The sequence below is a fragment of the Bacillus sp. LJBS17 genome (assembly GCF_019334685.1).
GTDB classification, from domain to species: Bacteria; Bacillota; Bacilli; order Bacillales; family Bacillaceae; genus Bacillus; species Bacillus subtilis.
Genome location: NZ_CP079759.1, coordinates 3718757 through 3774278, shown reverse-complemented (window position 1 = coordinate 3774278; position 55522 = coordinate 3718757). Strand labels below are relative to the sequence as shown.

69 protein-coding genes and 2 pseudogenes (2 of these 71 cut by a window edge) are annotated in these 55522 nt (G+C 44.5%); 57 read left to right on the top strand and 14 right to left on the bottom strand.

Annotated elements, in window-relative coordinates; translation table 11 throughout:
• Positions 1 to 574: the 3' portion of an oxaloacetate-decarboxylating malate dehydrogenase gene (gene malS, locus KXZ66_RS19540; protein WP_003244309.1), read on the top strand. Its footprint begins 1124 nt before the window's first position; the window shows 574 of its 1698 coding nt (coding positions 1125-1698); its start codon lies beyond the left edge, outside the window; its stop codon occupies positions 572 to 574.
• 81 nt (positions 575 to 655) lie between these two features.
• On the top strand, positions 656 to 1615 hold the full coding sequence (locus KXZ66_RS19535; protein ID WP_003242497.1) for an AEC family transporter: 960 nt from the start codon (positions 656 to 658) through the stop codon (positions 1613 to 1615).
• Positions 1616 to 1649: 34 nt separating this feature from the next.
• On the opposite strand, the gene racA is transcribed toward KXZ66_RS19535, so the two are convergent.
• Positions 1650 to 2204, bottom strand: a complete 555-nt coding sequence (racA, locus tag KXZ66_RS19530) for a chromosome-anchoring protein RacA (RefSeq protein ID WP_219144700.1) — start codon at positions 2202 to 2204, stop codon at positions 1650 to 1652.
• 121 nt (positions 2205 to 2325) lie between these two features.
• Positions 2326 to 2712: an SMU1112c/YaeR family gloxylase I-like metalloprotein gene (locus tag KXZ66_RS19525; protein WP_021480816.1), complete on the bottom strand. Its 387-nt coding sequence runs from the start codon at positions 2710 to 2712 to the stop codon at positions 2326 to 2328.
• Between the two features lie 125 nt (positions 2713 to 2837).
• On the opposite strand from KXZ66_RS19525, the gene prfA reads away from it, so the two are divergent.
• From prfA to KXZ66_RS19510, 3 genes are read left to right on the top strand one after another with little or no spacing between them, the layout of a single operon-like run.
• A complete protein-coding gene (gene prfA / locus KXZ66_RS19520; RefSeq protein WP_003227645.1) occupies positions 2838 to 3908 on the top strand; it encodes a peptide chain release factor 1 in 1071 nt (356 codons plus the stop codon).
• A 1-nt stretch (position 3909) separates the two neighbouring features.
• A complete protein-coding gene (gene prmC / locus KXZ66_RS19515) occupies positions 3910 to 4776 on the top strand; it encodes a peptide chain release factor N(5)-glutamine methyltransferase (RefSeq protein ID WP_041850424.1) in 867 nt (288 codons plus the stop codon).
• Between the two features lie 59 nt (positions 4777 to 4835).
• Entirely contained in the window at positions 4836 to 5123 is a 288-nt protein-coding gene (locus KXZ66_RS19510; RefSeq protein WP_003244050.1) for a DUF5316 family protein, read from the top strand.
• A 16-nt stretch (positions 5124 to 5139) separates the two neighbouring features.
• Here the strand turns inward: KXZ66_RS19510 and KXZ66_RS19505 are convergent, their stop codons facing one another.
• Complete coding sequence (locus tag KXZ66_RS19505; RefSeq protein WP_014665730.1) at positions 5140 to 5502, bottom strand: UPF0715 family protein; 363 nt, start codon at positions 5500 to 5502, stop codon at positions 5140 to 5142.
• A gap of 140 nt (positions 5503 to 5642) precedes the next feature.
• On the opposite strand from KXZ66_RS19505, the gene spoIIR reads away from it, so the two are divergent.
• The 18 genes from spoIIR to KXZ66_RS19415 all read left to right on the top strand — a co-directional run bounded on the left by spoIIR (position 5643) and on the right by KXZ66_RS19415 (position 19924).
• On the top strand, positions 5643 to 6317 hold the full coding sequence (gene spoIIR / locus KXZ66_RS19500; protein WP_015714872.1) for a stage II sporulation protein R: 675 nt from the start codon (positions 5643 to 5645) through the stop codon (positions 6315 to 6317).
• Between the two features lie 66 nt (positions 6318 to 6383).
• A complete protein-coding gene (locus KXZ66_RS19495; protein WP_003244265.1) occupies positions 6384 to 6827 on the top strand; it encodes a GNAT family N-acetyltransferase in 444 nt (147 codons plus the stop codon).
• A 156-nt stretch (positions 6828 to 6983) separates the two neighbouring features.
• Positions 6984 to 8024 (top strand): L-threonylcarbamoyladenylate synthase, encoded by a 1041-nt coding sequence (locus tag KXZ66_RS19490; protein WP_125121094.1) that lies wholly within the window; start codon positions 6984 to 6986, stop codon positions 8022 to 8024.
• Between the two features lie 78 nt (positions 8025 to 8102).
• Positions 8103 to 8660 (top strand): manganese efflux pump MntP, encoded by a 558-nt coding sequence (locus tag KXZ66_RS19485; protein ID WP_003227661.1) that lies wholly within the window; start codon positions 8103 to 8105, stop codon positions 8658 to 8660.
• Between the two features lie 75 nt (positions 8661 to 8735).
• Complete coding sequence (gene prpB, locus KXZ66_RS19480) at positions 8736 to 9188, top strand: protein arginine phosphatase PrpB (RefSeq protein ID WP_015384897.1); 453 nt, start codon at positions 8736 to 8738, stop codon at positions 9186 to 9188.
• Between the two features lie 156 nt (positions 9189 to 9344).
• On the top strand, positions 9345 to 9794 hold the full coding sequence (gene rpiB / locus KXZ66_RS19475) for a ribose 5-phosphate isomerase B (RefSeq protein WP_003221910.1): 450 nt from the start codon (positions 9345 to 9347) through the stop codon (positions 9792 to 9794).
• Positions 9795 to 9806: 12 nt separating this feature from the next.
• On the top strand, positions 9807 to 10349 hold the full coding sequence (locus tag KXZ66_RS19470) for a TIGR01440 family protein (protein ID WP_125121095.1): 543 nt from the start codon (positions 9807 to 9809) through the stop codon (positions 10347 to 10349).
• Between the two features lie 206 nt (positions 10350 to 10555).
• On the top strand, positions 10556 to 11803 hold the full coding sequence (glyA, locus tag KXZ66_RS19465) for a serine hydroxymethyltransferase (RefSeq protein ID WP_003227669.1): 1248 nt from the start codon (positions 10556 to 10558) through the stop codon (positions 11801 to 11803).
• A gap of 134 nt (positions 11804 to 11937) precedes the next feature.
• A complete protein-coding gene (gene upp, locus KXZ66_RS19460; RefSeq protein ID WP_003227670.1) occupies positions 11938 to 12567 on the top strand; it encodes a uracil phosphoribosyltransferase in 630 nt (209 codons plus the stop codon).
• A gap of 422 nt (positions 12568 to 12989) precedes the next feature.
• Complete coding sequence (gene atpI / locus KXZ66_RS19455; protein WP_003243159.1) at positions 12990 to 13373, top strand: ATP synthase subunit I; 384 nt, start codon at positions 12990 to 12992, stop codon at positions 13371 to 13373.
• Between the two features lie 7 nt (positions 13374 to 13380).
• Positions 13381 to 14115, top strand: coding sequence for a F0F1 ATP synthase subunit A (gene atpB, locus KXZ66_RS19450; RefSeq protein ID WP_003242621.1), 735 nt, complete (start codon positions 13381 to 13383; stop codon positions 14113 to 14115).
• A 45-nt stretch (positions 14116 to 14160) separates the two neighbouring features.
• The gene (atpE, locus tag KXZ66_RS19445) at positions 14161 to 14373 is read left to right on the top strand and encodes a F0F1 ATP synthase subunit C (protein WP_003151167.1); all 213 of its coding nucleotides are present in this window, start codon (positions 14161 to 14163) and stop codon (positions 14371 to 14373) included.
• 162 nt (positions 14374 to 14535) lie between these two features.
• The gene (gene atpF / locus KXZ66_RS19440; protein ID WP_003244051.1) at positions 14536 to 15048 is read left to right on the top strand and encodes a F0F1 ATP synthase subunit B; all 513 of its coding nucleotides are present in this window, start codon (positions 14536 to 14538) and stop codon (positions 15046 to 15048) included.
• Positions 15045 to 15590 (top strand): F0F1 ATP synthase subunit delta, encoded by a 546-nt coding sequence (locus KXZ66_RS19435; RefSeq protein ID WP_003227679.1) that lies wholly within the window; start codon positions 15045 to 15047, stop codon positions 15588 to 15590. The genes atpF and KXZ66_RS19435 overlap by 4 nt, the downstream gene beginning before the upstream one ends.
• Before the next feature lie 16 nt (positions 15591 to 15606).
• On the top strand, positions 15607 to 17115 hold the full coding sequence (gene atpA / locus KXZ66_RS19430; RefSeq protein ID WP_014481186.1) for a F0F1 ATP synthase subunit alpha: 1509 nt from the start codon (positions 15607 to 15609) through the stop codon (positions 17113 to 17115).
• Positions 17116 to 17191: 76 nt separating this feature from the next.
• Positions 17192 to 18055 carry an ATP synthase F1 subunit gamma gene (gene atpG, locus KXZ66_RS19425; protein WP_032727048.1) on the top strand — a complete coding sequence of 288 codons (864 nt, stop codon included), beginning with the start codon at positions 17192 to 17194 and terminating at the stop codon, positions 18053 to 18055.
• 25 nt (positions 18056 to 18080) lie between these two features.
• Complete coding sequence (gene atpD, locus KXZ66_RS19420) at positions 18081 to 19502, top strand: F0F1 ATP synthase subunit beta (RefSeq protein WP_003227686.1); 1422 nt, start codon at positions 18081 to 18083, stop codon at positions 19500 to 19502.
• Positions 19503 to 19525: 23 nt separating this feature from the next.
• A complete protein-coding gene (locus KXZ66_RS19415; protein ID WP_021480810.1) occupies positions 19526 to 19924 on the top strand; it encodes a F0F1 ATP synthase subunit epsilon in 399 nt (132 codons plus the stop codon).
• A gap of 32 nt (positions 19925 to 19956) precedes the next feature.
• Here KXZ66_RS19415 and KXZ66_RS19410 read toward each other — a convergent pair whose 3' ends face one another.
• Positions 19957 to 20430, bottom strand: a complete 474-nt coding sequence (locus KXZ66_RS19410) for a hypothetical protein (protein ID WP_003243900.1) — start codon at positions 20428 to 20430, stop codon at positions 19957 to 19959.
• A 169-nt stretch (positions 20431 to 20599) separates the two neighbouring features.
• On the opposite strand from KXZ66_RS19410, the gene KXZ66_RS19405 reads away from it, so the two are divergent.
• The 20 genes and pseudogenes from KXZ66_RS19405 (at position 20600) to KXZ66_RS19310 (ending at position 35528) form a co-directional block, all read left to right on the top strand.
• Positions 20600 to 20830, top strand: a complete 231-nt coding sequence (locus KXZ66_RS19405) for a DUF1146 family protein (protein ID WP_003227691.1) — start codon at positions 20600 to 20602, stop codon at positions 20828 to 20830.
• A gap of 128 nt (positions 20831 to 20958) precedes the next feature.
• The gene (locus tag KXZ66_RS19400; protein ID WP_015483817.1) at positions 20959 to 21699 is read left to right on the top strand and encodes a YwmB family TATA-box binding protein; all 741 of its coding nucleotides are present in this window, start codon (positions 20959 to 20961) and stop codon (positions 21697 to 21699) included.
• A 33-nt stretch (positions 21700 to 21732) separates the two neighbouring features.
• Positions 21733 to 23043, top strand: a complete 1311-nt coding sequence (gene murA, locus KXZ66_RS19395) for a UDP-N-acetylglucosamine 1-carboxyvinyltransferase (RefSeq protein ID WP_003227695.1) — start codon at positions 21733 to 21735, stop codon at positions 23041 to 23043.
• A 195-nt stretch (positions 23044 to 23238) separates the two neighbouring features.
• Positions 23239 to 24270: a stage II sporulation protein D gene (gene spoIID, locus KXZ66_RS19390; RefSeq protein ID WP_038829831.1), complete on the top strand. Its 1032-nt coding sequence runs from the start codon at positions 23239 to 23241 to the stop codon at positions 24268 to 24270.
• A 385-nt stretch (positions 24271 to 24655) separates the two neighbouring features.
• A complete protein-coding gene (locus KXZ66_RS19385) occupies positions 24656 to 25339 on the top strand; it encodes a vWA domain-containing protein (protein WP_103804179.1) in 684 nt (227 codons plus the stop codon).
• A 130-nt stretch (positions 25340 to 25469) separates the two neighbouring features.
• The gene (locus KXZ66_RS19380) at positions 25470 to 25610 is read left to right on the top strand and encodes a hypothetical protein (protein ID WP_014478246.1); all 141 of its coding nucleotides are present in this window, start codon (positions 25470 to 25472) and stop codon (positions 25608 to 25610) included.
• A 52-nt stretch (positions 25611 to 25662) separates the two neighbouring features.
• Positions 25663 to 26337, top strand: coding sequence for a vWA domain-containing protein (locus KXZ66_RS19375; protein WP_003243553.1), 675 nt, complete (start codon positions 25663 to 25665; stop codon positions 26335 to 26337).
• Between the two features lie 94 nt (positions 26338 to 26431).
• Positions 26432 to 26593 carry a hypothetical protein gene (locus KXZ66_RS19370; protein ID WP_014478245.1) on the top strand — a complete coding sequence of 54 codons (162 nt, stop codon included), beginning with the start codon at positions 26432 to 26434 and terminating at the stop codon, positions 26591 to 26593.
• Between the two features lie 232 nt (positions 26594 to 26825).
• On the top strand, positions 26826 to 27614 hold the full coding sequence (gene fdhD / locus KXZ66_RS19365) for a formate dehydrogenase accessory sulfurtransferase FdhD (RefSeq protein WP_032727044.1): 789 nt from the start codon (positions 26826 to 26828) through the stop codon (positions 27612 to 27614).
• Between the two features lie 15 nt (positions 27615 to 27629).
• Entirely contained in the window at positions 27630 to 28655 is a 1026-nt protein-coding gene (gene moaA, locus KXZ66_RS19360; RefSeq protein WP_015483814.1) for a GTP 3',8-cyclase MoaA, read from the top strand.
• A gap of 192 nt (positions 28656 to 28847) precedes the next feature.
• Positions 28848 to 29981, top strand: coding sequence for a response regulator aspartate phosphatase RapB (rapB, locus tag KXZ66_RS19355; RefSeq protein ID WP_163138405.1), 1134 nt, complete (start codon positions 28848 to 28850; stop codon positions 29979 to 29981).
• A gap of 153 nt (positions 29982 to 30134) precedes the next feature.
• On the top strand, positions 30135 to 30614 hold the full coding sequence (locus tag KXZ66_RS19350; RefSeq protein WP_003244390.1) for a hypothetical protein: 480 nt from the start codon (positions 30135 to 30137) through the stop codon (positions 30612 to 30614).
• A 72-nt stretch (positions 30615 to 30686) separates the two neighbouring features.
• Entirely contained in the window at positions 30687 to 30875 is a 189-nt protein-coding gene (gene csbD / locus KXZ66_RS19345) for a stress response protein CsbD (protein WP_003227718.1), read from the top strand.
• Between the two features lie 212 nt (positions 30876 to 31087).
• Positions 31088 to 31256: pseudogene (locus KXZ66_RS22775) on the top strand (urea ABC transporter substrate-binding protein); the annotation flags it as partial.
• Between the two features lie 277 nt (positions 31257 to 31533).
• Positions 31534 to 31694: pseudogene (locus KXZ66_RS19335) on the top strand (hypothetical protein).
• A gap of 194 nt (positions 31695 to 31888) precedes the next feature.
• Positions 31889 to 32206 (top strand): urease subunit gamma, encoded by a 318-nt coding sequence (gene ureA, locus KXZ66_RS19330; protein ID WP_003227724.1) that lies wholly within the window; start codon positions 31889 to 31891, stop codon positions 32204 to 32206.
• A complete protein-coding gene (ureB, locus tag KXZ66_RS19325) occupies positions 32203 to 32577 on the top strand; it encodes an urease subunit beta (RefSeq protein WP_003227726.1) in 375 nt (124 codons plus the stop codon). Before ureA ends, ureB begins: the two co-directional genes overlap by 4 nt.
• Positions 32574 to 34283 carry an urease subunit alpha gene (ureC, locus tag KXZ66_RS19320; RefSeq protein WP_021480801.1) on the top strand — a complete coding sequence of 570 codons (1710 nt, stop codon included), beginning with the start codon at positions 32574 to 32576 and terminating at the stop codon, positions 34281 to 34283. Before ureB ends, ureC begins: the two co-directional genes overlap by 4 nt.
• A 134-nt stretch (positions 34284 to 34417) precedes the next feature.
• A complete protein-coding gene (locus tag KXZ66_RS19315; RefSeq protein WP_003227734.1) occupies positions 34418 to 34819 on the top strand; it encodes an Rrf2 family transcriptional regulator in 402 nt (133 codons plus the stop codon).
• A gap of 67 nt (positions 34820 to 34886) precedes the next feature.
• Positions 34887 to 35528 carry an NAD(P)-dependent oxidoreductase gene (locus tag KXZ66_RS19310; protein ID WP_128747265.1) on the top strand — a complete coding sequence of 214 codons (642 nt, stop codon included), beginning with the start codon at positions 34887 to 34889 and terminating at the stop codon, positions 35526 to 35528.
• Positions 35529 to 35562: 34 nt separating this feature from the next.
• Here KXZ66_RS19310 and KXZ66_RS19305 read toward each other — a convergent pair whose 3' ends face one another.
• Positions 35563 to 35946, bottom strand: coding sequence for a DUF5362 family protein (locus tag KXZ66_RS19305; RefSeq protein ID WP_003227738.1), 384 nt, complete (start codon positions 35944 to 35946; stop codon positions 35563 to 35565).
• Positions 35947 to 36090: 144 nt separating this feature from the next.
• On the opposite strand from KXZ66_RS19305, the gene mta reads away from it, so the two are divergent.
• A complete protein-coding gene (gene mta / locus KXZ66_RS19300) occupies positions 36091 to 36864 on the top strand; it encodes a transcriptional activator Mta (protein ID WP_041850428.1) in 774 nt (257 codons plus the stop codon).
• A 23-nt stretch (positions 36865 to 36887) separates the two neighbouring features.
• On the opposite strand, the gene cls is transcribed toward mta, so the two are convergent.
• Entirely contained in the window at positions 36888 to 38336 is a 1449-nt protein-coding gene (gene cls, locus KXZ66_RS19295; protein ID WP_003243311.1) for a cardiolipin synthase, read from the bottom strand.
• A 242-nt stretch (positions 38337 to 38578) separates the two neighbouring features.
• Here cls and KXZ66_RS19290 point away from each other — a divergent pair, with 242 nt between their 5' ends.
• Positions 38579 to 39013, top strand: a complete 435-nt coding sequence (locus KXZ66_RS19290; RefSeq protein WP_003244359.1) for a DUF5392 family protein — start codon at positions 38579 to 38581, stop codon at positions 39011 to 39013.
• Here the strand turns inward: KXZ66_RS19290 and KXZ66_RS19285 are convergent.
• The 3 genes from KXZ66_RS19285 to KXZ66_RS19275 all read right to left on the bottom strand — a co-directional run bounded on the left by KXZ66_RS19285 (position 39010) and on the right by KXZ66_RS19275 (position 40306).
• Positions 39010 to 39141 carry a hypothetical protein gene (locus tag KXZ66_RS19285; RefSeq protein ID WP_017696029.1) on the bottom strand — a complete coding sequence of 44 codons (132 nt, stop codon included), beginning with the start codon at positions 39139 to 39141 and terminating at the stop codon, positions 39010 to 39012. The genes KXZ66_RS19290 and KXZ66_RS19285 overlap by 4 nt on opposite strands.
• 158 nt (positions 39142 to 39299) lie before the next feature.
• A complete protein-coding gene (locus tag KXZ66_RS19280) occupies positions 39300 to 39818 on the bottom strand; it encodes a DUF5362 family protein (protein WP_041850429.1) in 519 nt (172 codons plus the stop codon).
• Positions 39815 to 40306: a GNAT family N-acetyltransferase gene (locus KXZ66_RS19275; protein WP_080332563.1), complete on the bottom strand. Its 492-nt coding sequence runs from the start codon at positions 40304 to 40306 to the stop codon at positions 39815 to 39817. The genes KXZ66_RS19280 and KXZ66_RS19275 overlap by 4 nt, the downstream gene beginning before the upstream one ends.
• A 140-nt stretch (positions 40307 to 40446) precedes the next feature.
• On the opposite strand from KXZ66_RS19275, the gene spoIIQ reads away from it, so the two are divergent.
• A complete protein-coding gene (gene spoIIQ, locus KXZ66_RS19270) occupies positions 40447 to 41319 on the top strand; it encodes a stage II sporulation protein SpoIIQ (RefSeq protein WP_021480797.1) in 873 nt (290 codons plus the stop codon).
• A 110-nt stretch (positions 41320 to 41429) separates the two neighbouring features.
• Positions 41430 to 41852: a VanZ family protein gene (locus KXZ66_RS19265; protein ID WP_125121099.1), complete on the top strand. Its 423-nt coding sequence runs from the start codon at positions 41430 to 41432 to the stop codon at positions 41850 to 41852.
• 40 nt (positions 41853 to 41892) lie between these two features.
• Here KXZ66_RS19265 and bcrC read toward each other — a convergent pair whose 3' ends face one another.
• The 3 genes from bcrC to amtB all read right to left on the bottom strand — a co-directional run bounded on the left by bcrC (position 41893) and on the right by amtB (position 44231).
• The gene (gene bcrC / locus KXZ66_RS19260) at positions 41893 to 42474 is read right to left on the bottom strand and encodes an undecaprenyl-diphosphate phosphatase BcrC (protein WP_015714854.1); all 582 of its coding nucleotides are present in this window, start codon (positions 42472 to 42474) and stop codon (positions 41893 to 41895) included.
• Positions 42475 to 42654: 180 nt separating this feature from the next.
• Positions 42655 to 43005: a P-II family nitrogen regulator gene (locus KXZ66_RS19255; protein WP_003221829.1), complete on the bottom strand. Its 351-nt coding sequence runs from the start codon at positions 43003 to 43005 to the stop codon at positions 42655 to 42657.
• A gap of 11 nt (positions 43006 to 43016) precedes the next feature.
• Positions 43017 to 44231 carry an ammonium transporter AmtB gene (gene amtB, locus KXZ66_RS19250; protein WP_015251031.1) on the bottom strand — a complete coding sequence of 405 codons (1215 nt, stop codon included), beginning with the start codon at positions 44229 to 44231 and terminating at the stop codon, positions 43017 to 43019.
• Positions 44232 to 44512: 281 nt separating this feature from the next.
• On the opposite strand from amtB, the gene KXZ66_RS19245 reads away from it, so the two are divergent.
• From KXZ66_RS19245 to KXZ66_RS19225, 5 genes are all read left to right on the top strand, one after another.
• On the top strand, positions 44513 to 44974 hold the full coding sequence (locus KXZ66_RS19245; protein WP_072175615.1) for a hypothetical protein: 462 nt from the start codon (positions 44513 to 44515) through the stop codon (positions 44972 to 44974).
• A 186-nt stretch (positions 44975 to 45160) separates the two neighbouring features.
• Positions 45161 to 45730 carry a hydrolase gene (locus KXZ66_RS19240; protein WP_003227761.1) on the top strand — a complete coding sequence of 190 codons (570 nt, stop codon included), beginning with the start codon at positions 45161 to 45163 and terminating at the stop codon, positions 45728 to 45730.
• On the top strand, positions 45730 to 47088 hold the full coding sequence (locus tag KXZ66_RS19235) for an MFS transporter (protein WP_032727108.1): 1359 nt from the start codon (positions 45730 to 45732) through the stop codon (positions 47086 to 47088). Before KXZ66_RS19240 ends, KXZ66_RS19235 begins: the two co-directional genes overlap by 1 nt.
• Before the next feature lie 180 nt (positions 47089 to 47268).
• Entirely contained in the window at positions 47269 to 48741 is a 1473-nt protein-coding gene (gene pucI / locus KXZ66_RS19230; protein ID WP_014481153.1) for an allantoin permease, read from the top strand.
• A gap of 104 nt (positions 48742 to 48845) precedes the next feature.
• Positions 48846 to 50252 (top strand): right-handed parallel beta-helix repeat-containing protein, encoded by a 1407-nt coding sequence (locus KXZ66_RS19225; RefSeq protein ID WP_041850431.1) that lies wholly within the window; start codon positions 48846 to 48848, stop codon positions 50250 to 50252.
• 81 nt (positions 50253 to 50333) lie between these two features.
• Here KXZ66_RS19225 and KXZ66_RS19220 read toward each other — a convergent pair whose 3' ends face one another.
• Together KXZ66_RS19220 and KXZ66_RS19215 are read right to left on the bottom strand one after the other, a co-directional pair.
• Positions 50334 to 51524: an MFS transporter gene (locus KXZ66_RS19220; RefSeq protein ID WP_032722676.1), complete on the bottom strand. Its 1191-nt coding sequence runs from the start codon at positions 51522 to 51524 to the stop codon at positions 50334 to 50336.
• Positions 51525 to 51545: 21 nt separating this feature from the next.
• On the bottom strand, positions 51546 to 51959 hold the full coding sequence (locus tag KXZ66_RS19215; protein ID WP_032722675.1) for a MarR family winged helix-turn-helix transcriptional regulator: 414 nt from the start codon (positions 51957 to 51959) through the stop codon (positions 51546 to 51548).
• A gap of 224 nt (positions 51960 to 52183) precedes the next feature.
• On the opposite strand from KXZ66_RS19215, the gene KXZ66_RS19210 reads away from it, so the two are divergent.
• The 5 genes from KXZ66_RS19210 to flhP form a co-directional block, all read left to right on the top strand.
• Positions 52184 to 52294: a protein usd gene (locus tag KXZ66_RS19210; RefSeq protein ID WP_010886628.1), complete on the top strand. Its 111-nt coding sequence runs from the start codon at positions 52184 to 52186 to the stop codon at positions 52292 to 52294.
• 14 nt (positions 52295 to 52308) lie between these two features.
• A complete protein-coding gene (spoIIID, locus tag KXZ66_RS19205; RefSeq protein WP_003221804.1) occupies positions 52309 to 52590 on the top strand; it encodes a sporulation transcriptional regulator SpoIIID in 282 nt (93 codons plus the stop codon).
• 165 nt (positions 52591 to 52755) lie between these two features.
• Positions 52756 to 53757: a cell shape-determining protein Mbl gene (gene mbl, locus KXZ66_RS19200; RefSeq protein ID WP_003227776.1), complete on the top strand. Its 1002-nt coding sequence runs from the start codon at positions 52756 to 52758 to the stop codon at positions 53755 to 53757.
• A gap of 162 nt (positions 53758 to 53919) precedes the next feature.
• Positions 53920 to 54732, top strand: coding sequence for a flagellar hook-basal body complex protein FlhO (flhO, locus tag KXZ66_RS19195; RefSeq protein WP_021480788.1), 813 nt, complete (start codon positions 53920 to 53922; stop codon positions 54730 to 54732).
• 32 nt (positions 54733 to 54764) lie between these two features.
• Positions 54765 to 55522, top strand: the 5' portion of a protein-coding gene (gene flhP / locus KXZ66_RS19190) for a flagellar hook-basal body complex protein FlhP (protein WP_014478212.1). 52 nt of this gene lie beyond the right edge of the window; the window shows 758 of its 810 coding nt (coding positions 1-758); it begins with the start codon at positions 54765 to 54767; its stop codon lies beyond the right edge, outside the window.

Here is a 55522-nt window from a genome sequence, read left to right as displayed (position 1 = left end):
AATTCCATTCGATGAAGTTGTTCGTCAAGCGAAACCAACGATCTTGATTGGTACTTCAGGGGTTTCAGGTGCATTCACAGAGGAAATTGTAAAAGAAATGGCATCTCACGTAGACCGTCCGGTTATCATGCCGATGTCTAACCCGACTCACCTTGCTGAAGCTGTTCCTGAAGATCTGTTCAAATGGACTGACGGAAAAGTGCTTATTGCAACAGGAAGCCCATTTGACAATGTAGAATACAACGGTGTTTCTTATGAAATCGGACAATCTAACAACGCATTCGCGTTCCCTGGCCTTGGACTTGGTTCAATTGTAGCTGAAGCGCGTATCATTACACCTGCTATGTTTGCTGCAACTGCTGATGCGATTGCTGAAATGGTTGATCTTGAAACACCTGGAGCAGGATTGCTTCCAAGCATTGATAAGCTTCAAGAGGTTTCTATCCAAGTTGCGATTGCCGTTGCTGAAGCAGCAATTAAAGATGGCGTGGCAAATCGTCAGCCTGAAGATGTGAAACAAGCGGTACTTGATGCAATGTGGACACCTGAATACAAAAAAGTCATCGCGAAATAATTAGCGAGTAAATTTTTCTGTCCGAGGGAAAGCTTTTTGTAAAGCTAAAGTATACGGACATAGGATTTGGAGGAGAATATTTTGAGCATCTTAGATATCTTAATCCTCCTGGCGCCGATCTTCTTTGTTATCGTGCTGGGTTGGTTTGCAGGACATTTTGGAAGTTATGATGCCAAGTCGGCAAAAGGGGTAAGTACGTTAGTAACGAAATACGCACTTCCAGCTCACTTTATCGCTGGTATTTTGACAACTTCCAGAAGTGAATTTTTATCACAAGTACCTTTAATGATTTCTTTAATTATTGGGATTGTTGGTTTCTATATCATCATTCTTTTGGTTTGCAGATTTATTTTCAAGTATGATTTAACGAACTCATCTGTATTTTCTTTGAACTCTGCACAGCCGACATTCGCATTTATGGGTATCCCGGTATTGGGAAGCTTATTCGGAGCGAATGAAGTTGCGATTCCGATCGCGGTCACAGGTATCGTGGTTAACGCGATTCTTGATCCGCTCGCGATCATTATCGCTACTGTTGGTGAGTCTTCTAAGAAAAACGAAGAGAGTGGCGACAGCTTCTGGAAGATGACAGGAAAATCAATCCTGCATGGTCTTTGTGAGCCGCTTGCAGCTGCTCCGTTAATCAGTATGATCTTAGTGCTGGTTTTCAATTTCACTCTTCCTGAGCTGGGTGTTAAAATGCTTGATCAGCTTGGAAGCACAACATCTGGTGTTGCTCTCTTTGCTGTCGGTGTTACCGTTGGTATTCGTAAAATTAAACTCAGTATGCCGGCTATCGGTATTGCGTTACTAAAAGTTGCGGTTCAGCCTGCATTAATGTTCTTGATTGCTCTTGCTATCGGACTTCCGGCTGACCAAACAACAAAAGCAATCCTTCTTGTTGCATTCCCTGGTTCTGCCGTTGCAGCCATGATTGCGACTCGTTTCGAGAAACAAGAAGAAGAAACTGCAACTGCGTTTGTGGTCAGTGCGATTCTGTCATTGATTTCACTTCCAATCATTATCGCGCTTACTGCGTAACAAAAAAAGCTCCCTTTACGGGGAGCTTTTTGCTTTAGGTTTGAAATTTGAACAGTGACAGCAGCGGTTTTTTTCTTGTTTTGTTTTTTTCAGAAGCAGCAACGGTCTCGGGGATCGGCTGAGCGGTGAATTCTTTCATTTGTGAGGTCAGTGATTGCAGATCTGCAAGAATATCGTCGATTTCTCTGCGGTGCTGAAGCAGCTGGTAAGATACACCTTCATCGGCTTTTTGTTTCAGCTGGCGTTCCAGTTCCGACAACCTTGCCATCAATTCGCTTTCGTCCTGCCTTTGCTGTAAAAGGGTGTCCAGCTTTTGTTCAAGCTGCTCGATTCTTCGTTCTGTGTCGCTATTTGTTTTTTGGACAAGGAAGCCTGTGCGCTTTTTAGCGCTTTTCGGCAGATGAATATCCTGAATCGCCGTGCCTTCAGAGATTTGTTTTTGAACGGATTTTAGAACCTTCACGTCTTCTGCCGTGAACGAATAGTGTCCGAGCTCATTGCGTTCGGCCGGAAGATTCAGCTGCTTCACCCACCGCTGCACCGTTTTTGCGGAGACGCCGAGTTCACTTGCTACCATATTTGTATTCATGATCCCATACCTCCTTTTAAGCTAGGTATTCGACCATAGAATGAGGTTCCCTTCCCGTTAGACAAAACAAGAAAAGATTCGGCAAAGAAAGTGGGTATCTCCTTTTTTTCTTCAAAAACTGTTATTGTTCATACAGTTCTAATGGAAGCTGGTCAGGATCAAAAAAGAAGGTGAAACGTTTGCCGGTCAGCGGGTCTGTTCTGATTGGCTCTGTTTCGATTCCTTTTTCATGAAGCTCCTGAACCGCCTTATCCAAGCTGCTGACTGTAAAGGCGAGGTGGCGCAGGCCTGCGGCTTCAGGCCGGGTTTGTCGTTCGGGCGGATCGGGAAACGAGAACAGCTCAATGACATACGAGCCGTTAAGCGACAAATCAAGCTTATAGGAGCCGCGCTCTTCGCGGTACGTTTCTTGAATCACCTGAAAACCAAGCTTATGTACGTAGAAAGCTTTCGACTTTTCGTAATCTGAACATATGATTGCAATATGATGTATGGATTTCAGCAACATCATCCCTCCTCGAATTCCAGTATAGCAGAGGGGGCTTTTCCAGCTGGGATTGAAATGCTTTTGACTGGGGTTAATCACTATACTATAATGAGGATGTTACGCACAGGAAAACAGAGGTGAAGACCGTGTTAGACCGTTTAAAATCAATTGAAGAACGATACGAGAAATTAAATGAGCTTTTGAGCGATCCAGAAGTAGTCAACGATCCGAAAAAGCTGAGAGAATATTCAAAAGAGCAATCTGATATACAAGAAACAGTTGACGTATATAGACAATACAGAGATGCGTCAGAACAGCTGGCTGATGCAAAAGCGATGCTTGAAGAGAAGCTGGACGCTGAGATGCGCGACATGGTGAAGGAAGAGATTTCTGAACTTCAGAAGGAAACGGAAACACTGTCAGAACGGCTGAAAGTGCTCTTGATCCCGAAAGATCCTAATGATGACAAAAACGTTATTATGGAGATCCGCGGAGCCGCGGGAGGCGAGGAAGCCGCTTTATTCGCGGGCAACCTGTACAGAATGTATTCCCGTTATGCCGAGCTTCAGGGCTGGAAAACAGAGGTCATGGAAGCGAATGTAACCGGAACAGGCGGCTACAAAGAGATCATCTTTATGATTACGGGAAGCGGCGCGTATTCTAAACTCAAATATGAAAACGGAGCCCACCGCGTACAGCGTGTTCCGGAAACAGAATCAGGCGGACGCATCCATACATCCACTGCAACAGTAGCATGTCTTCCTGAGGCAGAAGAGGTAGAGGTTGACATCCATGAGAAGGATATCCGTGTCGATACGTTTGCTTCAAGCGGACCGGGCGGACAAAGCGTTAACACAACAATGTCTGCGGTTCGTCTGACTCACTTGCCGACAGGTGTAGTTGTATCATGCCAGGATGAAAAATCTCAAATTAAGAACAAAGAAAAAGCAATGAAGGTTCTCCGTGCCAGAATCTATGATAAATTTCAGCAGGAAGCCCAGGCTGAATATGATCAAACACGGAAATCAGCAGTCGGATCTGGTGACCGCTCTGAACGTATCCGCACATACAACTTCCCGCAAAACCGTGTGACGGATCACAGAATCGGTTTGACGATTCAAAAGCTTGATCAGATTCTTGAAGGAAAACTTGACGAAGTGGTTGAAGCGCTGATTGTTGAAGATCAGGCAAGCAAGCTTCAGCAGTCGGAAGGTTAAGATGAAGACGATATTCGAAGCCCTGAAATGGGCTTCTTCTTATTTAACCGAAGCGGGAAGAGAAGAAAATGCTGCCGAGCTCCTATTGCTTTATGATACCGGAATGGAGAGAAGCAAACTGCTCGCAAGCTTACAGGAACCGATTGGTGAAGACGAGCTGTATCGCTTTAAGCGTCACGTTGAGATGCATAAAGAGGGCGTGCCGGTTCAATACATTATAGGAAAAGAGTTTTTTTATGGACGGGAATTTATGGTGAATGATGATGTGCTGATCCCGCGGCCGGAAACTGAAGAAGTTGTCTTTCATTTGCTTGAAAAATATCGGAGTGTCTTTTCTGAAGACGGCAAGCTCGAAGTTGTTGACGTTGGTACAGGGAGCGGCGCAATAGCCGTCACGCTTGCGCTTGAAAACCAAAACTTTTCTGTGTCGGCGGTCGATATTTCGAAAGAGGCGCTGCAAGTCGCCTCTGCCAATGCAGAAAAACTCGGAGCAAATGTGCGCTTTTATCAGGGCGATCTGCTTGAGCCTTTTATTAAGGCGGGAAAAAAAGCGGATATCATTGTCTCAAACCCGCCATATATTTCAGAGGAAGAAATGGCTGATCTATCGGAAATTGTCCGTTTTCATGAGCCGCTGCACGCGCTCACCGATGGCGGAGACGGGCTGAAATTTTATAAGCGGTTTATGGAAGACATTCCGCTTGTCATGAAGGATAAAGTATTTGTTGTTTTTGAAATCGGGTGGAAACAGGGAGCGGCGGTCAAAGACCTGATCCTCAAGGCGTTTAAGGGAGCGGAAGTGGAAGTGCTGAAAGATATTAATGGAAAAGACAGAACCATATGCGCTCTGATTCATAAAAATAAATAAGCAGCTTGCTGGCGAGTGAATGGATCAAGCTGTTTAACACCAGCAAAGGGGATGTAAACATGAAAAAGGCCCTGACAGCAGGAATCCTGCTCATTGCGATTGAGAGCATGATTGGCACCATTTTTCCGCAGGCTCTTTCATATGAAGCGATTTTTGGCGTTGCGTCTCTCGTTTTAGTGGGGCTCGCGATCATTACATCGGGTTTGGCTGTAAGCGGAAGCGATCAGCGGGCAAACTACCATTCAGAAACCAAAGAAGGCCGTACATCTCGCATGAAAATGGCGGCCGCTTTCTTTGTTGCGGCGATACCTTCCATTCTATGTTATTTGCTGACGATTTTGTTTTAATAAAAAAGGAAGCCTCTTAGGCTTCCTTTTTTTGCAGTAAAACAGAGTCCCATATCCAATAGATAAGAGCTGTTAATACAGCGAAAAGATAGAAGGCTGTATTTTGAAACAAAGATTGTCCCGAAGGCTGAAGCACGCCGAAAATGATCGCGTTGGCAATAAAAGCAGCGACAAGGTAATACAGCAGATACAAAGGGCTGAACCGTTTCGGCTTTTTATTCATCATGATTTGAAGCGGCAGTGCGAAGATCAAATAAGGAAACAGAAAATAAAATGCCATTGTGATGAGAGCGGCAATGATAAATGAATGAATATAAATTACTGAATAAAGAACGGACATCGTGAATGCTGATAACAGCACTGTATAATTGTATTTCATCTTAAACCTCCTAAAACACTATCGTACCATAAATAAGATTAACAGCTTGCTAGATTTTTTTCACCCTGCACGTTTACCCCTGGCTCTACTTGTCCATAATAGGGCTAGAAACAAAGCACGGAGAGGAACGGTGGGGACCGATGAAAAAAACAGTAATCATTTGTATATATATCTTTCTTTTACTATCTGGAGCGCTCGTAGGGCTGGCAAAAGAAGAGACGGCACAGAAATCGGAAAATCAGCCGGTGGTCATACCGGATCAGGCGATTCGTCTGAGAATATTGGCAAACAGCGATAGTGACCAAGATCAGCAATTAAAACGTCATATAAGAGACGCGGTGAATAAAGAAATCACAACTTGGGTAAAGGATATTACTTCTATTGAAGAAGCGCGTCGCGTGATTCGTTCAAAGCTGCCTGAAATCAAAGCAATTGCAAAGGAAACAATGGAGAAAGAAGGAGCGAATCAGTCGATATCCGTTGATTTTGACAAAATCTCGTTTCCGACAAAGCTTTACGGCAACATGGTATATCCCGCTGGTGAGTATGAAGCGATTTTGATTACGCTTGGAAAAGGAGACGGCGCCAACTGGTGGTGTGTGCTGTTCCCGCCCCTCTGCTTTCTCGATTTTTCTAACGGGGAAGCCGTCAAAGAACAAGAAGATAAAGAAGCCTCAAAAAAGCAGACTGAAAAAGTGCTTGAGGACGTAACCGCTAAAGCGGAAAAAGCCAAAAAAGAAGAGAACGAAGAAAAAGAAGACGGCACAGAAGTGAAATTCTTTTTAGTCGAATGGATTTCCGACCTTTTTTCCTAATTCTCTGGTCTAAAAATAGATTTGCCTCATAGATTGGAAGAAAGAACGCAAAAACGGGGTGAACGGATGTTTTATCAACTGCGGGTGGCAAGGGAAAAAGACGGAGATGTGCTCGAGGCATTTTTAAAACAGGCAAAAACCAGCTATGAAGGCGTGAAAGAAGGCTTCACTCAATTTCTTATGCTGGAGGACAGTGAGAAAAACATTGCCGGATGCCTCGGTATTGAAAAAATAAGCTGTGACCAGGGGCTGCTGCGATCACTTGTCATATCGGACAAGCTTCACCAAGGCCACATTGTCACGCTTTTTCAAAGCATGGAGGTGCTGTGCGAAAAGCATCAGATCAAAACCGTGTACCTAGTAGCAAATCAGCATTCCTCTGCGGACTTTCTGACGGCTATGGGTTTTGAAAGAGCTGAGAGTGTACCGGAGGAGCTGTTTTCTTCTGATCACTTCTGTGAATCGCGGCAAACAGAAGGAGCCGTTTTGATGAAAAAAGCGTCTGGATAAGTGCAGTTTATACACATACTTATCCACTTCTTTATTAGCGTTGTCCACAATTTGTGGATAACGCTTGTTTTATTACAGGACATCTTTTATACTTTCAAAAGGATTACACGCGTAAAACAATCGTTTTATTGTTGTGAATAAGGAGTTTGGTCAGAAATGAAAACGAAAAGATGGTTTGTGGATGTAACTGACGAGTTATCCACAAATGATCCACAAATTGCACAAGCAGCCGCTTTGCTCCGAGAAAATGAGGTCGTTGCCTTTCCGACAGAAACAGTATATGGCCTAGGCGCAAACGCACAAAATACGGATGCCGTCAAAAAAATATATGAGGCGAAAGGGCGGCCGAGCGATAATCCCCTGATTGTCCACATTGCGGATATCAGCCAGCTTGAGGATTTAACGGGCCCGGCGCCGGAAAAGGCGAAAACATTGATGAAACGGTTTTGGCCGGGAGCACTTACGCTCATTCTGCCTTGCAAACCTGATGCGCTTTCACCTCGTGTAACGGCAGGTCTTGAAACGGTTGCCATTAGAATGCCGGATCATCCGCTTGCCCTTGCATTGATTCGCGAATCGGGACTGCCGATTGCAGCACCGAGCGCCAATCTATCAGGCAAACCAAGTCCCACAAAAGCAGAGCATGTGGCTCACGACTTGGATGGCCGCATAGCCGGTATTATGGATGGAGGCCCTACCGGAATCGGGGTCGAATCAACCGTGCTTTCATGTGCGGACGACATCCCTGTTCTCTTGCGTCCTGGCGGCATTACGAAGGAACAAATTGAAGCGGTGATCGGGCCGATCCATGTGGATAAAGGGCTCAGCGACCAAAACGAGAAGCCGATTTCTCCAGGGATGAAATATACACATTATGCGCCGACAGCGCCTCTTGCCATTTGCGAAGGCAGCCCAGAGCGCATTCAGCACCTCATTCAAGAATATCAACAGGGCGGAAGACGGGTCGGTGTCCTGACGACAGAAGAAAACGCGGGCGTTTATTCCGCTGATTATGTGAAGAGCTGCGGAAGACGGGCTCAGCTTGAGACTGTTGCGGCAGGGCTGTATGATGCTTTGCGCAGCTTTGATGAGAATAAGGTGGATTTCATTATAGCGGAATCCTTTCCGGATACAGGTGTCGGTCTTGCTATTATGAACAGGCTGATGAAAGCCGCCGGAGGAAGAGTGATTCGCTGAAAGCAGTCAGATGTTCTAACCCTTTTTGGACACGCATAGGCTAAAAAAGCGGGGCGTGTCCAAGGGGGTTATTTATGTATGTCGGATTTGTTTATAGGCGAACTGATTACATTAAGCATCATGGCGTTTGCTTTAGGGATGGATGCTTTTTCTGTCGGCCTTGGAATGGGCATGGTCAAACTTAGAAAGAAGCAGATATTCTATATTGGTTTCATCATCGGCCTCTTTCACGTCATCATGCCTCTTGCAGGGATGGCGGCCGGTAACATGTTGTCAGGGCTCCTCGGCGTGTTAGCGGTTTATATCGGTGGGGCGCTGCTTTTTGTTCTTGGGGTTCAAATGCTTATGGCCTCTTTTAAACAGTCAGAAGAACGATTCATGTCACCGGCAGGGCCGGGCTTATTGCTGTTTGCCATCGGCGTCAGCCTTGACAGCTTTTCCGTCGGCTTGAGCTTGGGGATATACGGCTCGCATCCGCTCCTCACAATTACCCTGTTCGGGCTGTTCAGCATGATGTTGACATGGCTGGGCCTGCTGGTCGGAAAACAAGTGCAGTCATGGCTTGGCACATACAGCGAAGCGCTCGGGGGCATCATATTAATCGTGTTTGGATTAAAGCTGCTTTTGCCAATTTAATATACCAATAAAAGAAACGAAGTCGCCGTTTCTTTTTTCTTCATATATAATAGAGAAAAATAAGGGGTGACTGACATGGATATTATTTTTGTCTGTACTGGAAATACGTGCCGCAGCCCAATGGCTGAGGCGCTTTTTAAATCAATTGCAGAAATGGAAGGGCTGAATGTCAATGTCCGCTCGGCAGGCGTGTTTGCTTCACCTAATGGGAAAGCGACGCCTCATGCAGTCGAAGCGCTGTTTGAAAAACACATTGCCCTTAATCATGTGTCTTCTCCATTAACTGAAGAACATATGGAGTCGGCTGATTTGGTTCTGGCTATGACCCATCAGCACAAGCAGATCATTGCCAGCCAATTTGGACGTTATCGTGATAAAGTGTTTACGTTAAAAGAATATGTCACAGGCAGCCATGGTGATGTCATCGATCCGTTCGGCGGCTCAATTGACATCTATAAACAAACGCGAGATGAGCTTGAAGAGCTTCTTCGGCAGCTGGCAAAACAGCTGAAAAAAGACCGCAGATAAGTTGTCAGAAAATCTGTAAACAGGTCATTTGCAAATCCTGCGTGAAGGAGTAGAATATAGTGAAAAGCACATCATATGGTGTGAATCAAAGAGCGGACAGGCTGCGCGGTCAATAAAGCGGGCGGGCCGCATCACACACGCTGGGAGGAAAAGCAGATGAAAGTAGCCATTGCATCGGATCATGGCGGCGTTCACATTCGAAATGAAATCAAAGAGTTAATGGACGAATTGCAAATTGAATATATTGATATGGGCTGTGACTGCGGCAGCGGCTCTGTCGATTATCCGGATTATGCTTTTCCGGTGGCCGAAAAAGTGGTTAGCGGCGAAGTTGATAGAGGCATTTTAATTTGCGGGACAGGCATCGGCATGAGCATTTCCGCTAATAAAGTAAAAGGGATTCGCTGCGCGCTGGCGCACGATACCTTCAGCGCGAAGGCGACGAGGGAGCATAATGACACAAACATCCTTGCGATGGGTGAACGGGTGATCGGACCTGGTTTGGCTCGGGAAATCGCAAAAATCTGGCTGACTACTGAGTTTACCGGGGGAAGACACCAAACGCGTATTGGAAAAATCTCAGATTATGAAGAGAAAAACCTGTAGGGGTGCTGTTTAATGAATGAGTTGAAACAAACGTGGAAGACGATGCTGTCTGAGTTTCAGGACCAAGCGGAATTGAAACAAGATCAGCTCTTCGTCCTTGGATGCAGCACGAGCGAAGTGGCCGGCAGCCGGATCGGCACATCGGGCAGTGTAGATATCGCTGAAAGCATCTACAGCGGACTTGCTGAGCTCCGGGAAAAAACGGGAATCCATCTGGCGTTTCAATGCTGCGAGCATTTAAACAGAGCGCTTGTCGTCGAAGCAGAAACAGCCAAGCTGTTCAGGTTTCCAACCGTTTCTGCCGTGCCCGTTCCAAAAGCGGGCGGAGCGATGGCGTCTTATGCGTTTAAGCAGATGAAGTCTCCTGTTCTTGTTGAAACCATTCAGGCTGACGCCGGAATTGATATAGGCGATACGTTTATCGGCATGCATCTGAAGCCGGTGGCTGTCCCTGTGCGTGTCTCTCAAAACAGCCTCGGTTCAGCTCATGTGACATTGGCGCGTACACGGCCGAAACTAATTGGCGGAGTGCGGGCGGTTTATGAGTGCGAATGAAAGGACTGCATAGCCAGTCTTTTCTTTTATTTTAAGACAGTGAAATAAATTCCGAACTTTAAATTAAATTTAAGTTATTAATATTCGTTTTTACCAATAAAAATTTAGATTTTTTAAAAATAATCTTTTACATCGGCCTTAAAAACCATGTACAATAGTGATGGTAAAAACAAAGAACAGGATACGGATAGGAGAGGATCTCGCTGATGAAACATTTACCTGCGCAAGACGAACAAGTGTTTAACGCCATTAAAAATGAGCGTGAACGCCAACAGACTAAGATCGAATTGATTGCTTCTGAGAACTTTGTAAGTGAAGCTGTTATGGAAGCACAAGGATCTGTTTTGACAAATAAATACGCAGAAGGATATCCGGGCAAACGCTACTACGGCGGATGCGAGCACGTCGATGTCGTTGAAGATATCGCTCGTGACCGCGCGAAGGAAATCTTTGGAGCGGAGCATGTAAACGTTCAGCCTCATTCAGGCGCACAAGCAAACATGGCAGTGTACTTCACGATTTTGGAGCAAGGCGATACTGTACTTGGGATGAACCTCTCCCACGGCGGCCATTTAACACACGGAAGCCCAGTCAACTTCAGCGGTGTTCAATATAACTTTGTTGAGTACGGCGTAGATAAAGAAACTCAATATATTGATTACGATGACGTGCGTGAAAAAGCCCTCGCTCATAAACCGAAGCTTATCGTAGCAGGAGCAAGTGCGTATCCTCGTACAATCGACTTTAAGAAATTCCGTGAAATTGCTGATGAAGTCGGCGCTTACTTCATGGTGGATATGGCACATATCGCAGGACTTGTTGCGGCAGGCCTTCATCCAAACCCGGTTCCTTACGCTGATTTCGTTACAACAACAACACATAAAACACTTCGCGGTCCTCGAGGCGGTATGATCCTTTGCCGTGAAGAGTTTGGCAAGAAAATTGATAAATCGATTTTCCCTGGAATTCAAGGCGGCCCGCTGATGCACGTTATTGCCGCAAAAGCTGTTTCATTCGGTGAAGTATTGCAGGACGATTTCAAAACATATGCACAAAACGTCATTTCAAACGCGAAACGTCTGGCTGAAGCCTTAACGAAAGAGGGCATCCAGCTCGTTTCAGGCGGAACAGACAACCACCTTATCCTTGTTGATCTTCGTTCGCTCGGACTGACTGGTAAGGTTGCGGAGCATGTACTTGATGAAATCGGTATTACGTCTAACAAAAACGCGATTCCATATGATCCTGAAAAACCTTTCGTAACAAGCGGCATCCGTCTTGGTACAGCTGCTGTAACCAGCCGCGGTTTTGACGGAGACGCTTTAGAAGAAGTCGGTGCTATCATTGCGCTTGCATTGAAAAACCACGAAGATGAAGGAAAACTTGAAGAAGCAAGACAGCGTGTAGCTGCTCTGACTGATAAATTTCCTTTATATAAAGAATTAGATTATTAAGATCCTAAAACCCGCTGGGGCTTATGCCCGGCGGGTTTTTTGACGATGTTCTTGAAACTCAATGTCTTTTTTTGTAGAATCAATAGAAGTGTGTAATTGTTGATGGGACAATAAAAAAGGAGCTGAAACACAGTATGGGAAAGGTTTATGTATTTGATCATCCTTTAATTCAGCACAAGCTGACATATATACGGAATGAAAATACAGGTACGAAGGATTTTAGAGAGCTAGTAGATGAAGTGGCTACACTCATGGCATTTGAAATTACCCGCGATCTTCCTCTGGAAGAAGTGGATATCAATACACCGGTTCAGGCTGCGAAATCGAAAGTCATCTCAGGGAAAAAACTCGGAGTGGTTCCTATCCTCAGAGCAGGATTGGGAATGGTTGACGGCATTTTAAAGCTGATTCCTGCGGCAAAAGTGGGACATGTCGGCCTTTACCGTGATCCAGAAACCTTAAAACCCGTGGAATACTATGTCAAGCTTCCTTCTGATGTGGAAGAGCGTGAATTCATCGTGGTTGATCCGATGCTCGCTACGGGCGGTTCCGCAGTTGAAGCCATTCACAGCCTTAAAAAACGCGGTGCGAAAAATATCCGTTTCATGTGTCTTGTAGCAGCGCCGGAGGGTGTGGAAGAATTGCAGAAGCATCATTCGGACGTTGATATTTACATTGCGGCGCTAGATGAAAAATTAAATGAAAAAGGATATATTGTTCCAGGTCTCGGAGATGCGGGTGACCGCATGTTTGGAACAAAATAAAAAATGAAATCCCCAAAAGGGGGTTTCATTTTTTTATCCAGTTTTTTGCTATTCGGTGAATCTGTATACAATTATAGGTGAAAATGTGAACATTCTGTGGAGACGTAAAGTATAAAAAGTTTTTTAACTTTAAACAGATTGACACATGTTAGGGGCTATTGTATGCTAAACGAGGGTATTATGAGAAGGTTTTCATAGCTTTCATTATAGTCCTCATCCTCAATGTAAATCCTCTCAGCAAACCCGTATTATGAGGATTTATTTAAGCGAATGAAACAGCATCCCTGCAAGGCTTGCGGATGAATGATTTTTTCGAACAGGCCCGTTTTGCCGGTCAAAAAAGGTCTTCTACTAAGGGTTAACCGCTGATTTTTGCCGTATCCAAGCTATACATTATTTTTTCATCAGGAGACAGATAATTGATGGACGATCCCAAGCTTACATTTAGCAGACAACGCAAATATTTATTGTTCATTTTGGCAGTGTATGTACTGGGTTATGGTTTAACAGCGTATAAAACCGTTTTTTTAGGCCTTATTCTGGGAACTGTTTTCAGTTTGTTTAATTTTTTACTGCTCGTCAGAAGAATGAATGCTTTTGACAGAGCTGTTGAGAAAGGAAAGTCCATACGATCTCTCGGGAGCGCAGCGCGGTGGTGCAATGCGATTCTTGCTGTGGCTGTTGCCTATAAAAATCCCGAATACTTTCATATGGCAAGTACAGTTATTGGATTAATGACAATATACCCTGTCATTATGATAGATTCCTTTATCCAGCTTAAACGTTCATCAATGGAAGAGAGGTGAAAACCCTTTGAATCATGGTTACAGAACTATAGAATTTCTAGGTCTTACTTTTAATCTGACAAACATTCTGATGATTACTGTGGCGAGTGTGATTGTTTTATTGATTGCTATATTGACGACAAGAACGCTTTCGATCCGTCCCGGAAAAGCCCAGAACTTTATGGAATGGATTGTTGATTTCGTCCGCAATATTATTGGCAGTACAATGGATTTAAAAACAGGGGCTAACTTCTTGGCACTTGGTGTCACATTGCTGATGTACATATTTGTGTCGAATATGCTGGGGCTGCCGTTCTCTATTACAATCGGACATGAGCTCTGGTGGAAGTCTCCGACAGCCGATCCTGCCATTACATTAACGCTAGCCGTGATGGTTGTTGCTTTAACCCACTACTATGGTGTGAAGATGAAAGGGCTCAAGGAATATTCCAAAGACTATTTAAGACCTGTTCCATTCATGCTCCCGATGAAAATCATCGAAGAGTTTGCGAATACGCTGACTCTAGGTTTGCGACTGTATGGTAACATCTTCGCCGGTGAGATTCTTCTCGGCCTGCTTGCGGGATTAGCAACAAGCCATTATTCGCAAAGCGTGGCTCTCGGTCTTGTCGGTACAATCGGTGCCATTCTGCCGATGCTGGCATGGCAAGCATTCAGTTTATTTATTGGTGCTATCCAGGCATTTATCTTTACAATGCTGACGATGGTGTACATGTCTCATAAAATCAGTCATGATCATTAAAACATTATATCCAAACGGATAACATTTTAAAGGAGGAACTTTTTCATGAATTTAATAGCAGCTGCGATTGCAATTGGTTTAGGCGCACTTGGTGCAGGTATTGGTAACGGTTTGATTGTTTCACGTACGGTAGAGGGGATTGCCCGTCAGCCGGAAGCAGGTAAAGAACTGAGAACTCTTATGTTCATGGGTATCGCATTAGTTGAAGCCCTTCCTATTATCGCTGTCGTTATCGCATTCTTAGCGTTCTTTGGCTAAGCATAAAAGCCTTATATGAACTAAAAATGGCGAAGATCATTCCAAGAGAACCTTCGCCATTGCTTTATGTCTGATAAGCATCCCGCCTTGCCGGCTGAAAAGAGACAAGTGCGGCTGCTGGATCAGCAAAGAAAAACCTGCAGAAGGGAGTTGCCGTAGTAGATGTCTCAATTACCACTTGAACTAGGATTGTCGTTTAACGGCGGAGATATCCTGTTCCAACTGTTAGCTATGTTAATCTTATTAGCGCTTCTGAAGAAATACGCTTTAGGGCCGCTATTAAACATAATGAAACAGCGTGAAGACCACATCGCTGGAGAAATTACGTCTGCTGAAGAAAAAAATAAAGAAGCGCAGCAGCTGATTGAAGAGCAGCGCGTTCTTTTAAAAGAAGCAAGACAGGAATCCCAAACTCTTATCGAAAACGCAAAGAAACTGGGAGAGAAGCAAAAAGAAGAGATTATTCAGGCTGCACGTGCAGAATCTGAACGTCTGAAAGAAGCAGCAAGAACTGAAATCGTGAAGGAAAAAGAACAGGCGGTTTCTGCTCTCCGTGAGCAAGTAGCGTCTCTTTCTGTCATGATTGCGTCGAAAGTGATCGAAAAAGAACTGGATGAACAAGCTCAAGAGAAATTGATCCAGGACTATCTTAAAGAGGTAGGAGAAAGCCGATGAGTGGATCAGCTGTCTCTAAACGATATGCATCAGCTCTTTTTGATATAGCCAATGAGTCCGCTCAGCTGAATCAAGTAGAAGAAGAGCTAACTGTTGTAAAACAAGTATTTCAAAATGAAAAAGCGCTTAATGATGTGTTGAACCATCCGAAGGTGCCGGCTGCGAAGAAAAAAGAGCTGATCCAAAATGCATTTGGCTCTTTGTCACAGTCCGTGCTTAATACGATTTTTCTTTTGATTGACCGCCATCGTGCCGCGATTGTGCCTGAGCTCACAGATGAGTTTATCAAACTCGCAAATGAGGCCCGTCAAACAGAAGACGCAATCGTATATTCAGTGAAACCGCTGACGGATGCTGAAATTTTACCATTATCACAAGTGTTTGCAAAAAAAGCCGGAGTCGCTTCACTGAGAATCAGAAATGAAGTGCAGACGGATTTAATAGGCGGCATTAAAGTCCGCATTGGAAACCGGATTTATGACGGCAGCGTAAGCGGGAAGCTTCAGCGCATTGAACGTCAATTAGCCGGGGAAAATCGATAGAAGGGGTGAAACCTAAGTGAGCATCAAAGCTGAAGAGATTAGCACGCTGATAAAACAGCAAATACAAAATTATCAATCTGATATTGAAGTTCAAGACGTAGGTACAGTCATCCAAGTCGGTGACGGTATTGCACGTGTGCACGGCCTTGACAACTGTATGGCCGGTGAACTTGTCGAATTTTCAAACGGTGTTTTGGGTATGGCTCAAAACCTTGAAGAATCAAACGTAGGTATCGTCATCTTAGGACCTTTCAGTGAGATCCGTGAGGGAGACGAAGTAAAAAGAACAGGTCGCATCATGGAGGTTCCTGTTGGTGAAGAGTTAATCGGCCGTATTGTAAATCCGTTAGGCCAGCCGGTAGACGGACTTGGCCCGATCCTTACAAGCAAAACTCGTCCGATTGAGAGCCCTGCACCAGGCGTTATGGACCGTAAATCCGTTCATGAACCGCTTCAAACCGGTATCAAAGCGATCGATGCACTGATTCCAATCGGCCGCGGCCAGCGTGAGCTGATCATCGGTGACCGTCAAACAGGTAAAACATCTGTTGCGATCGATGCGATCCTGAACCAAAAAGACCAAGACATGATCTGCGTATATGTTGCGATCGGTCAAAAAGAATCAACAGTCCGCGGCGTAGTAGAAACATTGCGTAAACACGGCGCGCTTGATTATACAATTGTTGTAACGGCGTCTGCGTCACAGCCGGCACCGCTTCTGTACCTGGCACCGTATGCTGGGGTTACAATGGCAGAAGAATTTATGTACAGCGGCAAGCACGTTCTTGTTGTATACGATGATCTTTCTAAACAAGCGGCTGCTTACCGTGAGCTGTCCTTGCTTCTTCGCCGTCCGCCAGGCCGTGAAGCGTTCCCTGGGGATGTATTCTATCTTCATTCCCGTCTGCTTGAGCGTGCAGCAAAGCTTAGCGACGCGAAAGGCGCAGGATCAATTACAGCTCTGCCGTTCGTAGAAACACAAGCCGGAGATATCTCTGCTTATATTCCGACGAACGTCATTTCCATCACCGACGGACAGATCTTCCTGCAATCTGATTTGTTCTTCTCAGGCGTACGTCCAGCGATCAATGCCGGATTGTCTGTATCCCGTGTCGGCGGCTCAGCGCAAATCAAAGCGATGAAAAAAGTATCAGGTACTTTGCGTCTTGACCTTGCGTCATACCGTGAGCTGGAAGCATTCGCTCAATTCGGTTCTGACCTCGACCAAGCGACTCAGGCAAAACTGAACCGCGGTGCGCGTACAGTTGAAGTGCTGAAGCAGGATCTGAACAAGCCGCTTCCGGTTGAAAAGCAAGTAGCCATTCTTTATGCGCTGACAAAAGGATATCTCGATGATATTCCTGTGGCGGATATCAGACGTTTTGAAGAAGAGTACTACATGTACCTTGACCAAAACCATAAAGACCTGCTTGACGGAATTGCGAAAACAGGAAACCTTCCTGCTGATGAAGACTTCAATGCTGCAATCGAAGGCTTCAAACGCACATTTGCACCAAGCAACTAACTCGAATGCTGATGAGAGAAAAAGGTTCTCTTTTTCTCTCTTTTTACGCAGATGAAGAGAAAAGGTGGTGAAATCTTTGGCCTCATTACGCGATATTAAGTCAAGGATCACGTCAACGAAAAAAACAAGTCAGATTACAAAAGCCATGCAGATGGTATCTGCGGCTAAGCTGAATCGTGCTGAAAACAATGCAAAATCATTTGTGCCATATATGGATAAAATCCAAGAGGTTGTGTCAAACGTCGGAAGAGTTTCCGGCAACGTGAAGCACCCGATGCTTCTCAGCAGAGAAGTGAAAAAAACGGCATACCTTGTCATTACGTCTGACCGCGGTCTTGCCGGCGCTTTTAACAGTTCGGTTTTACGGAGTGCTTATCAGGCCATGCAAGAACGTCATCAGTCTAAGGATGAGTATGCGGTGATTGCCATCGGAAGAGTGGGCCGTGATTTCTTTAAGAAACGTGAGATTCCGATCATTTCCGAGTTAACAGGACTTGGGGATGAAGTGACGTTTACAGAAATTAAAGATCTTGCCCGTCAAACGATCCAAATGTTTATAGACGGTGCGTTTGATGAATTGCACCTTGTTTATAACCATTTTGTCAGCGCCATTACGCAAGAAGTAACGGAGAAAAAACTTCTGCCGTTATCTGATTTGGGCAACGGCGGCGGAAAAAGAACGGCGTCTTATGAATTTGAACCATCTGAAGAGGAGGTTCTGGAGGTTTTGCTTCCTCAATATGCAGAAAGCTTAATCTTCGGTGCGCTTCTTGACAGTAAAGCAAGTGAGCACGCTGCAAGAATGACGGCGATGAAAAATGCGACAGACAACGCGAAGGAACTTATCGATTCACTTTCGCTATCTTACAACCGCGCTCGCCAAGCAGCCATCACACAAGAAATAACAGAAATTGTCGGCGGAGCAGCCGCTTTAGAATAGAAAGATTTTGTCAGGAGGGATAGCGATGAAGAAAGGACGCGTTAGCCAGGTATTAGGACCGGTCGTCGACGTGCGTTTTGAAGACGGTCACTTGCCTGAAATTTATAATGCGATTAAAATTTCACAGCCAGCTGCAAGTGAAAACGAAGTAGGTATTGATTTAACGCTTGAGGTCGCTCTTCATTTAGGTGATGATACAGTCCGTACAATCGCAATGGCATCTACAGATGGTGTTCAGCGCGGTATGGAAGCTGTAGATACAGGAGCGCCAATCTCAGTACCGGTTGGTGATGTAACACTTGGACGTGTATTTAACGTTCTCGGAGAAAATATTGATTTGAATGAGCCGGTTCCTGCGGATGCGAAAAAGGATCCGATTCACAGACAGGCGCCTTCATTCGATCAGCTTTCAACAGAAGTTGAAATTCTTGAAACAGGTATTAAGGTTGTTGATTTGCTTGCTCCTTACATTAAGGGCGGTAAAATCGGATTGTTCGGTGGTGCCGGTGTAGGTAAAACCGTATTAATCCAGGAATTAATCAACAACATCGCGCAAGAGCACGGCGGTATCTCTGTATTCGCCGGCGTAGGAGAGCGTACTCGTGAAGGGAACGACCTTTTCTACGAAATGAGTGACTCTGGCGTAATCAACAAAACAGCCATGGTATTCGGACAAATGAACGAGCCGCCGGGCGCACGTATGCGTGTTGCTTTGACAGGCCTTACAATGGCTGAGCACTTCCGTGATGTACAAGGACAGGATGTACTGTTCTTCATCGATAACATTTTCCGTTTCACACAAGCGGGATCAGAGGTTTCAGCCCTTCTTGGCCGTATGCCTTCAGCGGTTGGTTATCAGCCGACGCTTGCAACTGAGATGGGTCAGCTCCAAGAGCGTATCACGTCTACGAACGTTGGATCAGTTACATCTATCCAGGCGATCTACGTGCCTGCCGATGACTACACTGACCCGGCGCCGGCGACAACGTTCGCTCACTTGGATGCGACAACAAACCTTGAGCGTAAATTAACTGAAATGGGTATTTACCCTGCGGTTGATCCGTTGGCATCTACATCACGCGCCCTTGCTCCTGAAATTGTTGGAGAAGAGCATTATGCGGTTGCGCGTGAAGTACAGTCAACGCTTCAGCGTTACAAAGAGCTTCAGGATATCATTGCGATTCTCGGTATGGATGAATTAGGCGAGGAAGACAAACTTGTCGTTCACCGCGCACGCCGTATCCAGTTCTTCCTTTCTCAGAACTTCCACGTGGCTGAACAGTTCACTGGACAAAAAGGTTCTTACGTGCCTGTAAAAGAGACGGTACAAGGCTTCAAAGAAATCTTAGCCGGTAAATATGACCATCTTCCAGAAGATGCGTTCCGTCTTGTAGGCCGTATTGAAGAAGTTGTTGAGAAAGCAAAAGAAATGGGTGTAGAAGTTTAATCTGGTCCTAGGAGGGTAAAAGCATGAAGACCGTTAAAGTCAATATCGTTACTCCCGACGGCCCAGTATACGATGCGGATATCGAAATGGTGAGTGTGAGAGCCGAAAGCGGCGATCTCGGTATTTTGCCAGGCCATATTCCTACCGTGGCTCCTCTTAAAATCGGCGCTGTCCGTCTGAAAAAAGACGGGCAGACTGAAATGGTTGCCGTCAGCGGCGGTTTTGTAGAAGTCCGTCCTGATCAGGTCACCATCCTTGCCCAGGCTGCCGAGACAGCAGAAGGCATCGATAAAGAGCGCGCTGAAGCTGCACGCCAGCGGGCGCAGGAGCGTTTGAATACTCAATCAGATGATACTGACATTCGTCGGGCTGAGCTTGCGTTACAGCGGGCTTTGAACAGATTGGATGTAGCAGGGAAATAAGAAAAATCCTTCTCTTTATGAGAAGGATTTTTTTATGAACGCACAAGAGAATCAAACAGCGATAACAGCGGGCGATCCTCTTTTGGACGCAGGTATAAACCATCACAGGCATTCATTGTATGCCACGATTTGCGATGTCTTCTAAAGCCAAGTGTATAAGCGCCGTCTTTATAGGGATAAGGTTTTACAACCCATTCAGCATCTTCATGGCGGGCAATCACGCAATCTATAAGATAAACACTGATCATTTTCTCGAATTCTTCAATAGGAAGATTCCAATCAGCAAGCAAAAGCTCTTGTATACTTTGAAAATAGAGGTTTTCAAGCTCTTCAAGGCTTTCTCTCGTATAGGTAAGAGAAATGTTAAAAAACTGACACAATTCATTCAGTTCTTCAATCTGTGACTGTCTATAATCATAATAGAATGCAATTGCTTCCCATTCCTGATCAAAAATTGGCAGGTCCTCACCATATTGCTTTTCAGGCTGAAAAAAAGAATGATTCACATTTGCCAGCTCCTTTCCAATAAAGTATACCATGTAAAAGAATCGCACTTTAAGCGGGGATTAGCCCTAGATTTGGCTGATTATTCCGTTCTGTATAAAATGTATCATCTTTATCTGTGCTTCTTATATAATAAGAAAGGGTATGAACGCAGAGAAAGGAGTGTAATAGATGAGTGTATTGGGACAGCAGGCTGCAATCGGCATTGTCGTTCACCTGATTTTTATAGCAGTGACTTGGTGGGCGTTGCAAGCCGTCAATATAGATCCGTTAATCAAAAAAGGCAAAGTCGTGCAGGCTAGACTCCTGATGATTTTGCTGACAATCGCCATTGGAACGGCCGTTGCCAATTTCTTTTTAGATTACCTCAATTATTCACAGCAGCTTCCCTATCTATTTTAATAGGTTTTGAACATTATTAAATGGTTGGGAGAAGCGGGTTGAGGCGAATAGCTCGAGTTTTGACGAAGATTTTTACGTATGGCGCCTCTTGCCTCCGGTAAAACTGGGGATAAGGGGGAGAGATGAACATGAAGAAAAAACAAGTAAGCCACGCTATTATCATTTCCGTCATGTTAAGCTTCGTCATTGCTGTTTTCCATACCATCCATGCGAGTGAATTAACGCCGTTAGCACAAATGGCAGAGGGGATGGAACGCCAAGATGTGTCAATAGATAAGTGGACATTGCATGCAAAACAAAACATGTCACTGACCGAAAAAGAATTTTATCAAAAAGTGCAACGTTTAAAATCAGAGTATCGTCAATATGATTGGGTGATTGCACGGGAAGATAAAATGATAAAGGCAATTGGCACATATACTGACAAAAAAAATCGTACTTCTTTTAGACTGCAGCTTGTCACAACCCTCAAAAAACACAATCCAACTTCGTATTTATTATATGAGCAAATGAGTCTAGAGACACCGGATAGCTGGAATGATACATATGAACAGTTTGAACGGGAGACACTTGGGATATTCCAAGAAAAAGTAGTTATTTTTACTTGTCTAAATGGTCACTTAGATGATAATATGAATATTGTTTTGCAAAAAAAAGCAAATCAGTTATTAAATGAATTTCAAGCAAGATCAGTAGAACATGTAGTTGAGCCAAATTTCGTTTCTATTTCTGCGTTTACAGATGAGTGGGAAGAGTACATTATGACCTCGAAACATAAAATGAATTTGCAAATTGCACTTAGAAGTGCAGGAATGGGCGGAAAACATACCGTTACGGTTGGCACACCAATCGTTACGACTGAATATTAATATAGAGAATTTAGGGACGCGGAGGGGAATACCTTGGAAAAAATCATCGTCCGCGGCGGTCAGAAGTTAAACGGCACAGTCAAAGTTGAAGGCGCTAAAAATGCCGTTTTACCTGTTATCGCTGCATCTTTATTAGCAAGTGAAGAAAAAAGCGTAATTTGTGATGTACCTACGCTCTCCGATGTATATACAATTAACGAAGTGTTGCGTCATTTAGGAGCAGATGTGCATTTTGAAAATAATGAAGTGACTGTAAATGCTTCATACGCTTTGCAAACTGAAGCACCTTTTGAATATGTTCGTAAAATGCGTGCGTCTGTGCTTGTCATGGGGCCGCTTCTTGCGCGTACAGGTCATGCAAGAGTTGCACTTCCGGGCGGATGCGCAATTGGTTCCAGACCGATTGATCAGCATTTAAAAGGTTTTGAAGCAATGGGCGCAGAAATCAAAGTCGGTAATGGCTTCATTGAAGCTGAAGTAAAAGGCAGACTGCAAGGCGCAAAAATTTATCTGGACTTCCCAAGTGTAGGAGCTACAGAGAACCTGATTATGGCAGCCGCTCTAGCTGAAGGAACAACAACGCTGGAAAACGTGGCAAAAGAACCCGAAATCGTTGATTTAGCAAACTATATCAACGGCATGGGCGGAAAAATCCGCGGAGCTGGCACCGGCACCATCAAAATTGAAGGAGTCGAAAAGCTTCACGGCGTAAAACACCATATTATTCCTGACCGTATTGAAGCGGGCACATTTATGGTTGCTGCTGCAATCACTGAAGGAAACGTATTAGTAAAAGGAGCGGTTCCTGAGCACCTCACCTCTTTAATTGCAAAAATGGAAGAGATGGGTGTAACAATTAAGGATGAAGGTGAAGGTCTGCGTGTCATCGGCCCGAAAGAACTTAAACCGATTGACATCAAAACAATGCCTCACCCGGGCTTCCCGACTGATATGCAGTCACAAATGATGGCGCTTCTGCTTCGTGCAAGCGGCACAAGCATGATTACAGAAACCGTTTTTGAAAACCGTTTTATGCATGCGGAAGAATTCCGCCGTATGAATGGTGATATCAAGATTGAAGGACGTTCTGTCATCATTAACGGTCCTGTACAGCTTCAGGGAGCTGAAGTTGCAGCGACTGATTTGCGTGCAGGTGCAGCGCTGATTCTTGCGGGGTTAGTGGCTGAAGGTCACACACGTGTTACTGAATTGAAGCACTTAGACCGCGGTTACGTTGATTTCCATCAGAAGCTTGCCGCTCTGGGCGCAGACATCGAACGTGTAAATGATGAGTCTGCTTCTGAGCAAGAGAATAAAGAAGTCGTTTCTGACTTAAATGCATAAACTTACTTGAAAATCAGTATGTCACTCTGGCATACTGGTTTTTTATTTTTTGTGTATTATCATCATTATGCGCAAAATAGCAAAAAAGAATACGTAAATGACAAATAAAGTTTCTGTCCAAAACGAGAGTCATATTAGCTTGTCCCTGCCCATAGACTAGACTAGAGTCGAATCCCGAGCAGGAGGCAGCTGAATATGAAACAATTCGCAATCACACTATCCGTACTATGTGCATTGATTCTCTTGGTTCCCACACTCTTGGTTATACCATTCCAGCATAATAAGGAAGCGGGGGCCAGCGTAGAATCAGAAAAGACAGCAGTCAGCACGAAACCAGCATCGAAAGGAGCAGAGACATTGAAAGCATCACCTGTTTCTATTCCCGTCTATCGAACCGCAAATCAATCCGTAGAAAACATTCCGCTTGAAGAGTATGTGATTGGAGTCGTCGCCTCCGAAATGCCGGCAACCTTTGAATCTGAAGCACTGAAAGCCCAGGCCCTCGCCGCCAGAACATTTATTGTCAGACTGATGGTGTCAAATTCAGCGGTTGAGGCTCCTAAAGGCTCACTGGTGGATGATACACAGATGTTCCAGGTGTATAAAAACAAAGCGGAGCTGAAAAAACAGTGGGGCACAAGCTATGAGACAAAACTGAAGAAAATCACAGCTGCGGTAGCCAGTACGCAAGGCAAAATCTTAACGTACAACAACCAGCCGATTGAAGCCTCCTTTTTCTCCACAAGCAACGGCTACACAGAGAATGCAGAAGCTTATTGGACAAGTGCTATCCCATATTTAAAAAGCGTCAAAAGCCCATGGGATAAAAAGTCTCCGAAATATAAGGCAACGAAAACCTTTACAGTGGCAGAATTTCAGCAAAAGCTTGGCGTCAAGCTGGATGGATCTAGCGCAGTAGGGAAGATTACCGGCGAGACACCGGGCCACCAGGTCGCAACTGCCGTCATTAACGGCAAGACGCTGAAAGGAAGAGACATACGTGAAAAGCTGGGTCTCAACTCCGCCGATTTTGAATGGAAGCGAAATGGAGACACAATTACAGTCACGACGAGAGGATTTGGCCACGGTGTTGGGATGAGCCAATACGGAGCGAATTTTATGGCCAAAGAAGGCAAAACGGTTGATGACATTGTAAAGTACTATTACCAAGGCACACAAATTTCTGAGGCAGATGCGTTTTTGAATAAATATATGGCGAAAAAGTAGAAAAAGACGCTCATTGGGCGTCTTTTTCTGTTCCTGAATATCTTTTATCTAAGAGCAGCTGAAACGGTTTAGAGGAGCTTCTGACCATCTTTAAGGATCAGTCCTTTTTTCCTGATTTCAGGCTTTGAGATTGTGGTAAAGTCATCCACATTTGTCGACAGACTTCGACAGACTCATATAACGAAAGCCGAAAGGCGGACAATCTTCTCTTTTCATAGGGGCGTTAGGTGGAAATCACTAATAAAAACATAGGTTTCTATGCAAAAGTAAACAACAGCAATGGGGAAGCCCGCCCTATTTATTTCTCGGTTTTTGTTGATTACGATAGATTATGTTCAGCGTTGAACATCTGCACGCAGAAACAAATTGGTAAAGGGGTACGAACATGAAGAAAAGATTTTCACTGATCATGATGACAGGATTGCTTTTTGGATTAACTTCACCTGCTTTTGCAGCTGAAAAGACAGAAACGGAGGCTAAAGCGCCGGCGAACGTGGCGGTCTTGCTTGATGCCAGCGGAAGTATGGCGAAAAGAATAGATGGTGTATCTAAATTTAATTCAGCCAAAAAAGAAATTTCAAAGTTTGCGAGCTCATTGCCAGAAGGAACTCAGGTGAAAATGAGCGTGTTTGGCTCTGAAGGAAACAATAAAAATTCCGGAAAAGTTCAGTCATGTGAAGCCATTCGCAACGTATACGGCTTCCAAAGCTTTAACGAGCAAAGCTTCCTCAATTCTCTCAATACAATTGGGCCGACTGGCTGGACGCCAATTGGCAAAGCGCTGAACGAGGCGAAATCTTCTTTTGACCAGCTTGATGCAAAAGGGGAAAAAGTGGTGTATCTGTTGACAGACGGTGAGGAAACGTGCGGAGGAAACCCGATTAAAACAGCAAAGGAACTGCAAAAAGACAATATCACTGTTAATGTGATCGGCTTTGATTATAAAGAGGGATACAAAGGCCAGCTGAACGCAATTGCGAAAGTAGGCGGCGGTGAATACTTCCCGGCTTATACCCAAAAAGATGTTGAGAAAATTTTCACTCAGCAATCACTAATGTTATCTAAATAAGAAAAAAGAGGCTGGTGATGGTCAGCCTCTTTTTGTATGTAACAAAAACTTCAAAACTAATTAGCTGTCTGCCTGTAGCATAGTAGCAGATTTCCGTTTTTCTGTCATAATTAAGGCGAAAAAAGAATGAATGATCACACAATCTGTTTATGCTTTCTGGGCGGAAATGGCTAAAAATGAACGGCATTTCAAGCGATTTTGGACAGATCGTGAAAGCAGCACAAAAGGCAGCATGTCCTATATCTTTTTGCATTTTCGTATTCTAGCATAAAGAAGAATCCAACATATAGTTGGAAAATATGAAAAAGAAAGGAAGTAATCATATGAAAAAATTGCTGGCTGCCGGTATCATTGGATTGTTGACTGTTTCCATTGCCTCCCCGTCTTTTGCCGCTGAGAAACAGGCTGATACAAATGTAGCTGTTTTGTTTGACGGAAGCGGAAGCATGGTTCAAAAAACAGGAGGAGAGCGCAAAATAGACATTGCCAAAAAATCAGTAAAATCTTTTGCCGAACTTCTTCCAAAGGATACAAATCTTATGCTTCGCGTTTTCGGGCATGCAGGGAACAATAAACTGTCCGGTAAAGCCCTTTCGTGCAGTACGACGGAAACCATTTACGGCCTTCATCCATATGAAGGGTCTCTGTTTGACAATTCATTGAGTGAGCTCAAGCCGACTGGATGGACACCGATTGCCAAAGCACTTGCAGACACAAGAAAAGAATTTGAAGCATTTGATGCAGACGGGAAAAACGTGGTGTATTTAATCACTGACGGTGAAGAAACGTGCGGCGGAGACCCTGCGGCGGAAATCGAAAAGCTCCGTGCATCAAATGTGGATACGATTGTAAACATCATTGGCTTCAACTTTGATGTCAAGGGTAATGAAGAGATGAAACAAGCAGCTGTCGCTGGCGGCGGAGAATATATTTCAGCGAACAGTGCGGATGAGTTCGAACAGGCTTGGGAAAAAGAAGCACAAAAATTTACTGAGTAAGGAACCTAAAGATCAGGCGCTCCCCCAGGCGCCTTTTTTTATTGGTTTAAAAACAGTTTGGGCGGGAATGATACCCTAAAAAGGGGTTGAACATATGAAATTATTCGGAATGATTTTTCTTATAGCAACCGTTGCATTCATATTGCTTGGTGTTCTTCTAAAACTGGCAGCCTTCTTTTTTGTCAGCATTCTCACCTTGATCGCAGCTATTGTGCTGTTTACGGTTCTGAAAAAGAATCAGTATAATCAACCATAGAGTCCTTTCTATAGAGGGCTCTCAGCGTGTCGACAAGCCCAGCGTTCGTTGTCAATGCACATTGGTAAAAGGAATGGCGGCTAAATGCTTAGGCGCCCTGCCTAAACACCGCCGTCATCACATCCTGTGAAAGCCCTTTATATAGAGGGCTCTTTTTGTGTCTCAGAATTCGACAAAATCCGAGGAGTGTGAAAAAATATAAAGGCAGGAACATTGCGGAGGGGAAGAGACATTGAACGATAAAGTAACTGCGGTCAGGGATGTATGGCGCTATGAACAAGGGGAAATAAGCAAAGTAGAAGACCGGATGGTGACGGAATTCCCTTTGACAGTGATACTGAATGGCAGTGAATTTGTGACGCTCGTTTGTACGCCTGAGCATATCGAAGAGCTTGTCATCGGATTTCTCGCATCAGAGGGTGTTATACGATTTAAAAAAGAAATTAAAAGGTTTACAATAGATGAAAGTCTCGGTTTTGTATATGTCGACCTCGTTCACCCTGAGACATTGGATCAAAAGGATTATACGAAACGGGTGATCGGCTCATGCTGCGGAAAGGGCCGTCATTTTTATTTTCAGCAGGATGTCAAAACAGCCAAGACGGCTGTCAGCCAAATCAAGATATCGCCTGAGGCATGTCTGGCGCTTATGAAAGACATGCAGCAAGGGAGCGGGACGTTTCAGGATACGGGAGGCGTCCATAATGCGGCGCTTTGCGACACAGAGAAGCTTCTGTTGATGCGCACAGATATCGGTCGGCATAACGCACTTGATAAACTATACGGACACTGCCTTTTAAACGGGATGTCCGTACGCGACAAACTGATTGTGTTCAGCGGCAGAATCTCATCAGAGGTCCTGTTAAAAGCGGCCAAAATCGGCGTGTCGATTGTCATTTCCAAATCGGCCCCGACGGAGCTTGCGATTCAAATGGCTGAAGAATTGAATATCACAGCGATTGGATTTGTCAGAAACGGATCATTTAATGTATATACACACCCTGAGAGAATCAGGGAGTAGGAAGGGGCTGTAGCTATGATTACAGAGTCGCGTCAGATGTTGGATAAAAGAAACAGACCGCTGAGAGACCTTCGCATTTCTGTTACAGACCGCTGCAACTTCCGATGCACGTACTGTATGCCCGCCGAATTATTCGGCCCTGATTATCCTTTTTTAAAGAAAGAGGAGCTGCTTTCATTTGAGGAGCTGGAACGGCTTGCGACATTGTTTGTCACAAGATTTGGCGTTGAAAAAATCCGCTTGACCGGCGGAGAGCCCCTCATGAGAAAGGATATGCCGGAGTTAATCAAAAAACTGGCCCGCATACCGGGTATTCGTGACATCGCGATGACGACAAACGGATCACTGCTGCCTGTTTATGCTAAGAGGCTCAAGGAGGCTGGGCTGAAAAGGGTTACGATCAGCCTTGATTCTTTAGAAGACGAGCGTTTTAAGAAGATAAACGGGCGCGGTGTTTCTGTCAGCAAGGTGCTGGAAGGCATTGAAGCGGCGAAGCAAGCGGGGCTCGGTGTTAAAATCAATATGGTCGTTCAAAAGGGCGTCAATGAAAAAGATATACTGCCTATGGCCCGTTATTTTAAAGAAAAAGGGCATATCCTGAGATTCATTGAATTTATGGACGTAGGCAACACCAACCAATGGGAAAAAAAAGACGTCATGACAAAGGCGGAAATCATAGATTTGATCAATGAACACATGCCTGTTGAGCCGATAGCGCCTAATTATATAGGCGAAGTGGCTTCCAGATTCCGCTACTTGGACGGCTCCGGAGAAATCGGCGTCATATCATCTGTATCTGATGCGTTCTGCGGATCTTGCAACAGAGCCCGTCTTTCTGCAAGAGGAGAGCTGTTTACCTGCTTATTCGCTTCAAGCGGATTTGACCTCAGAGCTCCGGTTCGCCAGGAATTAAGTGATGACGAACTATCAGAAATGATCGGGACAGTATGGAAAAATCGGATCGATCAGTATTCAGTCGATCGTACGCTATCAAAAGCATCTGGCAAAAAGAAAGTGGAAATGTCTTATATTGGCGGGTAATATGAAGTCAAAAGCTTATCGGCACTGTCCGGTAAGCTTTTTTATTAGAATCCGAGTGCAAAAAATACGTATAAAAACCGAAATATATAAGGATAGGCATAAAGAAGGAATCATTGTAAGAAAATTTAATTCCAAAGCCATACATTATGATAAAATATAACCAATTAGAAAATTAGAAAGGGTTGGAGGGGCATGGCCGCGTACGAGATCCCGTCATCTCAAGTAGGAGTGAAAATCAATAAGTGGTATAAGCACATTTTAGCATTTCAAGTGGCTGATGCCGTAAAGCTGAAAGAAGAAATTGATCTAGATATCGAACAGATGGAAGAGGATCAGCTGCTTCTCCTGTATTATCAGCTGATCAGCTACCGGCACCAAATTATGCTGGATTATGTAAAGCCTGACCTGCACGAGGAATCTCAGCTTCAATATCGTGAATTGATCAAAACGCTGGAAAGCAATCAGGACAGCATCTCCGGATTATCTGAGTATTATTTTCACTTGTTTAGAGGAATGTACGAATTTGAACAGAACAATTACATCTCGGCTATATCCTTTTATCGGAAAGCTGAGAAGATGCTTGCGTTTGTAGAAGATGAAATTGAAAGAGCGGAATTTCATTTTAAAGTGGCGGAAGTCTTTTATATTATGAAGCAGACGCACTTTTCCATGAACCACGCCGTACAGGCGCTGGAGACGTATAAGGCTCACGATTTTTACAGAGTCAGAAGAATTCAATGCCATTTCGTCATATCAGGAAACTACATTGACTACAGAAATTATGAAAAAGCGCTTGAACATTTAGATGACGCGTATCGCCTTGCTTTATTGGAAGGACAGCCCCGTTTAATCGGATCAGCCCTTTATAACATTGGGAATTGCTATGATGACAAGGGGGAGCTGGATCAGGCCGCCGAATACTTTGAAAAAGCGCTTCCTGTCTTCGAGGATTATCAGCTGGAACAGCTTCCAAAAGCGCTCTTCAGCCTGACTCGCGTTCTTTTCAAAAAACAAGATAGCCAAGCCGCGATGCGGTACTATGAAAAAGGGATTGCCATTGCCCAAAATCGAAACGACTTCTTCAGTCTGGCAAAATATAAATTTCTGCAGGCATTATATGTGGAATCTGTCAATTTGGATATGATTCAAGAAGTATTTGATTATATGGAAGAAAAGGGCCTGTACGTATATATTGAAGAATTTGCTTTAGATGCTGCCTCCTATTTCAGTCATCGCGAACAATATAAAGAAGCGGTGTATTTTTATGAAAAAGCGGTCAGCATGAGAGAGATGATTCAAAGGAACGATTGCTTATATGAAGTATGAGGCAAAACCATCTGCTGGCAGATGGTTTTTTTTTATGCAAAAAAAGGGGAGCATCGGAACGTTTATTTCCGGGGAGAACAGGAAAAATCGCTACAGCACTGTTTTTTGAACAAAAGCCGTTTTGGGATGCATCTGCACGTGAGGGGGAATTCAATGTTTGGTTTTAATGATATGGTGAAGTTTCTGTGGTCTTTCCTCATTGTTCTGCCGCTTGTACAGATTATACATGTTTCAGGGCACAGCTTTATGGCTTTTATTTTTGGCGGAAAAGGATCGTTGGATATAGGCATGGGAAAAACGCTGCTTAAAATTGGACCCATACGGTTCAGAACGATTTATTTTATCGATTCTTTTTGCCGGTACGGGGAGTTGAAAATTGACAATCGATTCTCAAATGCACTCGTGTATGCAGGGGGCTGCTTGTTTAACCTCATCACGATTTTTGCAATCAATCTGCTGATTATACACAGTGTATTAAAGCCGAATGTGTTTTTCTATCAGTTTGTCTATTTTTCTACGTATTATGTGTTTTTTGCCCTGCTGCCGGTCCGATATTCGGAGAAAAAGTCATCAGACGGGCTGGCGATATACAAGGTGCTCCGTTACGGAGAGCGCTACGAAATCGATAAATAACATTAGAATGTTTATTGCCTCTCAGATCGGGAAGGTAACAAGTACACACATAATTGAGAGGGGAGAATTAACATGGGTAACGATAGTGTAAAAGACAAAATGAAGGGCGGCTTCAATAAAGCCAAAGGAGAAGTGAAGGATAAAGTCGGAGATATGGCTGACAGAACGGACATGCAGGCTGAAGGCAAAAAAGATAAGGCGAAAGGCGAAATCCAAAAGGATATCGGGAAAGCCAAGGATAAATTTTCAGATAAAGATTAATCGTACGGAAGAGGCAGGAAACGAAATGTTTCTTGTCTTTTTTTGTTCGCTTTTTCTGATGTGAATAAATATAACAAAAATAGAAGCTGATTTGGTCAAGGTAACTAAATTTTTTAAATATTCTTTGAATTAATAGGCCTCTTCTATATAATAATGACATAAGTTGTAAACTTTTATAACATCATTTGAAGAAATCAAACAAAGGGGTTTTGATGACGGAATGTACTGCACCGAAGAAAGTGTCGGAAGCCACGGGAGTGCGAAAAAACAGTTGATATCGACACAAGCGGGGATTCAGTGAAGGCTGGAATTCTTCACTCGTTAAGAGGAACGGTGGCGATCAGCGAAGTGACCGTCCATGATACGGAGTTAATGGCAATAGTCGGGTTCTCGGTATCGTGGAGGGCGGCGCCTCAGACTGGCTTCCATGCCATGCTTCCGGTTGCGGAGCGAAACAACGGGCTGCCATCAGGAATGTAACGTCTGGTTATGATCAATCGATGGTTTAGCACAGCCTTAGCATAGAGATTCACCCGGGGCAGATTGTTGCTGTATTAGGCCGACTCCGGCTAAACAGGGGGGCTATTTGTTTTAATCAAACGTTTGTTCAAAACGAAAAGGCGGCCAACAGCAGCAGCTTGCAATTGCCAGAGCGCTGATGGTAAATCTGAAAAATATTTTACTTAATGAACAATTGGGAGGAATTCAGATTTTAATTGTCGAACTAGTCAGACAAGTTATTATAGAAATTTCCAGAAAAAAAGACATTTCTGTTATCTTGGTCGAGCGCAGTCTGGAAAACGTGTTAATCTGTGCTGACTATCTTTCCGTGATCGACAGGGGAACGGTTGTTGACCATGGCAAGACTGATGAAGAAACGGCATGCCGCTTTGAAAGGCATCTTACCGTATGACCCCCATTCTCGAAGAAAGGGAGGTGATGTCCCGCCTGACTGTTCCGCAAATTCGTAGTAGCCGCATCTGCTTTATATGACAAAAGAAGGAGGACTACAGATGAAACTGACACCGGTTGAACAAGAGAAATTGCTCATTTTTGCAGCGGGGGAATTAGCCAAACAGCGAAAGGCGCGGGGCGTTCTGCTGAACTATCCTGAGGCTGCTGCTTATATCACCTGCTTTATTATGGAAGGCGCACGTGATGGGAAGGGAGTAGCAGAGCTGATGGAAGCCGGCCGCCATGTATTAACGGAAAAAGATGTGATGGAGGGTGTCCCTGAGATGCTTGACAGCATTCAGGTGGAGGCCACATTTCCGGATGGAGTAAAGCTTGTTACGGTACATCAGCCAATTTCTGCGGAGGTGAAGTCATGAAGCCGGGAGCATTTCAAATTGCTGAGGGAACCATTACGATTAATGAAGGCCGTGAGATACGGGAGGTAACGGTAAAAAACACCGGATCACGCTCCATTCAAGTCGGTTCGCATTTTCATTTTGCGGAGGCCAACGGGGCTTTATTATTTGACCGTGAGCTGGCGATCGGCATGCGTCTTGATGTTCCATCAGGCACGTCGGTCCGTTTTGAGCCGGGAGAGCAGAAAACGGTCTCACTAGTGGAAATCAGAGGACGCAAGACAATTAGAGGGCTGAACGGAATGGCCGACACGTTTATCGATGAACGCGGCAAAGAAAAAACGTTGGCCAACTTAAAACAAGCCGGCTGGATGGAGGGTGTAATCCGATGAAAATGTCACGGGAGGAATATGCGGAACTGTTTGGCCCGACAACGGGCGATAAAATCAGATTGGGCGACACGGATTTATGGATCGAAGTCGAAAGGGATTTCACAGTATATGGTGAAGAAATGATCTTTGGCGGCGGAAAAACAATCCGCGACGGCATGGGCCAAAATGGCAGAATCACAGGGAAGGACGGCGCTTTGGATTTAGTTATCACCAACGTCGTGCTATTGGATTACACAGGCATTGTCAAAGGGGATGTCGGTGTGAAAGACGGCCGGATTGTCGGTGTCGGAAAAAGCGGAAATCCTGATATCATGGATGGAGTCGATCCGCACATGGTCATCGGAGCGGGGACAGAGGTGATTTCCGGTGAAGGCAAAATTTTAACAGCCGGGGGAGTGGACACGCACATTCATTTTATTTGTCCTCAGCAGATGGAAGTTGCGCTTTCTTCAGGTGTGACGACCCTTTTGGGAGGCGGAACAGGACCCGCTACAGGAAGCAAAGCGACAACATGTACATCCGGCGCGTGGTATATGGCAAGGATGCTGGAAGCGGCCGAGGAGTTTCCGATCAATGTCGGCTTCTTAGGGAAAGGGAATGCATCCGATAAAGCGCCGCTGATCGAGCAGGTGGAAGCAGGCGCCATCGGCCTTAAGCTTCATGAAGACTGGGGCACGACGCCAAGCGCCATTAAAACGTGTATGGAAGTCGTGGACGAGGCTGATATTCAAGTTGCCATCCATACCGATACGATTAACGAAGCGGGCTTTTTGGAAAACACGCTCGACGCAATCGGGGACCGGGTCATTCATACTTATCACATTGAAGGTGCAGGCGGCGGCCATGCCCCGGATATTATGAAGCTCGCCTCTTACGCGAACATTCTGCCGTCATCTACAACGCCAACCATTCCTTATACCGTTAATACGATGGATGAGCATCTTGACATGATGATGGTCTGCCACCATTTAGATGCGAAAGTGCCTGAAGATGTGGCGTTCAGCCATTCCAGAATCAGGGCGGCGACGATTGCCGCGGAGGATATTCTCCATGATATCGGTGCGATCAGCATGACATCATCGGATTCCCAAGCGATGGGGCGGGTCGGTGAAGTGATCATCCGAACATGGCAGGTAGCCGATAAAATGAAAAAGCAGCGCGGCGCTCTTGCCGGCGAAAATGGAAATGACAATGTGCGCGCAAAACGGTACATTGCAAAATACACGATTAATCCGGCAATTACGCACGGGCTCAGCCATGAAGTCGGCTCGGTGGAAAAAGGGAAGCTTGCTGATCTCGTTCTGTGGGACCCGGTATTTTTCGGCGTAAAACCGGAACTGGTCTTAAAGGGCGGCATGATTGCACGTGCGCAAATGGGAGATCCGAACGCGTCCATCCCGACTCCTGAACCGGTTTTCATGCGCCAAATGTATGCGTCTTACGGAAAAGCCAATCGCTCAACCTCGATTACATTTATGTCTCAGGCAAGCATAGAGCGTGGTGTGGCGGAAAGCTTAGGGCTGGAAAAAAGGATTTCTCCAGTCAAAAATATCAGAAAGCTGAGCAAGCTGGATATGAAGCTGAATTCGGCTTTGCCGAAGATTGAGATTGATCCAAAAACCTATCAGGTCTTTGCTGACGGGGAGGAATTGTCTTGCCAGCCTGTCGATTATGTCCCACTTGGACAAAGATATTTCTTATTCTGATAAGACGCGGCCGGAGTGCATCCGGCCGTTCTATTGACTAAAAACGGTGCACAAAACCCGTGTATTTAGTGTATATTAGATGTTGACAAACGAATCAAATGTAACTATTATAGTTACAACGGTGGTGAAAAAACATGATTAACAGCCGTCTTGCTGTTGCCATTCATATTTTATCCCTCATCTCGATGGATGAAAAAACATCTTCAGAAATCATTGCAGACAGTGTCAACACGAATCCAGTAGTCGTGCGAAGAATGATCAGCCTGCTGAAAAAAGCTGATATTCTCACATCACGCGCAGGGGTGCCGGGTGCAAGCCTTAAAAAAGATCCTGCTGATATTTCTCTTTTAGAAGTGTACCGGGCTGTCCAAAAGCAAGAAGAACTCTTTGCGGTTCATGAAAACCCGAATCCGAAATGTCCGGTAGGGAAAAAAATTCAGAACGCTCTGGATGAAACGTTTGAAAGTGTGCAAAGAGCGATGGAAAATGAACTGGCGAGCAAGTCATTAAAAGATGTTATGAATCATCTCTTTTAATCAAAAGGGATGACTTCTCACCGCTAACATGTAACTAAAATTGTTACAAATAAGGAGGAAATGAAAAATGAAAATTGGTATTATAGGCGCAAGCGGGAAAGCGGGAAACGAGATTTTGAAAGAAGCGAAAAAAAGAGGCCATGAAGTGACAGCCATCGTCAGAAACGCTTCAAAAGTGCAGGAGCAGGACGTAGCGATTTTGGAAAAAGATGTGTTTGAACTGACTGCGGAAGACATCAAGCCTTTCGACGCGGTCGTAAACGCTTTTGGAGCAGCACCCGGCCAAGAACATCTTCATGTTGAAGCAGGAAGAGCACTCATCAGCATTTTAAAGGACGCGAAGCACACAAGATTGCTTGTTGTTGGCGGAGCGGGAAGCCTGTTTGTTGATGAAGCCAAAACAACCCGTTTAATGGATACGCCGGAATTTCCGAAAGAATATTTGCCAACTGCATCAAATCAAGGCGAGAACCTGAAAGATTTGCAGCAGACAGACTCCATTTCCTGGACGTTCCTCAGTCCTGCGGCATTTTTTGATCCAGCAGGAAAACGGACTGGCTCTTACCAAAAAGGAAAAGACAATGTCATCGTAAATGCAAAAGGCGGCAGCTATATCAGCTATGCAGATTATGCCATTGCCGTGTTGGACGAGCTTGAACATCCCGAACACAAAAATGAACGCTTCACAGTGGTAAGCGAAGCGGAATAATAAAAAACCCGGAGCCAGCTCCGGGTTTTTCTCATTAATAAGTGCTGTACGTATCGCTGAAAAGGCCATCAGCAATCCCAAGCATTAAAAAGATGAAGAAGGCGATAATCGCAAGAATGGATACAGCAATGCTTACGATCAAATAAATCCCTTGCATCTTTACGAATTTCGCGTAATTCTCCAGCATTAAGTCTTCAGACTGTCCGCTATTGTGTTCAGCCATTTGGCCTGCTTCCCTAGCTGACCTCATCAAAAAGATACCGGAAATAATTTGCAGTACGCCTGGCACGGCACCGATTAGAAAAAAGAACGCGCCTGAAAGCGCGGTAATTGCGCCCATAATAATAAATAAAATGCCTGTAGCTTTTCCCCATTTCGAAATGCTGATGAGGGTTTTGTTCATTGTTTCAGGATTCATGTATACTGGCTCCCCTTTACAAAAAAATACTCACTTTTCTTTTATACACTATTTGTGAGAAGTTTTGTATATAGAAAATAACATTTTGGGGATTGACCCTAACGTTGCGTGATTGTTTACGATAAAAAAGAGGAGGTGTTATGTATGAAATATCAAGTTAAACAAGTGGCGGAGATATCAGGCGTTAGCATTCGGACGCTTCATCACTATGACAATATTGAGCTTCTGAATCCTTCAGCGCTTACTGATGCTGGGTATCGTTTGTACAGTGACGCAGACCTGGAAAGACTGCAGCAGATTTTATTTTTCAAGGAAATCGGGTTTCGTCTGGATGAGATTAAAGAGATGCTGGATCATCCGAATTTTGACCGGAAAGCGGCACTTCAGTCGCAAAAGGAGATATTGATGAAGAAAAAACAAAGAATGGATGTGATGATTCAAACAATTGACAGGACGCTTTTGTCCGTTGATGGAGGGGAAACGATGAATAAGAGGGATTTATTTGCCGGATTAAGCATGAAAGACATTGAAGAGCACCAGCAGACATACGCTGATGAAGTCAGAAAGCTGTATGGAAAGGAAATCGCAGAAGAAACAGAGAAAAGGACATCTGCATACTCGGCAGATGATTGGCGCACGATCATGGCTGAATTTGATTCGATTTACAGACGAATTGCGGCGCGAATGAAACATGGGCCCGATGATGCAGAGGTTCAGGCCGCTGTGGGGGCATTTCGCGATCATATTTGCCAATATCATTACGATTGCACACTCGACATTTTCAGAGGACTCGGGGAAGTGTATATCACTGACGAGCGATTTACCGATTCAATCAATCAATATGGAGAAGGTCTTGCCGCTTTTTTGCGGGAGGCAATCATCATTTACTGTGACCATCAGGAAAACCCCCGGCCGTAAAGGCCGGGGGTTTTTGGCGCATCTTATAAGATCGGCGACAACAGCCGCGAGACGGATTCTTTTATTCGAATCCACAACGGGCGCTGCAGATACTCCTCATAGGTGAATTTTCTGGATACTAGCAAATCTTCTTTAAAAGTTGAAACCAATTTTTTAGCAATGGTGATATCGTATATAAATGCATTAACCTCAAAATTCAGCCTGAAGCTTCGGACATCAATGTTGGCTGTGCCGACTGACGCGATTTCGTCATCCACCACAATGGTTTTCGCGTGAATAAAGCCGTTATCGTAAATATAGACAGTGGCTCCGGCTTTCAGCAGATCGCCGATATACGAAAGTGTCGCCCAGTATACAAAGGCGTGATCGGGCTTGTTCGGAATCATAATGTTAACGTCAATGCCCGAAAGGCAAGCGATCCTTAAAGCATCCAGCAGGCTTGCATCTGGGATAAAATAAGGTGTTTGTATCAAAATGGAACGCTTGGCGTTTGAAATCATTTTGATGTAGCCATTTTTAATTTGTTCCCATTCCGAATCAGGGCCGCTTGTGACAATCTGCATCCCGACGTTGCCTTTTGGGCCGTAATCAGGAAAGTGATTTGGAATATATGTCAGCGTATGGTGATGAGAAGCTTGGTTCCAGTCAAGGATGAACCGTGTTTGGATGGCGTGCACGGCCGTTCCTTGCAGCCGGATATGCGTATCCCGCCAATAACCGAATTTTGGATTAAGCCCTAGATACTCATCTCCGACGTTAAAGCCTCCGACATAACCGGTCATACCGTCTATGATCACAAGCTTTCGATGGTTCCGGTAATTCAGCCGCAGGTTAATCGGCCTGAGCTTTGACGGGAAAAAGACCTCCACATGCCCGCCAGCCTCGCGAAGCTCTTTAAAAAACTTTTTTCTCAGCGTTCTGGACCCGAGTTCATCATAAAGCACTCTGACCTGAACACCTTCTTTCGCCTTTTGGATGAGAGCGTCCCGCAATTTTTTGCCTAATTCATCGCCTTTATAAATATAATACTGTAAATGGATATGATCCTTTGCCTTTGAAATGTCACTCAGCAGCCGCTGAAATTTATCCCGTCCATCTGTAATGACGTCAACTGAATTATCCTCTGTAAACACAGCATGGTTATTCATAATCAGCATATAAATTAAATCTTTGTTATCAAAGGTTGCCCGGTTGTTAAACTGGAATTGCTTGGTTTCTAAATCTTCAAGCTGATGCTTCAGCAGCCTTTCAATTCCAATCTTTTTCCGGTCTTCCCATTGAAACAAATGCTTGCGTCTGAGATTATGGCCGAATAATAAGTATAAAATAAAGCCTAAAACGGGAATAAAGAAAAGAACAAGCAGCCACGCCCAAGATGCACTGGCATCGCGCCGTTCTTTGAAGATGACAATGATGGCCAAAAGAATATTTAAAATGAAAAAAAGTGATAAAAGGATGGAAGAAATACTCACTTTGTAACCCCGCTCATTCATATTTATCAAGAAGATTGCCATTAGTATTCCATGAATAACAGTGATCTGATTCCCATTACAAATTATAACACTCACATTTTAAAAGAATAAAGAGCGGCGATCCAGATTCTTCGTGAAAAATACGGGCAGATTTCTTTAAAACCAGCTTGCACCTGCGTTAAAATAAACACATATGATAACGTTCGTGAAGCTTGAAACATCAAATAAAGGGGGAGGATTACATGAACTTTTACAGAGTCGAACAAATGCCGGGGTTCATCAAAACAGAAATGCAAAAAATTCAAAAGGCCGTACAGCCTTTCATGAAAAAAACCGTCATTTACCGTTTTCTTGCTATTCCGCTTGCTGCATTCTCTCTCTTTAATTTAGCTGCTTTTCTATTTCATGCTTCAGCTGACAGGGAGTCCCTGATCAGCGCAGGCATATTCGCCCTTTTGGCGGCGCTCGGGCTCGCATTTTTTAAAGAGGCAGGCTATCAGCATAAACAAATCCAAAAAACGGTTCACATCTATATGCTGAACAGGATCAAAAAGAGCGAAATCCTTTCAGAAGAGCGGAAAAGCTCCTACGCACGACAAATAAAGGAAGAGCCTTTTGCGATGCGGAGTTTTGTTGAATTTTTGACTGAGGAAGACAGACGCAAAAAAATGTATTAAAGAAGAGCTGCACCCGGATTGTTGAGATTTTCCAGACGATCCGGGTGTGTTTTTTTGCATGCAGATACCCGAAATAAAAAGTGCGGTTTCGGATTGATTCCGACTTCATCCGTTTTTTTGATATTCATTTCAGGGTAACAGCGTTGCTTTGTTGATTTCCTCTACTAGAGATGTCTATTGTATGCTTGCTTCAGGATTTGGTGTTTACGCCGGCCTGCTTTGAATAGTCAAATAAAATAGGCATGGTTCCGTTTATATGGAACTCATGCCCTGTCCTGACTCATCATTATTCAAACACCGGATCATCCTCATAATAATAGGAATCCGGATCTTCATACGTATCGGTGTTTTCATAAGCGGCTATGCCGATAATCACCAGCAAGAAAATGGCCAAAATGATGCCAATCAGTCCCATGGCGATACTGGATGCTGCGTAAAACAGCTGCATTTTAATAAACGTTCCATAGTTCTCAAGCATGCTTTCACCCGCGGCGCCGGTAAGAGTTCCGTCGGCTTCCGCGGCTGCTTTTGCTGAGCGCATCAAAAATACGCCTGAAATAATGAGCAGTACGCCCGGGATGGCGCCAATCACTGTCATCAAGGCGGTCAGAGTGACCAGCGATCCCATAATGATTAACAAGATGCCAGAAATTTTGCCCCACTTGGCAATGTCGGATAGCGACTTGACAGCGGAGGCGCTCAGCTGGCGGGTCTCCTGTTCAACAGGTGCAGTCTCCTGTTCAACAAGGCTATTTTCTTCATTATGATTTTCAATTTCGTTTTCATCTTTATCCAGACTAATCATGAAAGCTCTCTCCCTAAAATTTTTAAATCGTATCTTTTCCCGTCCATTTCGGCGATGCCGGGGAATAGTCCCCATTCTGCAAACCCGTGCTTTTCAAACAGCTTCAGGCTTGGTTTATTATGCCCGAAAATGAAGGCCATAAGTGAGCGGATGCCAAGATTCGGGGCAATGCGGAGCGCTTCTTGAAGCAAATATGATCCAACACCTTTGCCGCGGCATGCTTCGTCAATGTATATGCTGACTTCCGCTGTTTTATTATAGGCTGGCCTTCCATAAAATGTTTCAAAGCTGATCCAGGCAGCGACGTTTCCGTTTTCATCCTCGGCCACATAGAGCGGACGTGACTCTGTATGTCCCGAAAACCATTCCATCCGGTCTTCAGGAGTTACCGGTTCGGTATCGGCTGTTACCATTCGAGAAGCAATCGTTGAATTATAAATCGCCACAACAGCCTCCAGATCTTTATTTTCAGCAAGGCGCAATGTCATGTTCATACGTTATTGGCACTCCTCTCAAAAAAATACATATTTTCGTTCAGTCTGTGCAAACTACATCTAAAAAAGTTTTTTTGGATAGGTTGTATATATTTTCAGAAAAGTGTTCAGAATGTTGCTGAGGTGATGAAACAATGAGAGAGGAAGAAAAGAAAACTTCTCAAGTCAAAAAACTTCAGCAGTTTTTTCGTAAACGCTGGGTGTTCCCTGCAATTTACTTAGTCAGTGCGGCCGTCATTTTAACAGCTGTCCTTTGGTATCAATCAGTATCAAATGATGAGGTAAAGGATCAGTTGGCTGATAACGGCGGAAACTCCGCATATGACAACAACGACGATGCAGTTGAAGTAGGAAAGTCAATGGAAAATGTCGCAATGCCGGTTGTTGATTCTGAAAACGTTTCTGTTGTGAAAAAGTTCTATGAAACCGATGCCGCAAAAGAAGAGAAAGAAGCAGCACTCGTTACCTATAATAACACGTACAGCCTAAGCAAAGGAATTGACTTAGCTGAGAAAGACGGAAAAGATTTCGATGTCTCTGCTTCTCTGAGCGGTACGGTTGTTAAAGCTGAAAAAGATCCAGTGCTGGGATATGTTGTGGAAGTAGAACATGCCGACGGTTTATCGACTGTGTATCAATCTCTTTCCGAAGTAAGCGTTGAGCAAGGTGACAAAATAAAACAAAATCAAGTGATCGGAAAATCTGGCAAGAACCTTTACAGTGAAGACAGCGGAAACCACGTGCACTTTGAAATCCGTAAAGATGGGGTCGCAATGAATCCGTTAAACTTTATGGACAAACCAGTTTCTTCTATTGAAAAAGCAGCAGCTGCTGAAGAAAAAGCTGCCACCCAAGAAACAGAAGAATCCATTCAGCAATCTTCCGAGAAAAAGGACGGATCAACTGAAAAAGGAACAGAAGAAAAATCCGGTGAGAAAAAGGATGATTCAACTGACAAATCTGGTTCCAAAGAAAGCAGCACAACAGAAGACACTGAACAGTCTTAATGAAGAAAACGTCTATCCTTGTGATGGGCGTTTTTTTCTGTTACTTTTTGCTTTGTTTTACCGTCTATGTAGTTACATGTAAATACGTACGTTATAAAGGAGGTTATGTCATGAACCGCCTATTGCTCGCAGGCTGGATCTTTTTTATCCTGCTTTCTGTCTGTACGGAAAGCTTCAGCGGCATGGTCGTATCGCAAACGGTGGCTTTTCATTTTCAGCCGCACCCTGATCTGTCTCAATTTTTAGTTATGGATTTTACTGAGCTTACTGTACCTGAAGCGTTTATTCAAAAAATCGGACACGCGTTTTCCTTCTTTGTGCTGACATATTTGCTGTGGATACAGCGGGGCAGCATAAGATCAGCTGCAGCCGGCTCATTTGCGTTTGCTTTTTTCACAGAAGTTCTTCAGCTCTTCTTCAGCAGGAATGGTTGTATTCGGGATGTGCTCATCGATGCTGTTGGAATTGGGTTGTTTTATGGTTTATATGTGTTGGCGAAGCGAAGAAAACAAGAGATGTATGAGAAATATTAAAGCCGGCTGTCTTGATTTCAGACGCCGGCTTTTGTCTTTCTTAGAAATTTTGATCGGTTGGTTTTTTTGTCAGTTTATTGATGATGGCTTCATAGATCCTCACGATCAAATCGACGAACGGGCGAAGCAGATCTGAAAATCTAAAGAAAAGGAACCCGATAATGATGGCGACAACGAGGCTGCCCAATACATCTACCGGATAGTGATGTCCCACCCAAATTCTCGAAAAGCCTGTCAATAGCCCAAAAATGACAAGCGGCCAGCCGATTTTGCGGTTTCTGAAAAGCATCGCAATAGAAATCGCTAATGCACCTGTCGTATGGTCACTTGGAAATGAAGCATCCGCAGCATGCGGAATCAGTGTATGCACTGTATGCGCAACGAACGGGCGCGGTTCGAAATAAACAAGCGTAATCAAATAGTTGATCACAAGGCCTGCAATTCCTGTGATGCCTGCGTATAGCACATGTTTTCTGCTTTGTGTGTTCCCAAACAGCCAGATTGCCAATAGGATAAGGGCATAGGCGACAATGGCATATTCCGTGATGAAGACCATAATGGAATCGAGAACTGAATTGTGATGAGATAGTCCATGGATTGCTTTAAAAATTTCGTAGTTCAAATAATCACCTTTTACATTTTTATATTTAGTAGACTAATCTTACTCATGAAAAGTTTCAAATAAAAATAGAGATTGTCTGAAATAACGGCGCTTGAAGAGAATTCGAAGAGGAATCGCGGTTTCTGGGGGGATTCTGTGCACAAAAAAAGAGATCCGGAGTGTCCGAATCTCGTACCGATATTAAAGTGCTTCAGGTCCTTCTTCGCCTGTGCGGATGTTGATCGTATTGCTGATTTCATAGACAAATATTTTACCGTCACCCGGTGATCCCGTTTTCAGCACCCTTTTAGCGGTCTCTGTCACTTGATCAACAGGAACCTTGCTGACCACGATTTCTATTTTTAAACGCTCGTATACATTGCTTTCTATTTTTACCCCTCGATAGAGCTCCGTATGTGCTTTTTGAAGGCCGCAGCCGTGTACATTGGAGAAAGTCAGAGAGGTCACTCCGATTTTTCCGAGTTCCTGCTTCAGCTTTTCAAAATTTGCCGGACGCGTTACAATTTCTACCTTGAACATTTGACCGCTCATAGCGTCACTCCTCACATAGAATCTTGATATGCTTTTTCCCCGTGCATCGTTAAGTCAAGCCCAAGTGACTCTTCTTCTTCAGTTGCGCGAAGGGGAAGGAAGAGGCTTACAAATTTAATAATAACGAAAGTGACAATAAATACAAAAACATAAGTGGCGGCGATGGCGACGATTTGTTTCCAGATTAAGCTTGCATCACCGTAAAATAACCCATCTGCGCCCGCTGAGTTAACAGAGGTTGTTGCGAATAATCCTGTTGCGATTCCGCCCCATGTGCCGCCGATCCCGTGCAGGCCAAAGGCGTCAAGCGCGTCGTCGTATCCGAATTTCTTTTTAAGCGAGAATACTCCCCAGAAACAAACAGCTCCGCCGATGATGCCGATAATAATGGAAGCGAACGGTGTGACAAATCCGGCAGCCGGCGTAATGGCGACAAGCCCGGCGATTGCCCCAGATACCGCTCCGAGCATTGTCGGTTTTTTGTTAATGATCCATTCTACTAAGATCCAGCCGGCGATCCCGGCTGCAGCCGCGGTGTTTGTGTTGATGAACGCGTACATGGCTACACCATCTAAAGTCAAAGCGCTGCCGACGTTAAAGCCGAACCAGCCGAACCAAATCAAAGCTCCTCCTAAGAAGGTGTAAATGAGGTTATGCGGAGAAGACGCTGTACCGTCTTTCCGTTTGCCGAGCACAATGGCAAGAACAAGTCCTGCCACACCGGAGGAAATATGAACAACATTGCCGCCAGCAAAATCGAGCGCTCCAAGCTGGCCGATCCAGCCGCCGCCCCATACCCAGTGCGCTACGGGTGTGTAAACCAAAGAGGCCCATAAAACCGAGAATAAAAGAAAAGCGCCGAATCGCATCCGCTCTGCGAAGGCCCCGGAAATAATCGCTGTAGTCAGAACGGCAAACGTCATTTGGAACATCATAAATAACGAGTGGGGGATGGTATCGCTGTAATCTCCCGGATCAAATCCGACCCCTTTGAGGCCGGCCCACTCCAGCCCGCCGATGATTGAATTGCCTGGTGCGAAGGCAAGTGTATATCCGAACAGCACCCAAACGATGGAAACGATGGCAATGGAAGAGAAACTGTGCATGGCAGTGCTCAGCACATTTTTGCTCTTTACCATTCCTCCATAAAATAACGCTAATCCCGGGGTCATCAGCCACACGAGTAAAGCGCAAAAGAACATAAAAACTGTATCGCCCATTTGCATGTCTCATTCCTCCGTATCTTTCAGAATAAAAAGCAATTATTATATTTCTTCATTATAGAGAAAAAAGAATGATAAAACATTTTCATGTAAGATTTCCTGACATGGTTTTTAAGGAATGTTATCGAGGGACGGAAAGAAAGGAGAATGGCATTTTTTACGATATAAGACTTTGTATCTATAAAAGAAGCTATTCATATGAGCTGAAAAGGGAATTGACATTAATTAGAATACTATATACTGTATTAAGTGTACTATATCAAATAATACACTGAGGGGGATGTATGATGAAGAAAGGCGGCAGGCTGAGGAAAGCGGTACGCAAGTCGATTCCCGCGACGTTCCGATTGTTTTTAGCCTTTAATTTTTTCGTGTACGGTCTGGCGAAAGTGGTAATTGGCCAGTTTGGCGAGGTGACGCCTGAAATCGAGGCGGCTGCCGGGAAGGGGTTTACGATCGCGTGGACATTTTTCGGTTATTCTCATGTCTATGAACTGTTTATAGGTTTTGGTGAAATCCTGGCAGCTGTTTTATTACTGATTCCGCGAACGGCTGCATTAGGGGCGGTTATTTTTATGCCCATTATTGTGAACATCGTCTTGATTAACTATTGTTTTGACATTGGCGTGCAGGATCTTAGCACGATATTAATGGTTATGTGTCTTATCCTGCTTTGGATGGACCGCCGCAAATTCATGGGCATTTTCAGGCAGGAACCGATAGACAGCAGGCAGGTGATGAAGTGATGACGCCCCTTATGATTACTGTGCTTGCCGGTTTGTTCGTATGCACAACCTGTTACTACTACATAAAAGAAAAATCATGAGAAAACGCTCCTTCTGAGAATTTCACAAGCATCATAAAAGAACTTAGGCAGTGTGAAGAGTAAAATATGCAATGTGAGAAACACTAACAGTATCAGGAGGAGACGTATGATGAATACACTCAACATTGATTTTCAAAAAACAGCATTGGTTATCATTGATTTACAAAAGGGGATTGTGCCGATTGATCAAAGCGGCCAGGTTGTCCCGAACGCGAAAAAGCTCGTAGATGAATTTCGGAAACATAACGGGTTCATCAGCTTTGTAAATGTAGCCTTTCATGATGGAGCGGACGCCCTGAAGCCGCAAACGGATGAGCCTGCGCAGGGAGGTTCAGGGGAAATGCCGGCGGACTGGGCCGAATTTGTTCCGGAAATCGGTGTGCAGGATGGCGATTATACTGTGACAAAACGGCAATGGGGTGCTTTTTTTGGCACAGATTTAGACTTGCAGCTGAGACGTCGCGGCATTGATACGATTGTATTGTGCGGCATCGCAACGAATATCGGGGTGGAAAGCACAGCACGGGAGGCATTTCAGCTTGGCTATCAGCAGATTTTTATTACAGATGCCATGTCCACATTTAGCGATGAAGAGCATGAAGCCACACTGCGCTTTATTTTCCCGAGAATCGGTAAATCGCGGACAACGGAAGAGTTTCTGGAACAAGTGAAATGATGTTATCGAAAAAAAGCCGAGCTGTTTTTTTAACAGCTGTGGCTTCGGGAACAATGCTGAATCCGCTGAACTCGTCTATGATCTCTCTTGCGCTCCATAGCATCCAGCATGAGTTTCACCTCTCGTTTACAACGGTTTCCTGGCTGATTTCCTCGTTTTACTTGGCGAGTGCCGTAGCGCAGCCCGTAACGGGAAAGCTCGGTGATTTGATTGGGCGGAAACGCTTGTTTTTATTCGGGCTTATTCTTGTTGCGGTTTCTGCCATCGGAGCGCCGTTTGCGCCGACGTTTATGACATTATTGGTCATGCGGCTGTTTCAATCGGTGGGGAGCAGTGCGATTTATCCGTCAGGTGTCGGCTTGATTCGGAATCATATTCATGAGCGCCAAGCTTCAGCCTTGGCTGTACTCTCTATTTTTGCGTCCGCCATGACGGCGCTGGGGCCGACAGTCGGCGGGTTTTTGATTGTATGGGGAGGCTGGCCGGCGATCTTTATCGTTAATTTGCCGTTTATTATCCTCAGCTTCTTATTGGGCCTGTATATGTTCCCGAAAGATCAGAAAAAAGGGGCAGGAATCAAAACCATTATTCGGCAGCTCGACATTCTTGGAATTGTTTTATTTGCCGGGGGAATCATTTTCCTTCTATCCTTTTTGCTGTCGTTCAGCACGTCGCCGCATGCGGTTGAAGGTGTGCTTGGCTTACTTCTGCTCTGTGCGTTTGTCTGGCGCGAGCTGAAAACGGATAAGCCGTTTATTGATGTCCGTCTGTTTAAAACACAGCGAAACCTGTCAGCCGTGTATGTTCAGTTTATATTATTGAATGTTTTCTTCTATTGTTTATTTTTTGGTTTGCCAAGTTACTTTCAGGATGAAATGCATCTTTCTGTTCAAACGAGCGGCCTGTTTATGCTGTTTATGTCTGGAATGAGCATCGTTGTGTCACCTCTAACCGGCAAATGGATCGACCGATCTGGTGTCGTCAAGCCGATCTTTGCGGGAGCACTTTTGATGACGGCTGGAGCCGTGCTCTTAACCATCTTTTTTATCAATGTCCAGACCATCGGTAAAGGGCTCATTCTGTCGCTCCTGGGTATAGGCTACGGACTGGGCAATGTCGCGCTTCAGGCAGCGATGCTGGAAACGAGTCCTTCCAACATGGTAGGAACGACTTCAGGCCTGTTTCAAACCTGCCGTTACCTAGGATCGATTTTGTCTTCGGTGATCCTTGGCATTCTTTTTGGTAAAGAAATCACGGCAGCCCATTTTGATATGATGGGAATCATTATGATTATAGCGGGCGGAGCAAGCCTGTTAATGGCTGTGAGATTTGCTGCATTAATGAAAACTGCATCTTAAGAAAGAGACGGGCTCTGAGGTCTGTCTCTTTTTCTTGTTTAAGCTGTTCAAATACAAACGGGAAAATTGTATATCATAGCCAGTGTTATTGTCTGACTCTTCAGTTATATTAAGTGACATCTAATGTCAAAAAACATAACGTGTGACGACATATAGACAATATGGAAAGGGGAGCCGGCTATGAAATTAAAAGAGAGTCAGCAGCAATCCAACAGGCTGAGCAATGAAGATCTGGTGCCTTTGGGACAGGAAAAACGGACGTGGAAAGCAATGAACTTTGCCTCCATTTGGATGGGATGTATACATAACATACCGACCTACGCGACCGTGGGAGGATTAATTGCGATCGGCCTTTCGCCTTGGCAGGTGCTGGCGATCATTATTACGGCATCACTTATCCTATTTGGCGCTCTTGCCTTAAACGGCCATGCGGGGACAAAATACGGGCTGCCGTTTCCCGTGATCATTCGGGCTTCTTACGGGATATACGGCGCGAATATCCCCGCGCTTCTAAGGGCGTTTACAGCTATCATGTGGCTTGGCATCCAAACCTTTGCGGGTAGCACGGCACTGAACATTTTGCTTTTGAATATGTGGCCAGGCTGGGGAGAAATTGGCGGCGAGTGGAACATTCTCGGCATTCACTTGTCCGGTTTGCTTTCCTTTGTATTCTTTTGGGCCATTCATTTACTCGTATTGCATCACGGCATGGAGTCGATTAAACGTTTTGAGGTGTGGGCAGGGCCTTTAGTATATCTGGTATTTGGCGGCATGGTATGGTGGGCCGTTGATATTGCCGGAGGATTGGGCCCGATATACTCTCAACCAGGAAAGTTTCATACGTTTTCAGAAACATTCTGGCCGTTTGCTGCCGGAGTTACTGGCATCATCGGCATCTGGGCGACGTTGATCTTAAATATACCTGATTTTACACGCTTTGCTGAAACACAAAAAGAGCAAATCAAAGGACAATTTTACGGTTTACCGGGAACGTTTGCGCTGTTCGCATTCGCAAGTATTACGGTGACCTCCGGCTCGCAGGTCGCGTTCGGAGAGCCGATTTGGGATGTTGTCGATATTTTGGCGCGATTTGATAACCCTTATGTCATCGTTTTGTCCGTGATCACGCTCTGCATCGCCACGATCTCTGTAAATGTCGCGGCGAACATCGTATCGCCCGCTTATGATATAGCGAATGCCCTGCCGAAATATATCAATTTCAAACGTGGCAGCTTTATCACAGCGTTGCTCGCTTTATTTACGGTTCCATGGAAGCTGATGGAGAGCGCGACAAGCGTGTATGCGTTTCTTGGCTTAATAGGCGGCATGCTTGGACCGGTGGCAGGCGTGATGATGGCCGACTATTTTATCATTCGCAAACGTGAGCTCTCGGTAGATGACCTGTATTCCGAAACAGGACGGTATGTGTATTGGAAGGGCTACAATTACCGTGCGTTTGCAGCCACAATGTTAGGGGCGCTGATTTCGCTGATTGGCATGTATGTTCCTGCATTGAAGAGCTTATACGATATATCTTGGTTTGTAGGTGTGCTAATCTCCTTTCTTTTCTACATTGTTCTGATGCGTGTTCACCCGCCTGCATCATTGGCAATTGAAACGGTTGAACATGCGCAGGTCAGCCAGGCTGAATAAGATCTATTTAGACGGTATATTTTCATATTTTTGAATGGTTTTCCATAAATAGAACATTTATAATGGTTTTAGAAATCTATTCTAAAACGAAATGGGAATCGAAAATGAGAAAATGGTATTTTATTCTTTTGGCGGGTGTTTTAACGTCTGTCATCCTCGCTTTCGTTTATGATAAGACAAAAGCGAATGAGGAAGGATCTGGGGATTATCTGTATGTTTCGCCAAATGGCAGTGATCAAAATGAAGGAACAAAAGAAAAGCCGTTTCGTACATTGGCACACGCATCTGAGAAGGCTGCTGCCGGCACAACTGTCATGATTCGGGAGGGCACGTATCATGAGACCCTTGAAGTAAAGCACAGCGGTACGGACGGAAAGCCTATCACATTCCGAAACTATGAAAATGAAAACGTCGTGATTAGCGGTGAATCCGTTGCGGACGCTGAATATGAAACACCGCTTATTCGTATTCACGATAAACATGACATTGCCATCAGCGGTTTAACAATTCAAGATCTTTCTGTTTCATCTGAGGAAGCAACTGCTATAGGGATTTATGTATCAGGGTCCAGCAGTCATATCGCCATTAAGGATAATCACATCCGGGGGATTAAGACAACAGCGGATGAAGGAAATGCTCACGGAATCGCAGTTTATGGGACTGGCAGCATGAAAGACATCCGAATCGAGGACAATACAGTTGAGAAACTGACGCTTGGAGCGAGTGAAGCAGTTGTGCTGAACGGTAATATCGACGGCTTCACAGTTGCAGGCAATGTGGTCCGCAACAATAATAACATCGGGATTGATCTAATTGGTTATGAGGGAACCGCGGATAAAAACGATTACGTGCGAAACGGAGTCGTAGAAAACAATACAGTTTATCAAAACTCGACTTACGGCAATCCTGCTTATGGAGATGAATACTCAGCGGGCGGGATTTATGTCGATGGAGGACACGATATCGAAATTAAGAACAACACAGTTTACGATAACGATATTGGGATTGAAGCAACGTCTGAACACAAAGGAAAGTATGCAAATGCCATTCAGATCACAGACAACAAAGTGTACAACAATGCGTACACCGGTATTTCAATCGGAGGATATGACAAAAAGCGGGGCGGCACCAGCAATTCTCTGATTGCCCGCAATATTATGTACCGGAATGACACAAAGGGACTGTACGGCGGACAGCTGCTGCTGCAGTACGATACGAAAAACAACACAATTGAAAAGAATATATTGACGGCTGGTGATTCCAGATTATTTATCGGAAACGATTTTACAGAAAATGAAGGAAATACGGTCAATCATAACGTGTACCACAAGGAAGCGGATCAAGACGGCATATGGATGTGGAAAAAGAAAGAATATGATTCATTTTCGTCGTATCGAAAAGCAACAAAAAACGATCAGCAATCCATATATGCCGATCCGATGTTTCGTGATGAAGCGTCCTATGATTTTTCGTTAGATCCTGATTCACCTGCGCGGCCTGTCATTGAATAATTGCTATAAGCGGCGTTCTCTTAGAGAGCGCCGTTTTTTATATGTAAAAAAGACTGCCGGGATTTCCCGGCAGCCTGAAATTTATTCTGCAATAGACACTTTTCCTTCAGTCTCAGCAGGTTTTTTCTGGCTCCACGTGTAGAGAAGCAGGGCAATTAAAACGAACAGCCCCGCTGTTAAATAAATGGCAGAGAAGCCGGCAGATGCTACAAACAATCCGAATACATAAGATCCTACAGCAATTCCGCTGTCAAAGAAGGTAAAGAACGTTGCCGTTGCAAAACCGGAGCGGTGAGCCGGAGATTTCTGAATCGCCAATGTTTGCATGCAAGGAACGATTGATCCGTAGCCAAGACCGATAACCGCCCCTGAAAGCAGAAGCATTAAGCCGCTATGTGTGAAGGACAGCATGCAGAGTCCAACAGAGAAAATCAGGATTGATGGATAAATGACAATGCCCGGTCCGACTTTGTCGAACAATTTCCCTGTGAACGGGCGTGCAATCATCATTGTCACCGCAAAACAAACAAAGAAATATCCGCTGATATCCGAAAGGTCAACTGATTTGGCGAATACAGACAGATATGATGTGACTGTTGAATAACAGAAAGAAATAAACAAACCGACCGTCGCAATTTTGAGTGCGCCCTTTTCAAACATATCCGAGAACGCAAAACGGAATACAGTCGTACCGCTGTCCTTACTTTGCGGCACTTTTATCAAGAACGAAACAAGTAAGCCCGCAACCATAAACAGCGCAAAGGCTGTAAAGAATACAGGAAAGCTTACCACTCTCATCAAATTCAGACCAAGGAAAGGCCCGATCGCCATAGCGAGGTTCATAGACATGGCAAAGTATCCAAGCCCTTCACCGCGCCGTTTGGCTGGAATAATATCAGCGGCAATTGCACCTGTAACAGTCGTTAAAATGCTGAACCAAATTCCTTGGAAGAACCGCAATCCGAGCAGCAGGGAAAAGTTATGAATCGGCATATACAGAAAAGATGATAGGGCGAAGAGCGCCATTGATACAATCGCCATTCTTTTCTTCCCGAAACGCTCAACGATGGCTCCGGAGAAAGGCCGTGTAATGATCGCAGACAGAAGGAACAGGCTGATTAAAAGCCCGCCTTGTGATTCTGTGCCGCCAAGCTCTTGCAGCGTATAGATCGGCAATACAGTTAAAAATGTATAAAAGAACACAAACACAAATAAATTGACAAGCAGGACCATAATAAAATCCTTGGTCCATATCGCATCCGCTTTTTTCAAATGTATGTCACTTCCTTATTTTCATTGTTGTAAAAACATGCGGAAAAAATGAGAAAAAGCTTCTTTATCTTCATCCCGGAAATCTGCAAGCAGCTCTTCCTCGAATTTCAGCATTTTCACATTGATTTCTTCGTATTTTTTCTCGGCTTCTTTTGTGAGGACAACAAGTTTTTCCCGTTTGTCTTCACCTTGCCGTCTCTGAACCCAGCCGTTCTCCTCCAGGCGTTTGATCGTCCGAGTCACAGTCGGCGCTTCCACATTTAAATAGGACCAAATCTCTTTTTGAGTCATTGGTCCGATCGTACGCAAACAATATAAAACTGACCATTGAGATGAATAAAGGCCGAATGGCTCTAGCTGTTCATTGGCTTTCTTGGCAATCAGGCGGGCGCTTTGGTTGATTTGATGAATGAGGTGTCTGTTGACGTAGGACATGTCGGTCTCCTTCTAAAAAACTTACCTAAGTAACTAATTGCTTATTTCATTTTACAGGAGCGATCAATAGTTGTAAAGATGAAAATTTAGTGACGCGAAATAGTTTGCTGAATCTGAAAAAGTTTGTTTCACCCCTTGTCCTTATTGAGTTTTTAGCATATTCCCAAAAGAATGCTAATACACTGTTACAAACCTAACAAAGAGAGTGTTTGAGGTGAGGGATCGTGGGCATATTTCACAAACTTACTTTTAAAACCATACAACGAAGAAGCGGCATAATGAACGACTCTTTACAGAATACGGATCTCATTTCACACTTCTCACATCCATTTTAGGGAGGTCGAGTGGTGTGCACGATTACATCAAAGAGCGAACAATCAAGATAGGGAAGTACATCGTGGAGACAAAGAAAACCGTTCGTGTCATTGCGAAGGAATTTGGTGTTTCCAAAAGTACAGTACACAAGGATTTAACAGAGCGTCTGCCTGAAATTAACCCCGACTTGGCAAACGAAGTGAAAGAAATACTCGATTATCATAAATCCATCAGGCATTTAAGAGGAGGAGAAGCGACAAAGCTCAAATATAAAAAAGATGAAATTCTCGAAGGAGAGCCTGTTCAGCAATCGTAATCACCTGGCATTGCCTTCTTGAAATCGTTCATAAAACATCCGCAAAAATTTGTAAAGAACTTATTGTGCTTCCAACTTTTTTTCTATATTTTATGATAATATATATAATTAGGGCACAATGTGGATATTTACTGTGAAACAGATTTTCAAGGAGGATATAAATAGATGTTTGCAAGGGATATTGGTATTGACCTCGGTACTGCAAATGTACTGATCCATGTTAAAGGTAAAGGAATTGTTCTGAATGAACCTTCCGTTGTTGCACTTGATAAAAACAGCGGCAAAGTGCTGGCGGTTGGAGAAGAGGCAAGACGAATGGTTGGACGTACACCTGGGAATATTGTTGCGATTCGCCCGCTGAAAGACGGAGTTATTGCTGACTTTGAAGTAACAGAAGCAATGCTGAAACATTTTATTAACAAGCTGAATGTAAAAGGCCTGTTCTCAAAGCCGCGCATGCTCATTTGCTGCCCGACGAATATTACATCCGTTGAGCAAAAAGCAATTAAAGAAGCTGCAGAAAAAAGCGGCGGGAAACATGTGTACCTTGAAGAAGAACCTAAAGTTGCCGCTATCGGCGCGGGTATGGAAATATTCCAGCCAAGCGGTAACATGGTTGTAGACATCGGAGGCGGGACGACGGATATCGCGGTTATTTCAATGGGCGATATTGTCACCTCCTCTTCTATTAAAATGGCTGGGGACAAGTTTGACATGGAAATCTTAAATTATATCAAACGCGAGTACAAGCTGCTGATCGGCGAACGTACTGCGGAGGATATTAAGATTAAAGTCGCAACTGTTTTCCCAGACGCACGTCACGAGGAAATTTCCATTCGCGGACGGGACATGGTTTCCGGTCTTCCAAGAACAATTACAGTAAACAGTAAAGAAGTTGAAGAAGCCCTTCGTGAATCTGTCGCTGTTATTGTTCAGGCTGCGAAACAAGTGCTCGAAAGAACACCGCCTGAACTTTCTGCTGATATTATTGACCGCGGCGTTATTATTACCGGCGGAGGCGCGCTCTTAAATGGCCTTGACCAGCTGCTTGCTGAAGAGCTGAAGGTACCGGTCCTCGTTGCTGAAAATCCTATGGATTGCGTAGCCATCGGCACAGGTGTCATGCTTGATAATATGGACAAGCTTCCTAAACGCAAACTAAGCTGATTTCACAAACCTCATTCTGAAAAAGAATGAGGTTTTTTTATGAAAAAGCCTTCACGAAAAGATGTTAAATGACGATAATAGGATAAAATACTGAGTTTTTATTATAGAACGAACGTTCCTATATGACAACTGGAAAAAATGCCATTTTTAGAGGTGGGAAATTTGTTAAAAGGATTATATACAGCAACATCCGCAATGATTGCCCAGCAGCGAAGAACGGAAATGCTTTCAAATAATATTGCTAACGCAAATACATCAGGATATAAAGCTGATCAAGGCTCTATGCGCGCGTTCCCTGAGATGCTGCTCAGCAGAATAGAATCAAAATCTCCGGCCGGGACATCAAGGACGGAAATCGGTTCCGTGAATACCGGAGTATATATGCAGGAGCTCAAGCCTCTCTTTACACAGGGAAGCCTGAAGTCCACAGACCAGCCTACAGACATTGCATTGATCGAAAATCAAGTTCCGATGAATGCGGAAACCAATGAAAAAGCTGCTCTTTTTTATCCGGTTCAAACAGCGGATGGAATCCGTTATTCAAAAAGCAGCACATTTTCACTAAATGAAAACAATCAGCTGACGATCAACGGACGCCCTATTTTATCGACGGATCGCCAGCCAATCACTGTTGATAATGAGAATTTCACTGTGTCTGAAAACGGTACTGTGACAACGAACGGACGCACAGCCGGCCAGATTGATGTCAGAATGGCGGAAGATGTCCGCAATCTCAAACGGGACGGAAATGATTTGTACAGCACGGCGGGCGGTAATGATCTGCCAAGCGCAGCCGGAAATAATCAGGTAGCCTATTCATTAAAACAAGGCGTCTCAGAGCTTTCAAACGTGGATGTGACAAGCGCCTATACAGAAATGACTGAAGCGTACAGATCGTTTGAGGCGAATCAGAAGGTTATTCAGGCTTACGATAAAAGTATGGATAAAGCAGCAAATGAAATTGGAAAAATTTAAGATAACGGAAGAAAAAACGGGGGACATCAACTATGCTCAGGTCAATGCTAACGGCATCAACAACCTTAAACCAGCTGCAGCAGCAGATTGACACAATCAGCAGCAACCTTTCAAACAGCAACACAACCGGCTATAAGGCAAAAGATACGAATTTTTCTGAGCTTGTCAGACAGCAATTCGATCAGGTTGATGAAAAAAACGAGGAAGTGGCAAAAGCCCGAAAAACGCCGCCCGGCTTGCGCCTTGGCGTCGGAGCGATGATGAATTCACGCCTGGTCTCTGATCAAGGAAGCATTCAGAAGACCGATCGCGATCTGGATATCGCATTTACGTCTCCATACCAGTATCTTCAGGTAAATGTAAATGGAAACCGCCAGTATACGAGGGACGGGGCGCTGTATGTAACGCCGTCCGCTGCGAATGCCAACCAGCTGCAGCTCGTCACTGGAAATGGGTATCCCGTACTTGATGAGAACGGCAATACAGTGAACATCGACAGCTCAATGAAGAATATCACCATCAATAAGAACGGCACCTTAACCGCATCTGACGGAAACGCGGTTCAGCGGTTTAATCTTGGCGTTGTCCAAGTGAATAACCCTCAAGAGCTGAAATCAGAAGGGAATAACCTTTTCTCTATTGATAATGCGGCAGCTTTTGAAGAGCTGAACGGCGCTAATAGACAAAACATCGGCATGCAGCAGGGCTCACTTGAGATGTCCAATGTCGATATTTCAGAACAAATGACAGATTTGATCACGTCCCAGCGTTCATATCAGCTGAACAGCAG

Excerpts from the sequence above, each read along its gene's own strand:
- KXZ66_RS19375 (WP_003243553.1), top strand. The coding sequence starts at position 25,663 with ATGAAAAAATTGCTGGCTGCCGGTATCATTGGATTGTTGACTGTTTCC.
- KXZ66_RS19490 (WP_125121094.1), top strand. The coding sequence starts at position 6,984 with ATGAAAACGAAAAGATGGTTTGTGGATGTAACTGACGAGTTATCCACA.
- rapB (WP_163138405.1), top strand. The coding sequence starts at position 28,848 with ATGGCCGCGTACGAGATCCCGTCATCTCAAGTAGGAGTGAAAATCAAT.
- KXZ66_RS19265 (WP_125121099.1), top strand. The coding sequence starts at position 41,430 with ATGAACCGCCTATTGCTCGCAGGCTGGATCTTTTTTATCCTGCTTTCT.
- KXZ66_RS19525 (WP_021480816.1), bottom strand. The coding sequence starts at position 2,712 with ATGTTGCTGAAATCCATACATCATATTGCAATCATATGTTCAGATTAC.
- KXZ66_RS19285 (WP_017696029.1), bottom strand. The coding sequence starts at position 39,141 with ATGAATATCAAAAAAACGGATGAAGTCGGAATCAATCCGAAACCGCAC.
- mbl (WP_003227776.1), top strand. The coding sequence starts at position 52,756 with ATGTTTGCAAGGGATATTGGTATTGACCTCGGTACTGCAAATGTACTG.
- glyA (WP_003227669.1), top strand. The coding sequence starts at position 10,556 with ATGAAACATTTACCTGCGCAAGACGAACAAGTGTTTAACGCCATTAAA.
- KXZ66_RS19380 (WP_014478246.1), top strand. The coding sequence starts at position 25,470 with ATGATCACACAATCTGTTTATGCTTTCTGGGCGGAAATGGCTAAAAAT.
- atpD (WP_003227686.1), top strand. The coding sequence starts at position 18,081 with ATGAAGAAAGGACGCGTTAGCCAGGTATTAGGACCGGTCGTCGACGTG.
- atpE (WP_003151167.1), top strand. The coding sequence starts at position 14,161 with ATGAATTTAATAGCAGCTGCGATTGCAATTGGTTTAGGCGCACTTGGT.
- KXZ66_RS19405 (WP_003227691.1), top strand. The coding sequence starts at position 20,600 with ATGAGTGTATTGGGACAGCAGGCTGCAATCGGCATTGTCGTTCACCTG.
- KXZ66_RS19485 (WP_003227661.1), top strand. The coding sequence starts at position 8,103 with ATGTCGGATTTGTTTATAGGCGAACTGATTACATTAAGCATCATGGCG.
- KXZ66_RS19280 (WP_041850429.1), bottom strand. The coding sequence starts at position 39,818 with ATGATTAGTCTGGATAAAGATGAAAACGAAATTGAAAATCATAATGAA.
- KXZ66_RS19225 (WP_041850431.1), top strand. The coding sequence starts at position 48,846 with ATGAGAAAATGGTATTTTATTCTTTTGGCGGGTGTTTTAACGTCTGTC.
- ureA (WP_003227724.1), top strand. The coding sequence starts at position 31,889 with ATGAAACTGACACCGGTTGAACAAGAGAAATTGCTCATTTTTGCAGCG.
- KXZ66_RS19215 (WP_032722675.1), bottom strand. The coding sequence starts at position 51,959 with ATGTCCTACGTCAACAGACACCTCATTCATCAAATCAACCAAAGCGCC.
- pucI (WP_014481153.1), top strand. The coding sequence starts at position 47,269 with ATGAAATTAAAAGAGAGTCAGCAGCAATCCAACAGGCTGAGCAATGAA.
- KXZ66_RS19470 (WP_125121095.1), top strand. The coding sequence starts at position 9,807 with ATGAATGAGTTGAAACAAACGTGGAAGACGATGCTGTCTGAGTTTCAG.
- KXZ66_RS19350 (WP_003244390.1), top strand. The coding sequence starts at position 30,135 with ATGTTTGGTTTTAATGATATGGTGAAGTTTCTGTGGTCTTTCCTCATT.
- ureB (WP_003227726.1), top strand. The coding sequence starts at position 32,203 with ATGAAGCCGGGAGCATTTCAAATTGCTGAGGGAACCATTACGATTAAT.
- upp (WP_003227670.1), top strand. The coding sequence starts at position 11,938 with ATGGGAAAGGTTTATGTATTTGATCATCCTTTAATTCAGCACAAGCTG.
- KXZ66_RS19310 (WP_128747265.1), top strand. The coding sequence starts at position 34,887 with ATGAAAATTGGTATTATAGGCGCAAGCGGGAAAGCGGGAAACGAGATT.
- KXZ66_RS19240 (WP_003227761.1), top strand. The coding sequence starts at position 45,161 with ATGATGAATACACTCAACATTGATTTTCAAAAAACAGCATTGGTTATC.
- KXZ66_RS19290 (WP_003244359.1), top strand. The coding sequence starts at position 38,579 with ATGAACTTTTACAGAGTCGAACAAATGCCGGGGTTCATCAAAACAGAA.
- prmC (WP_041850424.1), top strand. The coding sequence starts at position 3,910 with ATGAAGACGATATTCGAAGCCCTGAAATGGGCTTCTTCTTATTTAACC.
- KXZ66_RS19305 (WP_003227738.1), bottom strand. The coding sequence starts at position 35,946 with ATGAATCCTGAAACAATGAACAAAACCCTCATCAGCATTTCGAAATGG.
- csbD (WP_003227718.1), top strand. The coding sequence starts at position 30,687 with ATGGGTAACGATAGTGTAAAAGACAAAATGAAGGGCGGCTTCAATAAA.
- atpF (WP_003244051.1), top strand. The coding sequence starts at position 14,536 with ATGTCTCAATTACCACTTGAACTAGGATTGTCGTTTAACGGCGGAGAT.
- KXZ66_RS19235 (WP_032727108.1), top strand. The coding sequence starts at position 45,730 with ATGTTATCGAAAAAAAGCCGAGCTGTTTTTTTAACAGCTGTGGCTTCG.
- KXZ66_RS19415 (WP_021480810.1), top strand. The coding sequence starts at position 19,526 with ATGAAGACCGTTAAAGTCAATATCGTTACTCCCGACGGCCCAGTATAC.
- mta (WP_041850428.1), top strand. The coding sequence starts at position 36,091 with ATGAAATATCAAGTTAAACAAGTGGCGGAGATATCAGGCGTTAGCATT.
- ureC (WP_021480801.1), top strand. The coding sequence starts at position 32,574 with ATGAAAATGTCACGGGAGGAATATGCGGAACTGTTTGGCCCGACAACG.
- KXZ66_RS19275 (WP_080332563.1), bottom strand. The coding sequence starts at position 40,306 with ATGACATTGCGCCTTGCTGAAAATAAAGATCTGGAGGCTGTTGTGGCG.
- amtB (WP_015251031.1), bottom strand. The coding sequence starts at position 44,231 with ATGCAAATGGGCGATACAGTTTTTATGTTCTTTTGCGCTTTACTCGTG.
- KXZ66_RS19315 (WP_003227734.1), top strand. The coding sequence starts at position 34,418 with ATGATTAACAGCCGTCTTGCTGTTGCCATTCATATTTTATCCCTCATC.
- moaA (WP_015483814.1), top strand. The coding sequence starts at position 27,630 with ATGATTACAGAGTCGCGTCAGATGTTGGATAAAAGAAACAGACCGCTG.
- atpI (WP_003243159.1), top strand. The coding sequence starts at position 12,990 with ATGGACGATCCCAAGCTTACATTTAGCAGACAACGCAAATATTTATTG.
- rpiB (WP_003221910.1), top strand. The coding sequence starts at position 9,345 with ATGAAAGTAGCCATTGCATCGGATCATGGCGGCGTTCACATTCGAAAT.
- KXZ66_RS19505 (WP_014665730.1), bottom strand. The coding sequence starts at position 5,502 with ATGAAATACAATTATACAGTGCTGTTATCAGCATTCACGATGTCCGTT.
- spoIIR (WP_015714872.1), top strand. The coding sequence starts at position 5,643 with ATGAAAAAAACAGTAATCATTTGTATATATATCTTTCTTTTACTATCT.
- KXZ66_RS19385 (WP_103804179.1), top strand. The coding sequence starts at position 24,656 with ATGAAGAAAAGATTTTCACTGATCATGATGACAGGATTGCTTTTTGGA.
- KXZ66_RS19495 (WP_003244265.1), top strand. The coding sequence starts at position 6,384 with ATGTTTTATCAACTGCGGGTGGCAAGGGAAAAAGACGGAGATGTGCTC.
- spoIID (WP_038829831.1), top strand. The coding sequence starts at position 23,239 with ATGAAACAATTCGCAATCACACTATCCGTACTATGTGCATTGATTCTC.
- prpB (WP_015384897.1), top strand. The coding sequence starts at position 8,736 with ATGGATATTATTTTTGTCTGTACTGGAAATACGTGCCGCAGCCCAATG.
- KXZ66_RS19435 (WP_003227679.1), top strand. The coding sequence starts at position 15,045 with ATGAGTGGATCAGCTGTCTCTAAACGATATGCATCAGCTCTTTTTGAT.
- racA (WP_219144700.1), bottom strand. The coding sequence starts at position 2,204 with ATGAATACAAATATGGTAGCAAGTGAACTCGGCGTCTCCGCAAAAACG.
- KXZ66_RS19510 (WP_003244050.1), top strand. The coding sequence starts at position 4,836 with ATGAAAAAGGCCCTGACAGCAGGAATCCTGCTCATTGCGATTGAGAGC.
- KXZ66_RS19245 (WP_072175615.1), top strand. The coding sequence starts at position 44,513 with ATGATGAAGAAAGGCGGCAGGCTGAGGAAAGCGGTACGCAAGTCGATT.
- KXZ66_RS19370 (WP_014478245.1), top strand. The coding sequence starts at position 26,432 with ATGAAATTATTCGGAATGATTTTTCTTATAGCAACCGTTGCATTCATA.
- spoIIQ (WP_021480797.1), top strand. The coding sequence starts at position 40,447 with ATGAGAGAGGAAGAAAAGAAAACTTCTCAAGTCAAAAAACTTCAGCAG.
- KXZ66_RS19400 (WP_015483817.1), top strand. The coding sequence starts at position 20,959 with ATGAAGAAAAAACAAGTAAGCCACGCTATTATCATTTCCGTCATGTTA.
- KXZ66_RS19255 (WP_003221829.1), bottom strand. The coding sequence starts at position 43,005 with ATGAGCGGTCAAATGTTCAAGGTAGAAATTGTAACGCGTCCGGCAAAT.